Raw genomic sequence first — 56624 nt, forward strand, 5'->3', positions numbered from 1 at the left:
CTGGCAGCCATGGGTTATCAGGAATCTTTATGGCAACCCGCCGTCACCTCAAAAACAGGTGTGCGCGGCCTGATGATGCTGACCCAGAACACGGCTCAAGCGATGGGCGTGTCCAACCGCCTGGATGCCAAGCAAAGCATCATGGGCGGCGCCAAATACCTCGCATTGATCAAGAGCGAGCTGGACGATGATATTCAGGAACCGGATCGCACCTGGTTCGCACTGGCTGCCTACAACGTGGGTGGCGGTCATCTGGAAGACGCACGCAAGCTGGCCAAGAAAGAAGGCCTGAACCCGAACAAGTGGCTTGATGTAAAGAAAATGCTGCCTCGCCTTGCGCAGAAGCAGTGGTACAGCAAAACCCGCTATGGCTACGCCCGTGGCGGCGAGCCAGTACATTTTGTGGCCAACATCCGTCGTTACTACGACATCTTGACCTGGGCCACGCAGCCACAGCTCGAAGGTGATCAGGCGGCCGACAGCAAGCTGCATATCCCCGGCATCGACAAGACCAAGCCCAAAGAAGAGCCGCAGTTGTAGAACACAATTCTGTGGGAGCGAGCCTGCTCGCGAATGAGCTTCGCGAGCAGGCTCGCTCCCACAATTGAATGATCCCCGTAGCCGTTTTTAAACCTTGGCCGCAGCCACAATCAGCGCTTTCATTTCAGCCACTGCCGACTTGAAGCCCACGAACAATGCATGCGCCACCAGCGCATGGCCAATGTTCAATTCATTGATGCCCTTGATCGCGGCTACCGCTTCCACGTTGTGGTAATGCAGACCGTGGCCAGCATTGACGATCAGCCCTTGAGCCAGGCCAAACGCAACGCCATCGGCGACACGCTGCAACTCTTCGGCGACTTCGGTCGGGGTCTGGGCATCGGCATAGCGTCCGGTGTGCAGTTCGATTGCCGGTGCGCCTACGCGCCTGGACGCTTCGATCTGACGCTCATCGGCGTCAATAAACAGCGACACTTCACAGCCAATCTTGCTCAGCCGCTCGACAGCTGCCTTGATCCGCGCTTCCTGCCCGGCAACATCCAGACCGCCTTCGGTGGTCAGTTCCTGACGGGTTTCAGGCACCAGGCAGATATGCGCCGGGCGAATGCGCTCGGCAAACAGCATCATCTCTTCGGTAACGCCCATTTCGAAGTTCATGCGCGTTTGCAGGACATCCTTGAGCAGCAACACATCGCGTTCCTGGATATGTCGACGATCTTCGCGCAAGTGCACGGTAATGCCGTCGGCGCCCGCCTCTTCTGCATCCAGCGCTGCCTTGACCGGATCAGGGTAACGGGTGCCGCGAGCCTGACGCAGCGTGGCTACGTGGTCGATGTTCACGCCGAGAAGAATGCGATTGCTTTGGGTCACGGGGGGCTCTCCTGAAGAGTTGACGATTCGGCGCACAGCATACCGGTCTATTCAGGGCTTGCGAAACAACTCACGACTGGCCAGCGGTTTACCAGCCAAATGCACGGCCAATGCCTGACGCATCAAGCGCTTGGCGGCAGATAAGGCTCCGGGCACGGTCCAGTCAGCCTCGGCCATTGCGTGCAGTTCGGTGCCATGAAACAGACCGGGCTGCACCAGATAAATCCGTTCAAGCCCGGCATCTACCTGCAAACGGTACATGCCATCGCTGGCCACCGGTTCGCCTTGAATGTCCCGGGTCAACGAAAAGCCATAGCCCAGATCGTCCAGCAGGCGCCATTCGAACGCTCGCAGCAGAGGCTCGAGCGCGCGTCCTTGCGCAAGCGCCACCAGCGTCGCGGCATAGTGGTCGAAGACCGCGGGATGCGGGTCTTCGGCTGGCAACAGCCTGATCAGCAGCTCATTGAGATAGAGGCCGCTGAACAGCGCTTCGCCATTGAGCCAGGTGGCAATCCCGGCACTCTCCATGCGTCCGACGTTTTTCAGCTCGCCACGGCCGCGAAATTCGATTTCCAGCGGCACAAAAGGCCGGGCCAGCGTCCCCGCCTTGCCCCGCGCACTGCGCAGCACGGCCCGCAGGCGCCCTTGAGGCGTGATGAAATCCACCAGGGCACTGGTTTCACGATAGGGGCGACTGTGCAGGACGTAGGCGAGTTGGGGGGCCGGGGGTTTACTGGACATGGAAGTCAGCTATCTCAAAAGGCAAACACTGCCAGGAAGAACAGCATAAAACTAATGTGGGAGCGGGCTTGCTCGCGATAGCAGCAACTCGGCCTGTCTGAAGTTCCGAGTTGATGCTATCGCGAGCAAGCCCGCTCCCACAGGGGGGGGTAATGCTGTGCTTACAGGTCGCCGTAGCCCAGCGAACGCAGGGCGCGCTCGTCGTCGGACCAGCCACCTTTCACTTTAACCCAAAGGTTAAGCATGATCTTGGAGTCGAACAGCAGCTCCATATCCTTGCGCGCTTCGGTACCGATACGCTTGATACGCTCGCCCTTGTCGCCAATGATGATTTTTTTCTGACCATCACGCTCAACCAGAATCAAGGCATGGATATGCAGGGTTTTGCCCTGCTGCTTGAACTCTTCGATCTCGACGGTGATCTGGTACGGCAGCTCGGCACCCATCTGGCGCATGATCTTTTCACGTACCAGTTCGGCGGCCAGGAAGCGGCTGCTGCGATCGGTGATCTGGTCTTCCGGGAAGAAGTGCTCGTTTTCCGGCAGGTGATCGGCAATCACGCGCTCAAGGGCTTCAAGGTTGTGCCCGTGCTGAGCCGAGATCGGGATGATCTGGGCGTTCGGCAGTTGCTCCTGAAGCCAGCTCAGGTGCGGCATCAGCTCGGCTTTGTCTTCGATACGATCGGTCTTGTTCAACGCCACGATCAGCGGGCCGGTTACGTACTGCACGCGCTCCAGCACCATCTGGTCTTCGTCGGTCCACTTGGTGCGGTCAACAACGAAGATCACCACATCGACGTCTTTCAACGCAGCCGAAGCGGTTTTGTTCATGTAGCGGTTCAGGGCCTTTTCGCCGCCCTTGTGCATGCCCGGGGTATCCACGTAGACCGCTTGCACGTTGCCTTCGGTCTTGATGCCCAGCATGTTGTGGCGGGTGGTCTGAGGCTTGCGCGAGGTGATCGCCAGCTTTTGACCCAGGATATGGTTCAGCAGTGTGGATTTACCCACGTTTGGACGACCAACAATGGCAACGTAGCCACAGCGAGTTGCGGTTGAATCAGTCATGACCATTCTCCACGCCAAGGGCAATCAGTGCTGCGGCGGCCGCTACCTGTTCGGCAATACGACGGCTCACGCCCTGTCCCCGGCTTTTTTCATTCAATAAGGCAATCTCGCACTCGACAAAGAAGGTGCGGCAATGCGGTTCGCCCTGGATATCCACCACTTCGTAACGTGGCAGGTCGCAGGCACGCGACTGCAAGAACTCTTGCAGTCGGGTCTTTGGATCTTTGTTGGTGTCGACCAGGGTCAGCGTCTCGAACTCGCTGGCCAGCCAGGCCAGTACGCGGTCGCGAGCGACATCCATGCCGGCGTCCAGGTAAATGGCACCGATCAGCGCCTCAAGGGCATCGGCCAGGATCGATTCACGGCGAAATCCGCCGCTTTTCAGTTCACCGGAACCCAGGCGCAGGTACTCGCCCAGCTCAAAGCCGCGAGCCAGTACTGCCAGGGTCTCACCCTTTACCAGCCGCGCACGCAAGCGTGACAACTGGCCTTCACGCGCCAGCGGGAAACGGTCAAACAAGGCTTCGCCGGCAACAAAATTGAGAATGGCATCCCCCAGGAACTCAAGGCGCTCGTTATTGCGCCCCGCGAAACTGCGGTGTGTCAGGGCCAGAACCATCAGTTCCTGGTCTTTGAAGGTGTAGCCGAGCTGACGCTCTAAACGTTCTAAAGAAAAACTCACGATTTACCCACGCTGAGTTCGTGGCCGAATGTCACCACCGGACCGATATTAGGGATCAGTGATGCTCGTTTATCGCATAGCAAATGGACAGGGAACAGGCTGTTCGCCGCCGTCACACTTAACGCTTTGTTCAAATCCACATCCTGAATACTCAGGCGCGCGACTTGTTTCGCACACCTGAAAAGCAATCGGCGCTGTTATAAACAGCGCCGTTCTGGCTACTTGATCAGACCAACCCGCGAGAAGTTCGGCAGGTTGCTCGCCTTGGGTTCCGGCCAGCTCATCCAAACAGCGAAGGCCTTGCCGACAATATTCTTGTCGGGAACCATGCCCAGCTCGTCTTTGGGAATGTTCGGATCATCCCAGTAACGGCTGTCGTTCGAATTGTCACGGTTGTCACCCATCATGAAGTAATGCCCGGCCGGAACCGTCCACTCCTTGTCAGGCGGCGCACGATAGCGGCTCATTTCCTTGCGGATCATGTGCTCGACTTCGCCCAGCTTCTCTTTGTACAACTCGGCACTGCCCAGGGTTCCAGGCTCGGCCTTGACCAGTTGCTCGGCAACCAGTTGGTCGTTGACATAAAGATGCTTGTCGCTGGTATAGCGGATCTTGTCGCCCGGCAGGCCAACTACACGCTTGATGTAGTTGACTGTCGGATCGCTTGGGTAGCGAAACACCATCACATCGCCCCGCTTCGGATCACCCACTTCGATGATTTTCGTGTCGAGTACCGGCAGGCGGATCCCGTACGAAAACTTGTTCACCAAAATGAAATCGCCCACATCCAGGGTCGGTTTCATCGAGCCGGACGGAATCTGGAACGGCTCAACCAGAAACGAACGCAACACCAGCACGATAAACAACACGGGAAAGAACGACTTGCCGTATTCAACCAGCAGCGGCTCCTTGTTGAGCTTTTCGACTACCTGCATATCAACCGGCGTAACGCTGGCTTGATAGTTGGCAATGGCCTTGCGCCGGCGCGGAGCCAGGAAGACCAAATCGAGCAGCGCCAGCAAACCGCACACGGCAACAGCAATGACCAGCAACAGCGGGAAATTTAGTGACATAGGACCTAGCTATCCAAACGGAGCACTGCAAGGAAGGCTTCTTGTGGAATTTCCACGTTGCCCACTTGCTTCATGCGTTTTTTACCGGCCTTTTGCTTTTCCAACAGCTTGCGCTTACGGCTAACGTCACCACCGTAGCATTTGGCCAGTACGTTCTTTCTGAGTGCCTTGACGGAGGTCCGTGCAATGATCTGCCCGCCAATGGCGGCCTGGATCGCGACGTCGAACATCTGGCGCGGAATCAGTTCTTTCATCTTCTCGGTCAACTGGCGACCTTTGTAGTGCGCGTTTTCCTTGTGCACGATCAGGGCCAGCGCATCTACCTTGTCACCGTTGATCAGCACATCGAGCTTGACCAGATTAGCTGACTGGTAACGATCGAAGTGGTAATCAAGCGAAGCATAGCCGCGACTGGTGGATTTGAGACGGTCGAAGAAGTCCAGAACCACTTCGTTCATCGGCAAATCGTAGGTCACTTGTACCTGGGTACCCAGGAACAACATGTCGTGCTGCACGCCACGTTTTTCAATGCACAGGGTAATGACGTTACCCAGGTGCTCCTGAGGCACAAGAATGTTGGCACGCACGATTGGCTCGCGCATGTCTTCAATCATTGAAAGATCTGGCAGCTTGGACGGGTTATCGACGTAAATCGTTTCACCGGTCTTGAGCAGCAGTTCGAAAATTACGGTTGGCGCAGTGGTGATCAGGTCCAGGTTGTACTCGCGCTCCAGGCGCTCCTGAATGATCTCCATGTGCAGCATGCCCAGGAAGCCGCAACGGAAGCCGAAGCCCAGTGCGTCAGAGCTTTCTGGCGTGTATTGCAGCGAAGAGTCGTTCAGCGTCAATTTTTGCAACGCATCACGGAAGTCTTCGAAGTCATCGGAGCTAACCGGGAACAGGCCCGCGTATACCTGAGGCTGAATACGCTTGAAACCGGGCAGTACATCAACATCCGGAGTCGTGCTCAAGGTCAGGGTATCGCCCACTGGCGCACCGTGAATGTCCTTGATACCGGCGATGATGAAACCTACTTCACCGGCTTTCAGGTCTGCAGTGGCGGTGTGTTTCGGGTTGAATACACCAACGCTGTCCACCAGGTGGATCTTGCCGGTGGATTTGACCAGAATCTTGTCGCCCTTTTTCACGCGGCCGTGGCGCACGCGAACCAGGGACACAACGCCCAGGTAGTTGTCGAACCAGGAGTCGATGATCAACGCTTGCAGCGGATCTTCGATATTGCCGGTCGGCGCAGGAATGGTGTGTACCAGGCGCTCAAGCACCTCGTCCACGCCCAGGCCGGTCTTGGCACTGCAGGTCACGGCATCAGTGGCGTCGATGCCAATGATTTTTTCGATTTCTTCCTTAACGCGATCAGGATCAGCCTGTGGCAGGTCGATCTTGTTCAGCACCGGCATGACTTCCAGGCCCTGCTCAATCGCGGTGTAGCAGTTGGCTACGGACTGGGCTTCTACACCCTGCCCCGCATCGACCACCAGCAACGCACCTTCACAGGCCGCCAGGGAACGGCTAACTTCGTAGGTGAAGTCAACGTGGCCCGGGGTATCAATGAAGTTCAACTGGTAGGTATTACCGTCTTTGGCCGTGTAATACAAGGTGACGCTGTGGGCCTTGATGGTGATCCCGCGCTCACGCTCGAGGTCCATGGAGTCCAGTACCTGGGCCTCCATTTCGCGGGCAGTCAGGCCACCGCACATCTGGATGAAACGATCGGCCAGCGTCGACTTGCCATGGTCAATGTGGGCGATGATGGAGAAATTGCGGATATGACTCAGATCACTCACGGGTCAACACTCAAAAAAGTCGCAGGCAGACTGCCCGCCGAAAAATAGCCGGGAATTGTACCTGAACATCGCGCCAAGCGTCACGTTCACAGGCCAATGGGCACCTACAAAAAAGCCCCTATCGCGAGATAGAGGCTCTTGATTGGCTCAATGAGCGCTACTCAACCCGCCCGACGTAACAGCCAGATACCGGCCACGGCACAAATGGAAGCCGGCAGCAGCACCGCAAACAGCGGCGAGAAGCCGAACACCAGGCTCAAAGGCCCCAGCAGGTCCTGGGCGATCTTGAAGGTAAACCCTACCAGCACCCCGGTAAAAACCCGCTGCCCCAGCGTAACAGAGCGCAACGGGCCGAAGATGAAAGATATGGCCATCAATACCAGCGCGGCAGTCACCAGCGGCTGCAACACCTTGACCCAAAAAGCCAGCCAGTAACGGCCGTTGTTCAGGCCCTGATCCTTGAGGTAGTGGATATAGTTCCACAACCCGGAAATCGACAGCGATTCGGGCGCCATGACCACGGTATTGAGCAGTTGCGGGCTCAACGACACGTCCCATTTTTCTTCAGGCGCCTTGACTACCTCAGTGCTGTCGCCATGAAAAAGAGTGGTGCTCACATCACTCAACTGCCAGTCGCCCTGGTGGTACTGGGCCTTTTTGGCAAAGCTTGCCGACTGCATCTGATGGTCTTTGTCGAAGCGATAACGGGTCACACCGTAAAGCAGGCCATCGGGCTGAACGGCGTTGATATGGATAAACTCATCACCCTGGCGGTGCCACAAGCCATGCTTGGAGCTTTGCGAGTCGCCACCGCCCTGGGCCAGCGCGCGGTTGGCCTGGGCAATGTTTTCCGTGGCAGGCACTACATATTCGCCAATCAGCACCCCTGCAACCATCAGCACCAGCATCGGCTTCATCACGGCCCAGACGATGCGCCCAAGGGACACACCTGCGGCACGCATGATGGTCAGCTCACTGTTGCTGGCCAGGCCGCCCAAACCGATCAGGCAGCCAATCAACGCTGCCATCGGCAACATTTCATACAGGCGTCGGGGCGCAGTCAGCATGACAAAACTGAACACATCCAGAACGGTGTAGGTGCTGCTGAGACTGCGCATCTCGTCGATCACGGCAAACAGCAGGGCCAGCCCGAGGATGATCCCCAACACGGCCAGAATCGCCAACAACACACTGCTACCAATGTAGCGGTCGAGCTTAACCACGGGCCATCTCCTCGGCACTACGGCGACTTGCCAGTTTCAAGCGCAGCGGCTCCCAGTACATCAACCCCAGGCCAATGATCAGGAACAGCCCATGCACCCACCACAGGCCCAGCGCCATCGGGGTCTTGCCATCCTGAAGAAGCCCCTTGCCCCAGGTCAGCATGCTCAGGTAGCTCATATAAAGAAGAATCGCCGGCAACAACTTGAGGAAGCGCCCCTGACGCGGATTGACCCGCGACAACGGCACTGCGATCAAGGTCACGATAAAGACCAGCACGGGGAAGGCAATCCGCCAATGCAACTCGGCAACCACACGAGGATCCGTGCTGCCGAGAAGGCTTGCGGTAGGGATCGCATCGCGGTCTGTCACTTCATTGCTGACTTCCGGCTTGGGCAGCAGCACACCATAGGTGTCGTACTTGATTGCCCGATAATCGGCCTGCCCAGGATTGCCGTCATAGCGATAGCCATTGTTCAGCACCAGCCAGCGACTGCCGTCAGGACGCACTTCCTGATGCCCCTTCTCGGCCAGCAGCACGGAAATACTGCGATCCTTGGCCTCTTCTCCGAGCTTCTTCTGCGAAATGAATACGCCGGACAAGAGGCTGCGGTCATTGCTCAATTCTTCGGTGTAGGTCACCCGTGTACCGTCACTCAGCGACTGGAAGCGCCCGGCCTCCAGGGTGTCGAATTCGGTCAGGGCATCCTGCTTGTTGAGCAGCAGCTGGAATTCATTGTTGCCCTGCGGGGCCAGGCTCAGACTGAGCCAGGCCACGATCAGCGCGACCAGCGCAGCCGGTGCCATGGTCATGGCCAGCAACCGCTGACGACTCATGCCGGTGGCCGACAGCACGGTCATTTCGCTCTCAAGGTACAAGCGACCATAAGAGAGAAGAATGCCCAGGAACAGCCCCAGAGGCAGGATCAGCTGCATGAAGCCCGGCAGGCGAAAGCCCATGATCAGGAACAACGAACCCGGGTCCAGGGCGCCCGAGGCGGCCTGGGCCAGATATTTGATGAAGCGACCGCTCATGATGATGACCAGCAGCACAGCACTGACAGCGCTCAATGTAAGCAGGACTTCGCGGGACAGATAACGGAAGACGATCAAACCAGACACTCCAGGGTCGTCAGGCTAAGGCGGCCAAACAAACAGCATAACGAGTCGGCACATACCTCATCATAGATGAGATGGGCCGTCTAAAAAGATGGCGCATTATCCTGTGAATGCCCTCCCCTGTCACTGCACAGTCTTGAAAGTGGCAACTTGGCCCTAAACCGGGGTTGTCAGGCTCCTCCGACGGGGTTCAAACTGCCCGCCTTGACGCCAGCCTTGATCACAGGTGAAGCGCTTCTTCTATATAAGCAAACAAACAGAACTGTTTGTGCGCATGTTGACCATTTGACTCAGGGACCCGGACATGGAACTGGTTGTAAAAAGCGTTAGCCCAGAAACGTTGAAAACGGCCACTCTGGTGGTCGCCATCGGCGAAGGCCGCAAGCTCGGCCCAACCGCCAAAGCCCTCGACGAACTCACCGGTGGCGCCATCAGCGCAGTCCTCAAGCGCGGCGACCTGGCCGGCAAAACCGGTCAAAGCCTGCTGTTGCACAGCTTGCCCAACCTCAAAGCCGAGCGCGTGCTGCTGCTGGGTACCGGCAAGGATGAAGAACTGGGCGATCGCCCGTTCCGCAAAATCATCAGCGGCGCACTGGGTGTACTCAAAGGCCTGGGCGGTAGCGATGCGGTGTTCGCACTGGACGAATTGGTGGTCAAGGGCCGCGACAGCTACAGCAAGACCCGCTTGCTGGCCGAAACCCTCGTAGACGGCGAATACACCTTCGACCGTTTCAAAAGCCAGAAGGCCGAACCCCGCGCCCTGAAAAAAATCACCCTGCTGACCATCAAGGCCGCGCAGGCTGAAGTGCAGCGCGCCGTGACCCACGCCCAGGCAATTGCCGCCGGCATGGCGTTCACCCGCGACCTGGGCAACCTGCCGCCGAACATCTGTCACCCGAGCTTCCTTGCCGAGCAGGCCAAGGATCTGGGCAAAGAGTTCAAAGGCCTGAAAGTCGAAATCCTTGACGAGAAAAAGATCAAGGATCTGGGCATGGGCGCGTTCTACGCTGTAGGCCAGGGCAGCGACCAGCCGCCTCGTCTGATCGTGATGAACTACGCCGGTGGCAAAAAATCCGAAAAACCGTACGTACTGGTAGGTAAAGGCATCACCTTCGACACCGGCGGCATCAGCCTCAAGCCGGGCGCCGGCATGGATGAAATGAAGTACGACATGGGTGGTGCTGCCAGCGTGTTCGGCACCCTGCGCGCCGTACTCGAGCTGAAACTGCCGATCAACCTGGTGTGCATTCTGGCCTGTGCTGAAAACATGCCTAGCGGCGGCGCGGCACGCCCGGGCGACATCGTGACGACCATGAGCGGCCAGACGGTCGAAATCCTCAACACCGACGCCGAAGGCCGTCTGGTGCTGTGTGACGCCCTGACCTACGCCGAGCGCTTCAAGCCACAGGCCGTGATCGACATCGCCACCCTGACCGGCGCCTGCATGGTTGCATTGGGCGCTCACACCTCGGGCCTGATGGGCAACAACGACGACCTGATCAACCAGTTGCTGGAAGCCGGCAAGCAAGCCGACGACCGTGCATGGCAACTGCCGCTGTTCGACGAGTACCAGGAACAACTGGACAGCCCGTTCGCCGACATGGCCAACATTGGCGGGCCTAAAGGCGGCGCCATCACTGCTGGCTGCTTCCTGTCGCGTTTTGCCAAGGCCTATAACTGGGCGCACCTGGACATCGCCGGCACGGCATGGGTCAGCGGCGGCAAGGACAAGGGCGCAAGTGGCCGCCCAGTGCCCCTGCTGACCCAGTACCTGCTGGATCGCGCCAACGCTTGAAGCTGACAATCGAAGACTGCGCCGCTTGAGGGCGGCGCAGTCCCGATTCAGGAACCGCAATGACCCCCGAAGCAAACCAAGAACTCACCAAGATCGACTTTTATATCCTGCCCAGCGCCGAACCCTCTGCGCGGCTGGACTTTGCCTGCAAACTCACCGAGAAGGCCTGGCGCCTGGGCCATCGCGTGTATCTGCATTGCTCTGACAGTGCCCAGCGCCAGGACCTGGATGAACGCCTGTGGCGCTTCAAGGGCGAAAGCTTCGTGCCCCACAGCAACACTGAAGACCAACCCGATAGCGTCGTGGTCATGGGCTGTACGGATGCACCCGCAAGCCACCAAGACTTACTGATCAACCTGGACCTCAAAGTCCCCGACTTTTTCAAGCGCTTCGCCCGCGTGGCCGAAGTGGTGGTCGAAGACCCCGCCGTGCGACAGGCTGCACGGGAGAGTTTCCGTTTCTACCGAGAACAGGGCTATCCTCTGCAGGACCACAAGTTACAACGACTCTGAGCACACGATGGACACCTCCAATTCGCCGCAAAAAGCTGCACACCTGCTTGATGATCTTGAGTCCATTCGCAAGCTGCTCGGCGATGAGGGGCTGCAACCGCCGCTGCTGACAGAGATGGTAGGTCGGCCCGACGAACAGATCCCGTTGCTCGACGAAGTTATCAGCGATGAACCAGAGCCGGAGCCGGTGCCCACGCAAATACCGCTGGTCGGCATCACCCCGGCGCCCGCGACGGAGAAAGCCCCTGACGCACTGCTTGCGCACCTGGACCGAGAGCTGCGCACTGCTGCCCAGGCCATCATGCAGGACGTGATCAACGACTTCGCCCCGCACATCGAAACCGAGATCAAGCGCCGCCTTGATGCCCACATGGAGCGTCTGCTCGCCCAACATCAAAGCTGACCCTGTGGGAGCGGGCTTGCTCGCGATTGCAGCACCTTAATGAAGCCGATGCACCGGGTTGCCCGTATCGCGAGCAAGCCCGCTCCCACAACAGCAATAGGTTCCCCGCGCAGTCCCACCCCGCTATACTTGCCGGCTTTCCTGAATTAATGCCAATAGGGTCCCGCCGCGCATGGATAAGACCTACCAGCCGCACGCCATTGAAACTTCCTGGTACAAAACCTGGGAAGAAGAGAATTATTTTGCCCCGCAAGGCGCGGGCGACCCGTACACCATCATGATTCCGCCGCCGAACGTCACCGGCAGCCTGCACATGGGGCACGGCTTCAACAACGCGATCATGGATGCCCTGATCCGTTTCCGTCGCATGCAGGGCCGCAACACCCTGTGGCAGCCGGGTACCGACCACGCGGGCATCGCCACCCAGATGCTGGTCGAGCGTCAGATCGAAGCACAAGGCCTGAACCGCCACGATTTGGGTCGTGAAAAATTCCTCGACAAGATCTGGGAATGGAAAGATCAGTCCGGCGGCAACATCAGCCGTCAGATCCGTCGCCTGGGTTCGTCCGTAGACTGGAGCCGCGAGCGCTTCACCATGGATGACGGCCTGTCTGAAGCCGTGAAGGAAGCCTTCGTGCGCCTCCACGAAGACGGCCTGATCTATCGTGGCAAGCGCCTGGTCAACTGGGACACCAAGCTGCACACGGCCATCTCCGACCTTGAAGTGGAAAACCACGACGAGAAAGGTTTCCTGTGGAACCTGCGCTACCCGCTGGCTGACGGCGCCAAGACCGCCGAAGGCCTGGACTACCTGGTGGTTGCTACCACCCGTCCGGAAACCATGCTGGGCGACGCAGCTGTTGCGGTAAACCCGGAAGACGAGCGCTACAAGGCCCTGATCGGCAAGTTTGTCGAGCTGCCGCTGGTTGGCCGCCGCATTCCGATCATCGCGGACGATTATTGCGATCCTGAATTCGGTACCGGTTGTGTGAAAATCACCCCGGCCCACGATTTCAACGACTACGAAGTCGGCAAGCGTCACAACCTGCCGCTGCTCAACATCTTCGATAAAAACGCCGCCGTGCTGCCTGCTGCCCAGGTGTTCAACCTCGATGGCACGCTGAACGAGTCCATCGACGGTACCCTGCCGGCCAAGTATGCAGGCCTGGACCGCTTCAAAGCGCGCAAGCAAATTGTCGCTGATTTCGACGAAGCCGGCCTGTTGGTCAGCGTCGATGATCACGCCCTGAAAGTGCCGAAAGGCGACCGTTCGGGCACCGTGATCGAACCGTGGCTGACTGACCAGTGGTACGTGTCGACCAAGCCTCTGGCAGAGCCTGCCATTGCTGCCGTGGAAGACGGGCGCATCGCGTTCGTGCCTAAACAGTACGAAAACATGTACTTCTCGTGGATGCGCGACATCCAGGACTGGTGCATCAGCCGTCAGCTGTGGTGGGGCCACCGCATTCCGGCCTGGTACGACGAGTCGGGCAAAGTCTATGTAGGCCGCGACGAGGCCGAAGTACGCGCCAAGAACAACCTGGGCCCGGACGTTGCCTTGCAACAGGACAACGACGTGCTCGACACCTGGTTCAGTTCGGGTCTGTGGACGTTCTCCACCCTCGGCTGGCCGGAAAAAACCGAAGCACTGAAAACCTTCCACTCCACTGACGTGCTGGTTACCGGTTTCGACATCATTTTCTTCTGGGTTGCCCGGATGATCATGCTCACCATGCATTTGGTGAAAAACGAAGACGGCACCCCGCAAGTTCCGTTCAAGACCGTGTATGTCCACGGCCTGGTCCGTGACGGTCAAGGCCAGAAGATGTCCAAGTCCAAGGGCAACGTCCTGGACCCGCTGGACATCATCGACGGCATCGAGCTCGAAGACCTGGTGGCCAAACGCACCACCGGCCTGATGCAGCCAAAACTGCTGAAGAAAATCGAGAAGCAGACCCGCGACGAATTCGCCGACGGCATCGCCAGCTACGGTACCGACGCCCTGCGCTTCACGTTCTGCTCGCTGGCGTCCACCGGCCGTGACATCAAGTTCGACATGGGCCGCGTCGAAGGCTATCGCAACTTCTGCAACAAGATCTGGAACGCCGCACGCTACGTGCTGGACAAGGGCGAAGACTGCGGCCAGAACGGCGAAGCCTACGAACTGTCGCTGGCTGACCGCTGGATCATCTCGCAGCTGCAGCGCACCGAAGCAGAAGTGACCCGTCACCTCGACCAGTTCCGTTTCGACCTCGCGGCGCAAGCGCTGTACGAGTTCATCTGGAACCAGTACTGCGACTGGTACCTGGAACTGTCCAAGCCTGTGCTGTGGGACGAAAACGCCCCGGTAGAACGTCAGCGCGGCACTCGCCGTACGCTGGTTCGGGTGCTGGAAGTGGCGTTGCGCCTGGCGCATCCGTTCATGCCATTCATCACCGAAGAAATCTGGCAGCGCATCGCGCCGCTGGCCGGTGCTGAAGGCAAGACCATCATGCTGCAACCGTGGCCGGTACCGAACGAAGCGCGCATCGACCAGGCCGCCGAAGACGATATCGAATGGCTCAAGGGCCTGATGCTGGGTATTCGCAACATCCGTGGCGAAATGAACATCGGCCCGGGCAAGCCTTTGCAGATCTACCTGAAAAACGTCAGCAGCGAAGATCAACGCCGTCTGGCCGAGAACGATGCCTTGCTCAAAAAGCTGGCTAAACTCGAAGCGATCACCGTGCTGCAAGAGGGCGCCGAAGCACCGCTGTCGGCTACCGCACTGGTAGGCGAGATGGAAGTGCTGGTGCCCATGGCCGGCCTGATCGACAAAGATGCAGAGTTGGCGCGTCTGGACAAGGAAATCCAGCGTCTGAACGGCGAAGTGGCCCGCGTAGGTGGAAAACTCTCTAACGCCGCGTTCGTTGACAAAGCTCCGGCCGAAGTCATCGAAAAAGAACGAACCAAGTTAGCCGAAGCCGAACAAGCCTTGAGCAAATTGGCCGAACAGCACGCGCGGATTTCCAGCCTGTAATAAAGCTGCGCACCTGATCGCGGGCAAGCCCTTAGCTCTGAAAGGAACTAAGGGCTTGCCCGCGATTGCTTTTGTGGAATGAATTGAACATGACAACCCCACGCACTTCCAAAGCCACACGCCACAAGCCCAAGGCTGTCAGCGACGCCAAGCCGGCTGAGCCACGGGTCAAGCCAAGCCTGCACCCACGTAACCGCCATCAGGGCCGCTACGACTTCCCGCAGCTGATTTCGGTCTGCCCTGAGCTGGCAGAGTTCGTGATCATCAACCCGTACGGCAAAGAAAGCATCGACTTCGCCAACCCGGATGCCGTGCGCGTATTCAACCGTGCGCTGCTCAAGGCGTTCTACGGTATCGCCCACTGGGACATTCCGGCTGACTACCTGTGCCCGCCTGTGCCCGGTCGCGCTGACTACGTGCACTTTCTGGCCGACCTGCTGGCCACCATGAACGATGGCGTCATCCCGCGTGGCCCGAGCGTGCGCGTGCTGGACATCGGTATGGGCGCAAACTGCGTTTACCCGCTGATTGGTCACAGCGAATACCGCTGGCAGTTCCTGGGCACCGAAGTTGACCCTACAGCCGTTAAAGCGGCCAAGGCGATCGTGCAGTCCAACGGCCTGAACAAAGCCATCAGCCTGCGCCTGCAACCCGATCAGAAGAAGATCTTGCTGGACGTCCTGGACAGCGCCGAGCGTTTTGACCTGAGCATGTGCAACCCGCCCTTTCATGCGTCGATCGATGAAGCAACGCGCGGCAGCGAGCGTAAATGGCGGGCACTGGGCAAGGCTGATCCCAAGCGCAAACTGCCTGTTCTGAACTTTGGCGGTCAAGCGGCCGAATTGTGGTGTGAAGGGGGCGAGCAGCGCTTTGTGACCCAGCTGATTCGCGAAAGCGTGCAAGTGGGCCGTCAGGTGCTGTGGTTCAGCGTACTGGTGTCCAAGGCGTCCAACTTGCCGGCGATTCAGACGGCACTGAAAAAAGCCGGTGTGCGGGAAAGCCAGGTGGTCGACATGTCACAGGGCAACAAGCAAAGCCGCTTTGTCGCCTGGACATTCCATGACAAAGAACAGCAACAGCTGTGGCGCGAGAAGAACTGGAAGTAATCTTGTAAATATGCAAAACCTCGTAGCAGCTGCCGAGCTGCGCGAGGCTGCGCGAGGCAGTTGCTACAAGATTTGCAGGCATAAAAAAGCCGCGCTTCGGAGTAATCCGAAGCGCGGCTTTTTTACAGCAGTCTTACTTGTTAACAGCGTCAGTCAGGCCTTTGGCCACAACGAGCTTGATAACTTTTTTGGCTGCGATTTCGATGGCTGCGCCAGTCGAAGGGTTACGGCCAGTACGGGCAGGACGCTCGGTCACTTTCAGTTTGCCAATACCTGGCAGAGTGATTTCGCCGCCATTTTCCAATTGATCAGCAACGATCTGGGCCAGTTGGTCCAGAGCGTTACGCGCGGTAGTTTTCGGCGCGTCGATAGCTTCAGCGATATCAGCGATCAGTTGGTCTTTAGTAATAGCCATTGAGATGTTCCTTCCCTATCAAATTCATTTGGTTTGCAGAGTGCAATGTCAGCCATCGAGCCAGATCTCAAGGGTCTGGCACACCCGCCAGCTTTCACGACGAATCGCGGATGTAGATAGCTAAAACGGGGTTTGGTTCGACCTGACACATGCTGAATGCACGCTTTACGCCGTTTCCGAGCGCAAGACCGGGCAAAACTAGCACAGAGACAGTTAAATATCCGCCTCTACCTGGGCTTTTGGTCAGCTTTATGGCCTTAAAACGGTAAAAAAACCGTCCAGGGCGCCCTCAAGCCCCCCAAACCCCGACCCGAGGCTCAGGTGCGGTACACTTGGCGCCTTTGCGGGGTGTGCACCCTGCCCTCTCATTACACACCGAGAAGCCCATGCCGATCCGTCATTGCATCGTCCACTTGATTGACAAAAAACCCGACGGTACGCCCGCAGTTCTCCACGCCCGTGACTCTGAACTGGCCGGGTCTCAAGCCATCGAGAACATGCTCGCTGACCTCAACGAAAGCTATAACGCCAAGCAAGGTAAAGCCTGGGGGTTTTTCCATGCCGAGTCCGGCGCGCATCCGTTCAGCGGCTGGCTCAAGGAATACCTCGATGGCGGTAAAGACTTCACGGCGTTCAGCCGCGTCGCCGTCGAGCATCTGCAAAAACTGATGGAAGAGTCCAACCTTTCCGTTGGCGGCCACGTGCTGTTCGCCCATTACCAGCAAGGCATGACCGACTACCTGGCCATCGCCCTGCTGCACCACAGCGACGGCGTTGCCGTGACCTCGGAGCTGGACGTGACGCCTTCGCGCCATCTGGACCTTGGCCAGCTGCACCTGGCCGCACGGATCAACATTTCCGAGTGGCAGAACAACAAGCAGTCCAAGCAATACATTTCGTTTATCAAAGGTAAAAACGGCAAGAAGGTTTCGGAGTACTTCCGCGACTTTATCGGCTGCCAGGAAGGTGTCGATGGCCCGGGCGAAACCCGTACCCTGCTCAAGGCCTTCAGTGACTTCGTAGAAAGCGAAGACTTGCCGGAAGAGTCCGCCCGGGAAAAAACCAAGACCCTGGTCGATTACGCCAGCAGTCAGGCAAAAATCGGCGAACCAATGGGCCTGGAAGAGTTGTCCGAGTTGATCGACGAAGAACGCCCCAAGGCTTTCTACGATCATATCCGTAACAAGGATTACGGCCTGTCCCCCGAAATTCCTGCTGACAAGCGCACCCTGAACCAGTTCCGTCGCTTCACCGGGCGCGCTGAGGGGCTCTCTATCAGCTTTGAGGCACACCTGTTGGGTTCCAAGGTCGAGTTCGACGAAGAAGCCGGTACGCTGGTGATCAAGGGCTTGCCGACCCAACTGCTCGATCAGCTCAAGCGCAGCAAGTAATGCTCAACGGTATCTTGAAGAAAGTCCTGTTTGTTCTGGTGGTAGTGGTCATCTTTCAGAACTGGGGCAAGATCGAGCGCGTGCTCAACCCTTCGGGTGTCGTCAGTGAGCAAACCCGGGCCAGCGCCCGGGTGGTGTTGTACTCCACCGAGTGGTGCGGCTACTGCAAGGCCACTCGGCGGTTCCTGGATGAGAAAGGCATACCGTTCAAGGAATTCGATATCGACAAGGATGCCAGTGCCCGCCAGGCTTACGAGGCGCTGGGCGGGCGCGGCATTCCGATACTGGATGTAAACGGCACGCTGATTCGCGACTTCAAGCCCGATGCGATATTGGCGGCACTGAAATAAGCCGGGAACAACTGTTCAATTTCTGTGGGAGCGGGCTTGCTCGCGATGCAGGCGCTGCGGTCAGCCAGACAAACCGCAGAGATACCATCGCGGGCAAGCCCGCTCCCACAGGAAAATCACTCCAGCTTCTGACTTTGCACAAGACACTCCTTGGCACTCTTCCTGAGTTTCTTGATCAATCGCTCCTGGCGCAACGCTTCACCCTTGTCCGGCCAGGATTCGACATACACCAGCGCCACTGCCGGGCTTGAAGCAAAAAAACGCGCGCCCTTGCCCGTTTGATGCTTGGCAAAACGGCGCACCGGGTCATCGCTGATACCGCAATACAAAGAGCCATTAGCGGCCCGCACAAGGTACACAAACCAGGGTTTCTCGACCACTTTCAGCGGCTGCCCTGAAAGGCCTTGAGCCCTTTTTGCGCCTGCGCCCGAATGGCGTTTTGTACCAGCGGTGTCCACCCCAGCAACAGGCCCTTGGTGCCCAGTGCCTGACGCGACCAGCGCCACAGATCGAAATGGTCGTGATGCTCGCAAATCTTGCCATCACGAAACACAAACCGTGCCTGGATATCATTGACCACCGTGGCGCCGGTCTGGCCAAACACATAGGTCGCCACCCAGTGCGCGCTGCCATGCTGGCCGTCAGCCTGAACCTGATCGAAGGTGAGGCTGAAATCCTTGGCCCGCGAGGTCAGCATGCGCCACATGTCAGCGGCATTGTGGCCACGCAGCTCGCCAAACACAGGGTCGCTGAACACCACGTCAGTGGTGTAACAGTCAGCCATTGCCTCGGCATCAAGCCGCTGGAAGGCCTGGTAGAAACGAGTGATCAATGCTTGGTGGTCTTGGCTCATGGCAGGGTCCGTACAGGTCTGGAATCAGAGCACGATAATCTGCAATGAACAGAAACACTATGGGCCTCAGACTTTCTCGCTTTGTACATTCACATACAGTGAACGGCCGGCGCCAAGCCCGGCGACGATGGCCCCCAGACCGATGACTGCAAATATCCAGCCCACGGCACTCCAGCCACCCGTCACTTCATGCACCACGCCCACCGCCAGCGGCCCCATCGATGCCACGGTGTAACCAATGCCCTGGGCCATGCCCGACAGATTGGCGGCGACATGGGCATCGCGCGAGCGCAGCACGATCATGGTCAAGGCCAGGCTGAATGTACCGCCCTGCCCCAGGCCCAGCACAATCGCCCAGCCCCACAAGCCATCGATAGGCGCATAAAGGCAACCAAACAGCCCGGCCAGGGTCATGCCCATAACCAGCACGATTGCCAGCCGCTGGTCTTTACCCCGCGTGGCCAGCCACGGTGCCGTCAGCGCCGTGATCAATTGCACAATAACCGAGCCGGACATCACCAACCCCGCCTGGGTAGGCGTCAGGCCGCGACCAATCAGGATTGACGGCAACCAGCCAAAAACAATGTAGGACAACGAGGATTGCAGCCCCATATAGAGCGTCACTTGCCAGGCCAACGGGTCACGCAACAAGCCACGCACGCGGTAAGCAACGTTGTGCGTGCCCTGACGCTTGCCCACCTGTGGCAGCCAGAAAACAACCGCAAGCAATGCGGGCAAGGCCCAGAAGCCAAGCCCCATTGCCCAGCTCTGCCCCAGTGACTCGCTAAGGGGCACCGTGGCCCCTGCCGCCAGTGCCGCACCCAGGCACAGGGCCATGGTGTAAACGCCGGTCATGGTTCCGGCATGCCCGGCGAAATCACGCTTGATGATGCCCGGCAACAACACACCGATGACGCCGATACTGGCCCCCGCCAGAATGCTCCCGGCAAACAGCCCCACTTCGCCCAGGCAACTGCGCAGAACGATCCCGCCGCCCAGCGTCAGCAAAATCCCCAGCACTACCCGCTCGGTACCAAAACGCCGCGCCAGGATTGGCGCCAGGGGCGCGAACAGCCCCAGGCACAGCACGGGCAACGTGGTCAACAGGCCAGCCTGCGCCGCAGACAAGCCCAGTCTGTCAGACACCTCACCCAGTAACGGCGCCATGCTCGACAGCGCGGGGCGCAGGTTCAAGGCCACCAGCACCAGCCCCAGGAGCAATAACCACGGACGCAAGACAACAGGCGCAGTGTGCTGAACCTGCTCGTCGTCAATTTCAGCGTCGATCAGCAACTCTTCCAGCTCATCGAGATGACGAACGGGCTCGACGCTGGCATTGGAAATTGACGAAGGGTGGCTCATGGCGTGCTCCGGCTCAAGGTTCATTGATCAACGTCCGGCACAGCGCCATGGCCCGTTGCGGGTTTTGTTGTTCTACGGCTTCCAGTAAATCAACGTGCAGGTCGAACACCACTTGACGACGCGGATGGACGTCCATGGTCTTGCGCAAATGATTGGTCAAGACGCTTGAGGTAAAGCGGTAGAGCTCGCTCAGGGCCGGGTTGTGGGCGGCATCAATCAGTCGTTGGTGAAACACCAGGTCACAGCAAATATAGGTATCGAGTTCACCGTGATAGTGCTGGCCACTGGCGTCCAGCGCCTGATGCAGCAGGCGCAAGTCCTCGTCCGTGCGGCGCAGGGCGGCCAGGCCAGCGGCTTCAACCTCAATGATGTGACGCATCTCCCGGCCCTGCTCCAGAGAGCAGGATGACAGCGCGCGCAGCGTGTCCATCGGGTCGACACGGCTGCGCAAGTAGCTGCCATCGCCCTGGCGAATCTCTATCAGCCCGGCAAATGCCAGCACGCGCATGGCTTCACGCACAGTGTTACGACTGATGTTCAATTGCGTAGCCAGCTCGGGCTCGGTTGGCAAACGCTGACCCACCTCCCAGGTACCGTTGTTTATTCGCGCACGCAGTTGCTCCAGAGCCTGGTCGACCAGCGAGCGTTTGATGATGGGAGAAGCGTCTGTCATTTAATTCGCCTTTTCATCCAATCATAGGATGAATTTTCCGACATGTTACTCAGACACCTCCATACGAGCAATCAACTACAGATTAAAAGCCCCCTAAAAAACCTTGTTCACCCTTGAACAAAAAACCCTTTAAGGGTAATTTTGATTGCATCGAGGCTGCCTCTTATGGAAAAGAAAACACCTCACTACAACCTCCAGTGCATTCAAGCCGATGTACAACGGCTTGGCGCTGTCGCCTTTACCAAAAGCGCATTGGATGGTGGACGAAGCCTGGGCCTGGTCCTCGCACAAATGCAGAGGGTCATTACCTCGTTGGAGCGCAGTGCGCTGTACAAATCGATGTCGACCCACGCCGACCACAAGGTCTGGCAGGACGTATATCACGCACAGGCCTACGGTTTGGCCATCTCTATCAAGGTGACGTATCGCCCCTGCGGAGGGCCGCCGGTCATCGCTTTCAAGGAGAAAACATCATGAGCAAAAATGACTGCTGCACCTGCGGCGCCGCCAATGCCATGCAAGCGTTCAAGGGCCGCAGCTTCAATGTGAACTTCAAGCAATTGAACCGGGTGGTGCACGGCCTGGACGGGCACGAATGCACCGAGTGCGCCGAGATCGAATTTGATGCACCCAGCGCAGAGCTATATGCCCAGGCTGGCGACGAACTGGTAGAAGATGCCAAACGGGTTATGGCGGAAGAAATGAAGCGTATCCGCCGCAAGCTTCACTTCACCCAAAAAAATGCCGTGCAGTTGCTGTCGGGGGGTGGCCACAATGCGTTCAGTCGTTATGAACGGGCCGAGGTGGAGCCACCAAAACCCTTGTTTGTGTTGATGCGATTGCTCGATCGCCACCCCGAACTGGTCCGCGAATTACAAGCCATCAACGAGTGTGCAGACATCAATGCGCTGCTGGTGCAAAAACAGCAGCAGCGCGAAAACTGACACCTTTGGTTTTGTAGCCGCTGACGAGCGCAGCGAGGCTGCGATCATCAGCGGCTACAAGTCCCGATCAATGCAAAATCTGATTCAGGAACAGTTTGGTCCGGTCATTTTGCGGGTTGTCGAAGAAGTCATTCGGGGCGGCCTCCTCCACGATTTCGCCCTTGTCCATAAAGATCACCCGGTTGGCCACGGTGCGCGCAAAGCCCATTTCATGGGTTACGCAGAGCATCGTCATGCCGTCTTCCGCCAGGCCGATCATGGTGTCCAGCACCTCTTTAACCATCTCCGGGTCAAGTGCTGAAGTCGGTTCGTCAAACAGCATGATCTTGGGCTTCATGCACAGCGCCCGGGCAATTGCCACACGTTGCTGCTGACCACCCGACAACTGCCCCGGGAACTTGTGCGCCTGCTCCGGAATACGCACCCTTTCCAGATAATGCATGGCAATTTCTTCGGCCTGACGCCGGGGCATCTTGCGCACCCACATCGGCGCCAGCGTGCAGTTCTGCAGAATGGTCAGGTGCGGGAACAGGTTGAAGTGCTGGAACACCATGCCCACTTCACGCCGCACCGTCTCGATTTGCTTGATGTCGTTGGTCAGCTCTACACCGTCGACCACGATGCGTCCCTGCTGGTGCTCTTCGAGGCGATTGAGGCAACGGATGGTGGTTGACTTGCCGGAGCCCGAAGGCCCGCACAAGACGATACGCTCGCCCGGCTGGACGTTGAGGTTGATGTCCTTTAGCACATGGAACTGGCCGTACCACTTGTTGACGCCCAGCATCTGAATAATGCCTTCAGAGCTTGCTGGCTTTTTGATTGCTTCACTCATGTCGCACTACTCCTAACGCTTGTGGCCAGTGTCCAGCTTGTGCTCCAGATGCATGGAGTAGCGGGACATACCAAAACAGAAAATCCAGAACACCAGGGCAGCAAACACATAGCCTTCAGTGGCCATACCCAGCCATTTCGGGTCGGCGGCGGCTTGTTTGACGCTATTGAGCAGGTCGAACAGACCGATGATGATCACCAGGCTGGTGTCCTTGAACAGGGCAATAAAGGTGTTGACGATGCCGGGGATCACCAGCTTCAAGGCTTGCGGCAAAATCACCAGGCCCATGCTGCGCCAGTAGCCCAGGCCCATGGCCGCAGCCGCCTCGTACTGACCCTTGGGGATGGCTTGCAGACCGCCACGCACCACTTCCGCCACATAAGCCGACTGAAACAGGATTACGCCGATCAAGGCCCGCAGTAATTTGTCGAAGTTCATGCCCTCGGGCAGAAACAGCGGCAGCATCACCGAAGACATAAACAGCACGGTAATCAGCGGAACGCCGCGCCAAAACTCGATAAAAGTCACGCACACCACGCGAATGGCCGGCATGTCCGAGCGGCGGCCCAGGGCCAGCAAAATCCCCAGTGGCAAGGCGCCCGCAATACCTACCGTGGCAATCACCAGCGTGAGCATCAGGCCGCCCCACTGGCTGGTAGCCACGTTAGTCAGGCCCAGATAGCCGCCGTGGAGCAAGGTAAACGCCAGGATGGGGTACACCACCAAAAAGCCCAGCCCGTAGATAGCCTTGTGCTTGAAGCGCGAGATAAACAACGGCGCCGCACCCACCACGGCCAGCCATACCGTCAGGTCAACCCGCCAACGCAGCCCGGTCGGGTAATAGCCATACATAAACTGGCCAAAACGCTGCTGGATAAACACCCAGCAGGCGCCCTCTTTGGTGCAATCAGCTTGCGTGCTGCCTACCCAATTGGCATCGAAAACCGTCCAGTTCAGCAGCGGCGGCACGATCAGCCAGACCAGATAAAAGGCAAACAGGGTCAGCAAGGTGTTGAGCCAGCTGGAAAACAGATTGGCCCGCGCCCAGGCGACAATACCGATGCGGTTGCCCGGCGGCGGCATGTCGGGTTTGAAAACATGAGTCGTCATAGTCCAGTCCTCATCGCTCGATCAGCGCAATGCGCGTGTTGTACCAATTCATCAGCAGCGAAATGCTGATGCTGATGGCCAGGTACACGCTCATGGTGATGGCAATGACTTCAATCGCTTGCCCGGTCTGGTTGAGGACCGTGCCGGCAAACAGTGAAACCATTTCCGGATAACCGATGCCCGCCGCCAGCGACGAGTTTTTCACCAGGTTCAGGTATTGGCTGGTCAAAGGCGGAATGATCACCCGCAGCGCTTGCGGGATGATTACCTTGCGCAGCGTCGGCCCCGGGCGCAGCCCCAGCGAGCGGGCGGCTTCGGTCTGACCGTGACTGACGGACTTGATCCCCGACCGTACGATTTCGGCAATAAAAGCCGCGGTGTACACCGTCAACGCAATGGTCAGCGCCAACAGTTCCGGGATCAGCACCCAGCCACCGACAAAGTTGAAGCCCTTGAGCTGTGGCATCTCCCAGTGCACCGGGGTACCGAACAGCAACACGCACAGGCCAGGAATCGCCAGCAGCAAGAACAGCCCGACCCAGAACTTGTGAAATGGCTCGCCGGTGTCTTCAAAGCGCTTGTTGGCCCGACGGACCATCAGCACCACGGCCACGATAGCCAGCACCACACTGGCCACAAACGGCCAGAAGGCATCCGTACCCACTGCGGCCGGCATGTTCAGGCCACGGCTGCTCATATAGAAGGTGTTGGCAAAGTTATGGCTGTTGCGTGGCCCTGGCATGGTCAGGAAGACCGCGAAGTACCAGAACAGGATTTGCAGCAATGGCGGGATATTGCGAAAGATCTCCACATACACCGTTGCCAGCTTGCTGATCATCCAGTTCGACGACAGGCGTGCCACGCCGATGATAAACCCCAGGATCGTCGCCAGGACGATACCGATCACGGACACCAGCAAGGTGTTGAGCAACCCGATCAGAAAGACCCGCGCATAACTGTCGGACTCGGTGTAATCAATCAAATGCTGCGCAATGCCAAACCCGGCACTGCGCTCCAGAAAGTCAAAACCCGAAGTAATGCCGCGATGTTGCAGGTTGGTCTGGGTATTGTTGAACAGATACCAGCCCATAAAGACCACCAGCGCGACGGTGACGATCTGAAATAACCACGCACGCACACGTGGATCGCCGAGGCTGAGCCTGGGCTTGGGTGCGCCGACTTTAATTTGCATGAAGTGCCCCTAACAATGGATCAGACAACATCACCCGGCAGTTGGCCTGCCGGATGAAAGGGCTATCAGCGCACAGGGGGTGCGTATTGAATGCCGCCGTTATTCCACAGAGCGTTCAGCCCGCGGTCGATGGCCAGAGGCGTGTTTTTACCGAGGTTTTTCTCGAAGACTTCACCGTAGTTACCCACCTGGCTGACAATCTGCACCACCCAGTCTTTTGGCAGTTTCAGGTCTTTACCGTATTCGCCGTCAGCACCCAGCAAGCGGGCGACATCCGGGTTTTTGGTGGATTTGGCTTCAGCCACAACGTTTTTCGAGGTGATGCCGGCTTCTTCAGCATTGAGCATGGCGAACAGGGTCCACTTCACAATGCTGAACCAGTCTTCGTCGCCCTTGCGCACGACAGGCCCCAGAGGCTCCTTGGAGATGGTTTCAGGCAATACGACATAGTCGCTCGGGTTGGCCAGCTTGCTACGCTGTGCGTACAACTGGGACTTGTCGGAGGTCAACACGTCGCAACGGCCGCTTTCCAGAGACTTGGCGCTTTCATCAGAGGTGTCGAAGGTGATCGGGGTGTACTTGAGGTTATTGGCGCGGAAGTAATCCGACACATTCAGCTCGGTAGTCGTGCCGGCCTGGATACAGATGGTTGCACCGTCCAGTTCCTTGGCACTTTTTACCCCCAGCTTGTTGTTGACCAAAAAGCCGACGCCGTCGTAATAGGTCACGCCCGCGAACACCATGCCCATGCCCGCATCACGGGAACTGGTCCAGGTGGTATTGCGCGACAACACATCGACTTCGCCCGATTGCAGCGCGGTGAAACGCTCCTTGGCGTTCAACTGGCTGAACTTGACCTTGGTAGCATCGCCAAACACTGCGGCGGCCACTGCACGACAGACATCCGCATCGATCCCCATGATCTTGCCGTCTTTATCCGGTACCGAAAAGCCCGGTAAACCGTCACTCACGCCACATTGCACAAAACCTTTCTTCTTGACACTGTCCAGGGTCGCGCCTGCGTGGGCAAAACCGCTGGCACTGAGTAACACGATGGCTGCTGTGGCCAAAGCCAGGGTGGATTTCAATTGCTTCATTCAAACCTCCAGTGCTGCTTTTTTGTGTTTGAACAAGGCCCGCCGCCCCCTTGTGAGGCACTGTTGACCCATGTTGGCTTTTTATTGGGTCAAGCGGCATAAGCCTTGAGCGATGGGTGCATCGCACGAACCGTCAAACTGAAGCGCTCACTTGAGCTGTTGAATTCCTTGTCTAACTCCAACCTCGGGATTTTTGCAGCCCCCCCTGTTAGTGTTACCGTCCAAAGGGGGCGCATTCACGCCACTGTCCACATAGCAAGGCGCGTACCACTCTTGGCCCCTAAGTAAGTTCAGTAGGTAATGCAGGAAAAAACGTTCAAGCACGCGACATATTCTGTAATCCTTAGTCGATCAAGCACACTTGTAGCGCACCCGATTTGCGCACATGCACAACGATGGAGCAGCCATGACCCAACCCCTGATCATCCAGCCTCAAAAAACCGCAGACGCCTGTGTTATCTGGCTCCACGGTCTGGGTGCCGACCGTTATGACTTCATGCCGGTGGCTGAGATCCTGCAACAGTCGTTGCTGACCACGCGCTTTGTATTGCCGCAGGCTCCAACCCGCGCCGTGACCATCAATGGCGGCTATGCCATGCCTAGCTGGTACGACATCAAGGCCATGAGTCCTGCCCGCTCGATCAGTGAAGAAGAGCTCGAAGAGTCGGCCGACATGGTCATTGCCTTGATCGAAGCCCAGCGCCAGAGCGGTATCGACGCCAGCCGGATTTTTCTGGCCGGGTTTTCACAAGGTGGCGCCGTGGTTTTCCATACCGCTTATTTGAAATGGCAGGGCCCACTGGGTGGCGTTATTGCCCTTTCAACCTATGCGCCAACCTTCAACGAAGGCCTGCCATTGTCGGCCAGCCAGCAGCGAATCCCGGCTTTGTGCCTGCACGGGCAGTACGATGATGTAGTCCAAAACGCTATGGGCCGTACGGCTTATGAGCATTTGAAAGCCGCAGGTGTGTCCGTTACATGGCAGGAGTACCCAATGGGCCATGAAGTGTTACCAGAGGAAATAAGCGATATCGGTACCTGGCTGACGAAACATCTGAGCTAAAACCGAAACATCCCGTCGTTCACTACACGCCGAGCGCCCGACTTGCATTACACTGCCCGGCGTATACTCCTTAACCAACTGATGAGATGACCGTGCTCAAAGCACTTAAAAAAATATTCGGTAAAAGCGAGGCTGAGCCGCTCGCGCCAGCTTCCGTTACACCTCCAGGCAACGCCAGAGCGCGAACCGACGCGCAACAACCTGGCCGTTCTGCTCCTGTTCCAGCCCCTGAGCCGGTGAACACTCCCGACGCACAATCCGCTGCTGAACAACCGCGTATCGAAAAACCCAAAATTGCCAAGCCACGGCGTGAGGCGGCCCCCAAGCCACCGGTCATTCCCTGGAAACTCGAAGACTTCGCCGTCGAGCCACAAGAAGGCAAAGTCCGCTTTCACGATTTCAAGCTCGCCCCCGAGCTGATGCACGCCATCCAGGACCTTGGTTTCCCGTACTGCACGCCGATCCAGGCAGGCGTACTGGGCTATACCTTGAGCGGGCGTGACGCTATTGGCCGTGCCCAGACCGGTACGGGCAAGACGGCTGCGTTCCTGATCTCGATCATTAGCCAGTTGACCCAGACGCCGCCGCCAAAAGAGCGTTACATGGGCGAACCACGCGCTCTGATCATCGCGCCGACCCGTGAGCTGGTGGTGCAGATCGCCAAGGACGCGGCCGACCTGACCAAGTACACCGACCTCAATGTCATGACATTCGTGGGCGGCATGGACTTCGACAAGCAACTCAAGCAGCTTGAAGCCCGCCATTGCGACATTCTGGTGGCCACACCGGGCCGTCTGCTGGACTTCAACCAGCGCGGCGAAGTGCATCTGGACATGGTCGAAGTGATGGTGCTCGACGAAGCCGACCGCATGCTGGACATGGGCTTCATCCCGCAAGTACGCCAGATCATTCGTCAAACGCCACCAAAAGCCGAACGTCAGACGCTGCTGTTCTCCGCGACCTTTACCGAGGACGTGATGAACCTGGCCAAGCAATGGACCACAGACCCTGCCATCGTCGAGATCGAAGCGGTCAACGTCGCCAGTGACATGGTTGAGCAGCACGTCTATGCCGTCGCCGGTGCCGACAAGTACAAGCTGTTGTTCAACCTGGTCAACGACAATGGCTGGGAACGGGTGATCGTATTTGCCAACCGCAAGGACGAAGTGCGCCGCATCGAAGAGCGCCTGGTACGTGACGGTATCAACGCGGCGCAACTGTCGGGGGATGTACCGCAGCACAAACGTATCAAGACCCTGGAAGGCTTCCGCGAAGGCAAGATCCGCGTGCTGGTAGCTACCGACGTTGCAGGTCGTGGCATCCACATTGATGGCATCAGCCACGTGATCAACTTCACCCTGCCTGAAGTGCCGGACGACTATGTACACCGTATTGGCCGTACCGGCCGTGCTGGCGCCAGCGGTGTATCGATCAGTTTTGCCGGTGAAGACGACTCGTACCAGTTGCCGTCGATCGAAGCCCTGCTAGGTCGTAAAATCAGCTGCGAAACGCCACCAGCCGAGCTGCTGCGCCCTGTCGTACGCGCTGTGCGCAAGCCGCAGGACCCGACTGCAACGGCCTGATACGCAAATCTGTAGCCGCTGCCGAGGCACGAGGCTGCGATGGGCTGCGAAGCGGCCCCGCTTTTTGAAGGGCCTGCGGCCCTTATCGCAGCCTGCGGCAGCGGCTACAGGGCTTGATTACTTCCAGCGCTGCGCCGCCACTTCATCGCTCACCCGCCCCTCCACCCATCGCGGGCCTGAGGGGGTCTGTTCTTTTTTCCAGAACGGGGCGCGGGTTTTCAGATAATCCATCACAAAACTGCAGGCATCGAAAGCGGCCTGACGGTGAGCACTGGCTACGCCAACAAACACAATCGGCTCTCCCGGCTCCAGCAGGCCAATACGGTGCAGCACTTCAAGCTTGAGCAGCGGCCAGCGCTGCGCAGCTTCATCAATAATTTTGCCCAGGGCTTTCTCGGTCATGCCCGGATAATGCTCCAGGAACATCCCCGCCACGTCACGGCCGTCATTGAAGTCGCGCACATAACCGACAAAACTCACCACTGCGCCCACGCCCAGATTCGCGGCATGCAGTGCATTGACTTCAGCGCCAGGATCAAAGGCCGCCGCTTGCACCCGAATCGCCATGTTCAGCCTCCGGTCACGGGCGGAAAAAATGCCACTTCGTCGCCGTCCGCCAGGGGTTCGGCGAGCTTGCACAGTTCTTCATTGCGCGCACACATCAGGTTGGGCTCGGCCAGCACCTGCCAGGCACCACCGCGTTGCGTCAGGTGCGCGCGCAACTGCTCAATGGAGACGAACCCGCCCTCCACTGCCTCACTATCCAGCCCCAGAACCTCGCGATAGCGGGCAAAGAAAACCACTTTGAGCTTCATGACGCATCCGCCTGAAAGTGCCCGCTCTTGCCGCCGAGCTTTTCCAGTACGCGCACACCTTCGATGGTCATGCCGCGATCGACCGCCTTGCACATGTCGTAAATAGTCAGGGCTGCAACGCTGGCGGCGGTCAGGGCTTCCATTTCGACGCCGGTCTGCCCGGACAGCTTGCAGCGCGCCACGATCAATACCGCGTCGCTGCCTTGGGCACTGAGCTCAACCTTGACGCTGGTGAGCATCAACGGATGGCACAAAGGGATCAGGTCCGAGGTTTTCTTCGCTGCCTGGATCCCGGCAATCCGCGCCACGGCAAACACATCACCCTTGGGGTGACCGCCACTGATGATCATGTCCAGGGTTTCAGGGCGCATGCGCACCACCGCTTGTGCCACAGCCTCACGGGAGGTCACCGCTTTGTCGGTGACATCGACCATGTTGGCGCGGCCTTGGGAATCTAAGTGAGTCAGCACAGGGGGTACTCCAGAGAGGAGTATCGATTGTAAACCCGAGGGTCAGCTTAAGGCCATCGACCCCGCGAATACCGCGCATCAGAACATGGAATTGGCCGCCCGCAGGCAATCGCCGTACAAAGGTCGAAACTTTGGAGTCATACCTATGCCACTTTTTATTGCCATTGCCCTGAGCCTGCTGGCGGGTGCTGCGGTGCCCCTGCAAGCGGGCAGTAACGCTCGATTGGGCGTGGTGCTGGGCCATCCCTTTTGGGCCACCGTGATCTCATTACTGATCAGCGGCCTGGCGATTGCGCTGGTAATGCTGATTGTCAAAGTGCCCCGCCCCAATCTCGCGGCCCTGCTCACCGGCCCCTGGTGGATCTGGCTCGGCGGGCTGGCCGGGGTGTTTTACATCACCGTGGCGCTGATCAGCGTGCCGCGCCTGGGGGCGCTGAACTTCATCATGGCGGTGGTGGTGGGCCAGTTGATCAGTTCACTGCTGATCGATTACTTCGGCTTGCTGGGTTTGCCAAGAAACACCCCCAGCCTGCAAAAACTGCTCGGGGTCAGCGTGGTGCTGGCAGGTTTTGTCATCGCTTCACGCGGCTGAAGGCGCACTCACTTGCCTGACCAGATCCCGCAGCCAGCGATGAGCCGGGTCTTCGTTGAAACGCTGATGCCAGACCTGCACATAGTTGAACGGCGCTATCGTCATGGGAGGCGGCAGTGCCACCAGGCTGTCGCCGAATGACAGATTGTCCAGGGTACGGGTGGCCACAGTAAGAATCAGGTCGGTGTCGGTAATCATCCCCGGTGCCGTGCCCCAGTGCGGCACATTGACCGCAACCCGGCGCTGCAACCCCCGGGCGTGCAACACGTTATCGACCTCACCCTGGGTATTGCCATCCGTCGACACCAGCAGGTGCGGGCGCGCCAGATAGCTGTCCAGATCGAGCACGCCATTGTCCGGGAGCGAACGACGATTGAGCAGGCAGGTAAAGGTTTCTTCAAACAATACATCGCTGCAGATATCTGCTGGCATCGTGGGGAAAACCCCAACGGCCAGATCGATCTTGCCCTGCTCGATCTGCTCCAGCATGCCCAGGCGGCTGTCCTGGATGATCACCAGCGAAGTGTCCGGTGCTTGCTCGCGCAGCAGCACCAGCAGTTTTGGCAACACGATGGTCGCGCCGTAATCGGACATGGCCAGGCGAAAGGTGCGCTGTGATTCTGCCGGCACAAAGTCGATGGACTGACCGAGCAGCGTTTCGACCTGTCCCAGGATGGCCTTGAGCGGCGCCTGGAGATTTTGCGCCATCACGCTCAGCACCACCTCGTTGCCCTGACGGATCAGCAACGGGTCATCAAGCAGCACCCTGAGTTTGTTCAGTGAGTGGCTGATGGCGGGCTGGCTCAAATGCAAACGAACACCGGTGCGGGTTACGTGTTTTTCCGTGAGCAGCGCATCGAGCACCACCAGCAGATTCAAATCGATATTACGCAGTAACACCTGACGCTCCTGTCTTGGCCAACTCCAGGGCAACGCTGCATGATCCATGCGCGCAACCGCCGTCAGCTTACATGAAGCCAAAACGCCAGTGGGAGCGGGCTTGCTCGCGATGAAAGTGGCGCGGTGTATCTGGGATACCGCGTCATCTTCATCGCGAGCAAGCCCGCTCCCACCTTCAGGCAAGTTACAAATGTGACTCGGCGTATTCCGCCAGAATCGAGCGAGGCACCCCTTGCAGGGCTATATGCACACCGTTGGGGAAATCTTTGAAACGCTCCGTCAGGTAGGTCAGCCCCGAACTGGTGGCCGACAGGTAGGGGGTATCGATCTGTGCCAGGTTACCCAGGCACACCACTTTGGAACCGGCACCGGCACGGGTAATGATGGTTTTCATCTGGTGCGGTGTCAGGTTCTGGCACTCATCGATCAGGATCAGGCTCTGCTGGAAACTGCGACCGCGGATGTAGTTCAGGGATTTGAACTGCAACGGCACCTTGCTCAGAATGTAGTCGACGCTGCCGTGGGTATTTTCATCATCCATGTGCAGAGCTTCGAGGTTGTCAGTAATGGCACCCAGCCAAGGCTCCATTTTTTCGGCTTCGGTGCCCGGCAAGAAGCCGATTTCCTGGTCCAGGCCCTGCACGCTGCGGGTACAGATAATCCGCCGGTAGCGTTTGCTGACCATGGTTTGTTCAATCGCTGCCGCCAGCGCAAGAATGGTCTTGCCCGATCCCGCCGCACCCGACAGGTTGACCAGGTGAATGTCCGGGTCGAGCAAAGCAAACAGCGCCAGCCCCTGGTAAATATCCCGCGGTTTGAGGCCCCAGGCTTCCTGGTGCAGCAGCGGTTCCTGATGCATGTCGAGGATCAGCAACTGATCCTTGCGCACCTCCTTGATCCAGCCGACAAAGCCCTGCTCATCAATGATGAATTCATTGATATGCACCGCCGGCAGGTTTTCGTTCATTTGCACCTGATGCCAGGTACGGCCATGCCCCTGGCGGGTTTCGACCTTGTTGACGCGGTCCCAGAACGAACCGGTCATGGTGTGATAGCCGCGCGAGAGCATCGACACGTCGTCAACCAGCTGGTCGGTACTGTAATCCTCGGACTCGATCCCGCAAGCCCGGGCCTTCAGGCGCATGTTGATGTCTTTGGTGACCAGCACCACGCGCAATTGCGGCTCACGGGCGTGCAAGTCGATCAACTGGTTGATGATGATGTTGTCGTTGAGGTTTTCGGGCAGCAACGCGTTGGGCTCGCGGCGCTTGCTCATCATGATCGACAGGAAGCCCTTAGGTGCGCCTTTGCCGCGCTGGATCGGCACACCTTTTTCGACGTCATCGGGGGTGGCAACCCCCAGCAACTGGTCAATGAGGCGAATGGCCTGACGGCACTCGGCTGCCACCAGTAATTTGCCGGTTTTGAGCTTGTCGAGCTCTTCGAGCACCGTCATCGGGATCGCGACGTGGTGTTCCTCGAAGTTAAGCATTGCGTTTGGATCGTGAATCAGAACATTGGTATCGAGTACATAAAGGATTGGCTGGTTGGAAGAAGGAGTGCGTCCGTGATCATCCATACTCGGTCACCTTTGTGGGAGCCATTCGACGCAATACCGCAACAGTGCTGCGCCTCGAAGTGACTGCCGTATACCCTGCCCGATGGCGTCCTGGAAGACGCCACCTGTTTCGCAGGTTTCGGCCGTCTGTCTTCGTAATACTCCTAAATGTGTGACAAAAAAAATGTTTTTTCACATTCCAGCACTTTATTTTTTGAATGACGAACAACCCTTGGCGCATTCCGGGACCGCAACTAAGCTAATAGATCTACCGATATTAAAAAACGCTGCAATCAACCTATTCTTCCTCTGTCGCGGCAGTGAGCAGCGCTCAAACCTGAATTCGACACCCCTTCATTAAAGCCAGTTAATTCCTACATAGATCCAGGACAAACCCTGCGCCAGCATCTTTTCGCCCGCATTAAGCTGCAGCTGGTACTGAGTCCGCTAACCGTCACTTCCGTGGTGATTTTCTGATTCAACTCCGCGCAACACCTTCATTAATGCACGAGGTCACGGTACTGACGCACCCCTCTTCAGGTGACGAATAAATACCGCGACCGCGTTACTGCGAAAGGATGACTGTATGACTCCCATCTCCAAAACACTGGAACAATTGCTGCTCGATATTTACAAGGACGGCAGCGTTTCGTTTACCGAGTACGAACAGCTGCGCGACAATGCTGATGAAAGAATGGAAAGGATCATTGAGCACTTTGGCCATCACAACAATACGACCGCTTTTCAAAAGGCCATGGATGTCGCCATGCAATTGCTGCAACTGGCAGTAATCGATGCCAAGAACGCCAAGCTGACCGATACCGGTGAAGCCATCGTCAAGGATGCAATCACCGCCCAGGTTGAATACCTGCGCGCTGGCAGCCATCTGGCACTGCGCCTGCTGTAACGCCGTGACTCCTGGCCCATCGAAGCCGGCGGGCCAGGAAGAATGGTCTAGCGCTCACCGAGCGCTTCACAACTTTCCCAGCCCAATCCACTTTGTGAGGTAGCGTTCATCAGCCAGGGTAATGCCGTACGCACCTTGTCCTGGGTGTCATGAAACGCAATCACCCCATGCCGCCAAAGCAGCATCAGGGTCAATACTCGATGGGCTGACTGCTCGCCGTTCAAGCTCGTCGCCAAGTCCTGGGCATCGATGCCCCACAAGGCCACCCGCATGCCCTGAGCCTCAAAAAAACCGCCGCTGTCGGCCCGGCGCTGCCCGTAGGGCGGGCGAAACAGAGGCACGTAGCGCTGCGGCACAACCTGATTGACCAGGGCGGCGCTACGCGCAATAGAGTCCTGCCAGTCTTTCCAGTGACTGTGGGAACGGTACTCCCAGCCCTGCACGCCCACACACTGTCCCTTGTAGAGCGCCTGCAAGGCCAGCGCGCCTTCCTTGTCGAGACGCACCTGCAAGCTGTTACCCAGCACGAAAAAAATCCCGCTGATGGATTGCTTGCGCAGGTACCCGGTCAGCCAGTCAGTAGTGCCCGGCAATTGCGTGGGGCCGCTGTCGAAGGTCAACAAAAACAGCCGGTCGTGCATCGTCTCGCCGTTGACTTCCTGGTCGCCCAACAGAGCGATTTCACTGCTGATTTGCGGGAGCAGCGCCGCCATGCGTAATTGCTCATCCAGGTAGCGCTGGTGAAACTCACGGCCGGGCTCGGCCCAGGCCACATAAAACGAGTCATCGGCGATTGCGAACTTGCCCGCCTGCTCACGCAGACTGTCCATGTCATCGACGTAATAGCAGAACGAAGCATCCTGATCGCAACTTTGCTGCGCCAGGTTGTAGTTGGTCAGTAACCGCTGCCACATCCGCTGGCGCAGAGCATCTATTGCCTCAACATTGATTATTTTCAGACCCAACCGCTGTTTCAGGGCGCTTTCATCCAGCGCTTCGCTGACCATCAAGGCATGGGCAAAAGCGAGTATTTCGGCACGCGAGGCAACATCGAACAAGGCCGGGCTGGTCAATTGTTCGGGCCATGTGCTGCGATCCAGCGTCGCGGGCTCGACAGGTGCCGCCACCGCCCCGGCACACACCAGCCAGACCCACAAGAAAAGAGCAATGCGCACTGATCAACCCCCTGTAAAAACTGACTGCACTATAACCCGACCAGTGCCCGACCCCGCAGGCGTTGGGGGATCTATCGCGTTCATAGGTGGAGTCAAACTGCGCCAACGCCTAGAATCCCCCGACGCTAAAAGGAGACAACCCCATGCTGATGGTGATTTCACCCGCTAAAACCCTCGATTATGAAACGCCGCCCGCCACAGCACGTTTCACCCAGCCCCAGTACCTGGACCATTCCCAGGAATTGATCGAACAATTGCGCGAACTGAGCCCGCAACAGATTGGCGAGCTGATGCATTTATCCGACAAGCTGTCGGGCCTCAACGCGGCGCGCTTTGGCAGCTGGACGCCCGCCTTTACCCCCGCCAATGCCAAGCAGGCACTGCTGGCGTTCAAGGGCGATGTCTACACCGGCCTCAATGCCGTGGACTTCAGCGAGGCCGACTTCGACTATGCGCAAAGCCACCTGCGCATGCTCTCGGGGCTCTACGGCCTGCTGCGTCCGCTGGACCTGATGATGCCGTATCGCCTGGAAATGGGCACCAAACTGGCCAACGCACGGGGCAAGGACCTGTACGCGTTCTGGGGCACGCACATCAGCGAATGGCTCAACCAGGCCCTGGCCGAACAAGGCGATGACGTACTGCTCAATCTGGCATCCAACGAATACTTTTCGGCGGTAAAAAAGTCGGCATTGAACGCCCGCATCATCAATACCGAGTTCAAGGACCTGAAAAACGGCCAGCATAAAATCATCAGTTTCTATGCGAAAAAAGCCCGAGGCATGATGAGCCGGTTTGTGATCAAGGAGCGCATCGACAACCCTGAGCACCTCAAGCAGTTTGATGAGCAGGGTTATCGCTTCAGCGCCGAGCAGTCCAAGCCGGATTTGCTGGTGTTTTTGCGCGACCACGCCCCGCAGTGACCCGCTGCATGCCTCATGCTGGTAAGTTATAGGTATTCCCTGCAAGAGGCCCAGCCATGTTTATCGGCGTTTTACTGATCATCACCTGGCTTGTCCTGTTGTTGCGCTACCCGGCCAAGGCCTTGCCGGTCTCACTGGCTGCCGTACTGGGGCTGGCGATAGTTGCAGCCTCGGTGGCGTGGCTGGACAGCCGTGAGGCGGCACAACTGGCACGTCTGGAACTGCGCATCGTCTATGACCCTGCCCAATGCCCGGCAGACCGACCGCTGCAACTGACCCTGAAAAACAGCAATGACGTACCACTGGTCGAACTTGGCTGGCGCATTGCCGCCTATGCACCGGGCGACACCGTCAATCTTGCCGACAACCTTTACACCGCCCCGCGCTACCGCGGCCCCGGCGAATTGCAAGCAGGGGCAAGCTGGCAGGACTGCTTGCCGATGCCGCCGCTGCGCACGGGTTATCGCCCGCAAACCCTCGAGTTTCGGGCAGAACGCCTGCAAGGCAGTTTTTCCAATTAAGGATGTTCCCATGCTGCGTGTTTTGATCACCGGTTGTTCCAGCGGTATTGGCCGCGTCCTGGCCGATGCTTTCAAGGTGGCGGGGCATGATGTCTGGGCCTGCGCCCGCAAGCCTGGGGATGTAGCACTATTGGCTGCGGCGGGGTTTGCCGCTGTGCAACTGGACGTCAATGATCCGCAGGGGTTGGAGCAATTGGCCGAGCGCCTGGAGCAGGCAGGCGGCGGGCTGGACGTGCTGATAAACAATGCAGGTTTCGGCGCTATGGGCCCCCTGCTCGATGGCGGCGTCGAGGGCTTGCAGCAGCAGTTTGAAACCAATGTATTTTCCATTGTGGGCGTTACCCGCGCGCTGTTCCCGGCGCTGCGCCGCAACAAGGGGCTGGTGGTCAATATCGGCAGTGTTTCCGGGGTACTGGTCACCCCGTTTGCCGGCGCCTACTGTGCCTCTAAAGCTGCAGTACATGCCTTGAGTGATGCCCTGCGCATGGAGCTGGCGCCTTTTGCCATTGGCGTGCTGGAAGTGCAGCCCGGGGCCATTGATACCAGCTTCGCGAAAAATGCCAGCGCCCAGGCCGAGCAGTTGATTGCCGAGAGCTCCGCCTGGTGGCCCATGCGCGACGGTATTCGCGCCAGGGCCAGGGCCTCACAAGACAATCCCACCCCGGCCACAGCTTTTGCCGACGCAGTATTCAAGGCCGTCATGAAACCCAAGCCACCGATGTTGCTGCGTTACGGTAATGGCAGCCGCGCCTTGCCGCTGCTGGCCGCGCTGGTGCCCGCTGCCCTACTGGAAAAAATCCTGATGAAGCGGTTCGGCCTCAATACCCGTGCCTGACACTCATTATGTAGCAGCTGCTACGGGTGATAGCACTGGCCTATGCATACGCCTTCATAAAATCGATAAACACCCGCACCTTCAGCGGCAAATGCCGTGTATCGGGGTAGAGCGCGTACACCCCCTGGCGGCTCAGTTGCCATTCGGGCAGCAGATGTACCAGCCGCCCCGTGCGCAAATCCTCCTCGATCAGCCAGTCGGGCAGGATCGCCACGCCTTGCCCGGTCAGGGCAAACGCCTGCAACACCGATGAATTGTCCGCCCTGATGCGCGCCTTGCAGGGGTTGGGCTGGTAAGGACGGACCACACCGCTGCTCACCTCGGTAATAGTCAACTCCCCAACCCGGCCATGCTCCAGCCACGGCGTTTGCTCAAGCGCGTGCACGCTGTCTATCGGCACCACGCTGGCAACGAACGCCGGCGAGGCCACCGGCAGAATGCCGAAGGTGCTCAATTGTACGGCACGATGGCTGGAGTCGAGCACGCGACCCAGTCGCAAGGCCACGTCAAAACGCTCGGAGATCAGATCCGCGTGGGTCGATGAGGTCGACAGCTGGACGTTGAGGTCAGGGTGCAAGGCACGGAAGAGCTCCAGCGCCGGCACCACCTTGGCCAGGGCATATTCAACGGTGGTGGTGATGCGCAGCGTGCCCTTGAGTTCGGTGTGTTCGCTGCGCGCTTCGTCAATCGCCAGCCGGGCCTCTTCCAGCATGCTCAGGCAGCGCTGGTAAAAGCGCTCACCCGCCTCAGTCAGGGCCAACCGTCGGGTGTTGCGCGTTAGCAGGGTCACGCCCAGCTCAGCCTCTAGACGCTTGATATTGAAGCTGACCACCGCACGGGTTTGCCCCAGTAAATCAGCCGCGGCGGTAAGGGAGCCTGCTTCGACCACGGCCTTGAAGGTGTCGAACCGGTCGAGGCTGACCATAGAGAAACCTGCCAATTGTCAAAATAATTTTGACAATCTAGCAGCAGACGGACGGTTCCTCCATAAGCCAAAGCTGCTTACTGTGCGCTCTACTGAACAGGAGCCACCCATGGCTTACCGCAATAAAGTCGCGCTGGTGTATCTGCTGGGATTTGCCCTGGATCTGGTGAATATGTTCGCAGCCTCGATCGCCTACCCGGATATCAGCCAGCAGCTGCATGCCTCGGTCACACAACTGGCGTGGATTGGCAATGCCTACATGCTTGGCCTGATCCTGGTCATTGTGCCCAGCGTATGGCTAACCCAACTGTTTGGTGAGAAACGCCTGATTGTGCTTTCACTGACATTATTCAGCGTGGCGTCGTTGTGTGTGGCCCAAGCGACCTCAATTGAAGCTCTGATCGGCTACCGCCTGCTGCAGGGGCTGGGGGGCGGGCTGTTGATTCCGGTCGGTCAGGCTATGGCCTATCGGCACTTCCCGATCCGCGACCGGGCCCGACTGACCTCAGTGATTTTGCTGGTGGCGCTGCTAGTGCCCGCACTGTCGCCAGCACTGGGCGGCTGGATGATCGAAGCGCTCACTTGGCGCTGGGTGTTTTATGCCAATCTGCCACTGACCTTGCTTACCCTGCTGCTGGCAGTCTGCTGGCTGCAACCCGACCCGCCTGCGCAGCCCGTATTGCCCATGACTTACAGGCGCATTCGAGCTGGCGCAGCCAATATGGGCCGCCTGTTCAAAAGCCCGTTGCTGCAAGTGGCAATGCTGACCTACCTGTTTATCCCCGGCATTTTCATCGGCACGCAACTGGTGAGTATCTTGTACCTGCACCAACTGGGTTTTAGCGCCACGCAAACCGGCATGCTGATGCTGCCCTGGGCTCTGGCTTCAGCACTGGGCATCACCCTGAGCCGCTACCAGTTCAACCGCCTTGGCCCCAAACCCTTGCTACTGCTGGGCATGAGCGTACAAGCCGCGGGTATTGCGTTACTGCCCCAAATCGATAGCTCCAGCATCGGCTTGCCCATGGCGCTGTACGCCGTGATGGGCTTTGGTGGCAGCCTGTGCAGCAGCAGCGCACAAAACACAGCCTTTATCGATATCGCACCCGAACACATGGGCCACGCCAGTGCACTGTGGAACCTCAACCGCCAATTGAGCTTCCTGCTTGGCCCGGCCTTGATGATGGCCCTGTTCGGTACATTGACCGCAATCACCTCGACGTCCCACGCCTTTGCCCTATGCTTTGCCATCGGGGGTGCATTGACGCTGGTGCCGCTGGTTCCCGTTCTACGCCTTGATACATCCCGCGTGCTGGCCTTGCTCGCACCCTGACCTGGAGATTTTGATGAGTGACTATAAGCGCTACTTCGACCTGGTAAGCGAAACCCACGTCGAAATTGAAGGCTGGTTTTCCGGTCTGGAACCCGGCGTGCTGCCGGTATTGCTGGCGCGGTTTTCGCCGCAGTTTTCGATGATTGCCCCCAGCGGCAACGTGCTGGACGCCAACGGCGTAGAAACACTGTTTGAACAACTGCGCGGTGCGCGCCCGGGCCTGAACATCACCCTCAGCGAGTTCAAGGGCATTGCCCTGCATCCAGGTGGTGCAGTAGTCAGCTACCGCGAGCTGCAGGAGGAACACAACGGCAACCGCACCGACCGCCGCGCCACCGTGGTATTCGAGAAAGACGCCGACGGCAAGATACTGTGGCGGCATTTGCACGAGACGTTTTGCGCGGCTTGAACCCCGGCCTCGCGCTTGTGGGAGCGGGCTTGCTCGCGATGCCGTCACTGCGGTGTTTCAGTTAAACCGCGTCGAGGCCATCGCGAGCAAGCCCGCTCCCGCATTAACTTTACTCGGCCTTGCCCTGATCCACGATCACCGTACAGGTCGTACCCGCGGCCAGCAGGAAGCCATCGGGGATCTCGTCAATATGGATCCGCACCGGTACCCGCTGGGCCAGACGCACCCAGTTGAACGTCGGGTTAACGTCAGCCACCAGCTCACGGCTTTCGGGGTTGTCGCGGTCGTAGATACCGCGCGAGATGCTTTCAACGTGGCCCTTCAACACTTCACCGCTCATCATTTGCAGGTCGGCTTTGTCGCCCACGCGGATATGCGGCAGTTTGGTTTCTTCAAAGAAGCCATAGACCCAGAACGAATCCTGGTCGATCACGGCCATTTTCGGATCACCCACCCGCGCATAGTCGCCGCGATGCACATTGAGGTTGGTCACGTAACCATCGACCGTGGCCAGGACCTTGGTGCGCTTGAGGTTGAGCTGCGCCGCGTCCAGCTGCGCCAGGGCGTGCTGATAGTCGGCCAGGGCCGAGTCGGCGATGTTGCTGGCGTCGTCACGGTTCTCGCGGGAAATCACCAGGCTGTCCATGTCAGCCCGACGATGGGCGTTGACCTTGCGCATTTCCCAGGTTGCCTTGCGGGAGGCCACCAGCGACTGGGCTTGCTTGACCATGATTTCGTAGTGCTCAGGGTCGATTTCCAGCAGCACGTCGCCCTTTTTCACCAACTGGTTGTCCTTGACCGGCACGCCGACCACATAGCCGTTGACGTCGGCCGCGACGTTGATGATATCGGCCCGCACCCGTCCATCACGGGTCCACGGGGTGTTCATGTAATGTTCCCACAGGGTTCGGCCGATCCATATCGCAAGGGCCAAAACCAGCAAGGTGGCAAGCAGGCTGAAGAACTTTTTCATCGGATCGGTCTCAACGGTAAACAGTGAGCGCCATGGCGCCAAAAAGACAAGCAAACAGGCTCAGGCGCAGCAGCGCCGGGTGCCAGAAGAAGCGGTACAGGTCGTAGCCGGAAAACAGTCGGTCAAAGCCCCATGCCAACCCCGCCGCGATAAAAAACATCAGGGTCATGGTGGGCATGTAGACGCCGTGGAAGGCGATTTCACGAGGCATGTTCAAGTCCTTGCGGCTGGGCATAAGCGGCCAGCGGCGATTGCGGGTCAAGCAGTGATGTACGAATAAAATGCAGGTAGCTTTGCACCCGCACCAACGCCGAGGTATCGAAGTTGCGGGCAAAGGGTTCGTCGGTAGACTGCACGCGGCTGATGGCGTGATCGACGGCAATCAGCGCGCGCTCCAGGTTGCTTTCGCTGGGGGCGATAAACAGCCGCACCAGCGCCCGGCCCATGACCCGGATGGCCTGGCGCCACGGCTGGGCCTCGGCATACGCCGGGTGAACCGGCAGGATCGCCTGCTCCTTGCGCAGCTCGATAATTGCGTGGCCGACTTCCAGCACCACAAACATCCAGCGCAGCAATTGGCGTTGCACCTGCGGCTTGCCGGCGGCCAGGCCGTAAGCCTGATGCATCAGGTCACGGGTACGGCTTTCCAGGCTGGAGCTCAGACCACGTAACTTGCCACTGATGGCATACACCACCTGTTCACGCAGATCCTGCTCCAGACGGCTCCACAACCAGCGGCTGTTGGGCGGCAGGATAATCGCACCGGCAGCCGCACAGACCAGCATGCCCATGACCATCGCGATGTAGTCGTTAATGAACTGATACGGGTTATAGATCGTCAGGTTGTCGGGGACCGAGCCGGTGCTGAAAAAGATCAGCAAGCCCAGGCCGACACCCGCGTAATTGGCCCGCGACGTGAGGAACGAACCGAGCACGATCACCGGCGTCAGCACCAGACACAACAGCGGGAAACCGTCGATATGAGGCAGCACGAAAAACATTTCGACAAAGCCGATCAACGCCCCCAGGAAGGTCCCGCAGGCCATCTGAAAAGCCATGCGTTTGGGGTTGGGCGTGGCTGCCGACAAGCCCACCGTGGCGGCGGCGATCAGGGTCATCATGGCGCCGCTGGGCCAGGCGGTCATCACCCAGTAGGTGCCGAGCACGGCCAGGATAAACGCTGCCCGAATCCCGGAAGCGGCCGCCGACCACCAGTTGGTCTGCGAAATAAACGGTTGGTCCCAACGCTCCCGTTCGTGGGTGTGATCGGCCAGCGAGGCGTGGGTCAGCGCGTAGTTGTGCAGGTCGTCGACAAAGCGGAACAGCAGCTCGTAGGCGGTGTTGAAGTCGAGGAAGTCAGACGGGCTGGGTTCGCTTTGCAGAAACCTGACCCGTAACGCACGCACATGCCCTGGCAGGCTCGCCTTGAAGGCATCCAGTTGCTCGGCGAGCAAGGCCGCGTCTTTATCCGTCAACGAGCGACCGGCATAGGTGTCGAGCAACTTCGCCAGGATCTCCAGCTCCGGCTCGATGGCCGACACTACGTCCACCACACCACGGCTGCGCAAACGTGCAAGCAACTGGTGCAAGGCATTGAAGCGCGTAGTAATGGCCATGAACTCGCTGTTCAAACGACTCAGGCGGCCACTGCGACGACGCATATGCGGGTCTTCAAATACGGTCACGCTGCGCATGCCTTCCAGGCCCACGCTTTCACCGATAAAACGCACGTTGCTGGCCTCGTAGGCCTCCTGGGAGGACTGGCCACGCAGGCCTTCGGCAACAAAACCGGCAAATACGCCAAAGCGTTTGTACAGCGCGTCATGCATTGCTGCGCCAGCCGTTTTGGGCAGGATCGCAGCGCTGACCACGGTGGAGCAGAGAATGCCCAGCGAGATCTCCAGCACCCGCCACACCGCGGCCATAAAGGCGCCATCGGGGTGGGCCAGAGCAGGCAGGCCGACCATTGCAGCGGTGTAACCGGCCAGCACAAAACCATAAGCACGGAAGTTGCGGCAGCGAGCAGCACCGGCGGAGCAGATGCCCACCCAGATCGCCATCGCACCGAGAAACAGCACGGTGTTCTGCGCGAACAGGGCGATCAGCGCCACCATTACCGCCGAGCCGGTCAGGGTGCCCAAAAACCGGTAAAAGCTTTTGGCGAACACCTGGCCGCTTTGCGGCTGCATCACGATAAAGACAGTGATCATGGCGGTGCGCGGTTGCGGCAGCTCAAGGCGCATGGCCAGCCACAGGGTCAGAAAGGCGGCGACCAGCACTTTGAAAATATGCACCCAGGTCACGCCATCGCTGCGTGCCCAGTCAAAAAAGCCACGGCGCCATTCCAGGGAATACAGCCAGCGTACCGGGGCGGGCAAGTGGTTCATCTACAGGCTCTCAAAATTAGCCATCGAGGGGGATTGGTGGTCAGGTTCAGTGGTTGAACAGCGCCATGACGGCCGGCGGTTTGTCGGGCACATAGCGATCGTCCCTGGGCACATCGTTGCCAGCACCAAGGCCGCCACCCAGCGCCGTCACCAGCTCGGCGTGGGCGCTCAGGCGGGCGGCCTGGACCTGCTGCTGGATCTGCTGCTGCTTGAACAGCAGGGTTTGTGCATTGAGCACGTTGAGGTAGTCGGTCAGACCACGCTGGAACGCGACCACGGCGATGTCGTAGGTTTTTTGCGCGGCCTGCACCGACTCGGCGGCAAAGACCTGCTGTTTTTCCATCGACTCGCGCTTGATCAACTGATCGGAAATGCCCTTGAGCGCAGTCACCAGGGTCTGGTTGTACTTGGCCACGGCCATGTCATAGCCACCAGAGGCCACGCCCAGTTCCGAGCGCAAGCGACCGCCATCGAAGATCGGCAGGGAAATGGCCGGGCCAACGTTGTAGTTGAGCTTCTTGCCGGTCAGAAAACCCAGCGCGCTACCACCGGTGGCCATAAAGCCGATGCTGCCCACCAGGTCTACGTTGGGGTAGAAACCGGCGTGCGCCACATCGATGCCGCGGGCCTGGGCTGCCACTTCCCAGCGGCTGGCAACCACATCAGGACGCTGTCCCAGCAGTTCAGCAGGAAGGCTCGACGGCAGTTTCAGTGCAGTGGCCAGGGCGAGGGTTGGTCGCTTGAGGCGTGCACCCTCCCCCGGGCCCTTACCGGCCAGCGCCGACAACTGGTTGCGGGTCAAGGCGATTTCTTCTTCCTGGGCGTCAATCTGGCGATGAATCTCGGGCAGCGGCGCCTGCGCCTGGCTGACTTCAAAATGGGTGCCGATACCGCCGTCCAGACGCTTTTGCGCCAGATCGAGAATCTGTTCTTGCTGGTGCAGAGTCGATTCGACGATATCGAGCTGGGCGTAGTGCAGCGACAGTTGGATATAGGCACGAATCACGTTGTTCTGCAGTTCGAGCTGGGCCTGACGACCTTCGGCCACACTCATGTGCGCCATGTCCACGGCCTGCTCTGTGGCATTGCTTTCGCGGCCCCACAAGTCCAGGGCAAAGCTGAAGCCCAGCGCGGCGTTGTTGTCCCAGGTTGTGGAGTTGTCCAATGCACCCGGGCCATAGAATTGGTCCGAGGGCCAGTTGTGCCGTTTGAGCGTCGAATCTGCGTTGATTTGCAGCGACTCGGCCGACTCGGCAACCCCGGCCATGGCCCGGGCCTGACGCACACGGGCTGCAGCCATTGCCATCGTTGGGCTACCCTGTACGGCAAGGCTGATCCACTCATCCAGTTGCGGGTCGCCATAAGCGTGCCACCATTGGGCTTTGGGCCAGTTCGCGTCTTTCGCGGCGCTTTGAATCGCCTCGTCGGTGGCCAGCGTATTGGCGGGAAGCATGCTGCCCTTGGGCGCGATGCCACCAAAACCAATGCAGCCGTTTAATGCTAACGATAAAGCCAGAACACTGAGGGCTTTAAGCTCTCTGCTGATGCGACGCTGCACTGCTGCAAATTCCTGAAAAGGAGGGAGGATGAGGCTTGAGATAGAGAAGTCTATGACTTGGCAGGCACAACGATAAGCGGGCATAAATGTGAATCTTTATTACCGTTCTTGGGATAATCCGTTGGTCGAATGAAAAGCGGCCTGTAAAGCCTGAAACTTCATGTCACAATTTGTTGCTGTGTAATTGGTTGCTGTCCCCTATATCGCCCCTTGAGAGCACTTCATGGACACTTTGCAAAACATGCGCGCCTTCAGTTGTGTGGCCGAAGCCGGAAGTTTCACGGCCGCTGCCGCCATGCTGGACACCACCACTGCCAACGTCTCGCGCGCGGTCTCCAACCTTGAGGCCCACCTGCAAACACGCCTGCTTAACCGCACCACCCGCCGCATCGCCCTGACCGAAGCCGGCAAACGCTATTTACTGCGCTGCGAGCAAATCCTGGCCTACGTTGAGGAAGCCGAAGCCGAGGCCAGCGACGCCCACTCGCGCCCTGCCGGGCAATTGAAAGTGCACACCATGACCGGCATCGGCCAGCACTTCGTGATCGACGCCATTGCCCGCTACCGCAAGACCCACCCCGACGTGACCTTCGACCTGACCCTGGCCAACCGCGTGCCGGACCTGCTCAACGAGGGCTACGACGTGTCCATCGTGCTGGCCAGCGAGCTGCCGGACTCGGGTTTTGTGTCCCAGCGCCTGGGCATTACCTACAGCATCGTCTGTGCATCGCCCGGCTATGTGAAAGCCAATGGCACGGCAACCAAGCCCAGCGACCTGCTCAACCATTCCTGCCTGCGCCTGGTCAGCCCGGTGATTGCATTGGACAAATGGGTGTTTGAAGGCCCGGAAGGCCAGGAAATGGTGCTGATCAACTCTTCGCCGTTTCTGGTCAACTCGGCCGACGCGATGAAAACCGCGATCACCAGCGGCATGGGTGTCGGCGTGCTGCCGGTGTACGCCGCCATCGAAGGCCTGCGCAACGGCACGCTGGTGCGCATGCTGCCCAAGTACCGCTCCCAGGAACTGAACCTGTACGCCATCTACCCGTCGCGCCAGTACCTGGATGCCAAGATCAAGACCTGGGTCGAATACTTGAAAAGCTCGCTGCCGGAAATTCTGGCGGCGCATCAGACTGAACTGGCCACCTATAGCTGATTGCGATTTTGTGGGAGCGGGCTTGCTCGCGATTGCTACAACGCGGTGTATCTGCCACACCCCGACGACCCAATCGCGAGCAAGCCCGCTCCCACAGGTCAAGGATTGGCAGCGGGCGGGCCAGAATGTTAGCGTGCTTACATTCCCGACAGCCGATGAGTCTTGTTCAGATGAGCCTTTCCAGCACCAAGAAAACCGTACTTGCCTTCAGCCGCGTCACCCCCGAGATGATCGAGCGCCTGCAACAGGATTTCAACGTCATCGCGCCCAACCCCAAGCTGGGCGATATCAACGCCCAATTCGAAGAGGCACTGCCCCACGCCCACGGTCTGATCGGCGTCGGCCGCAAACTGGGGCGCAAGCAGCTGGAACATGCCCGGCAGCTTGAGGTCGTCTCCAGCGTCTCGGTGGGTTACGACAACTACGATGTCGACTACTTCAACGAACGCGGCATCATGCTCACCAATACCCCGGACGTGCTGACCGAAAGCACCGCCGACCTGGGTTTTACCCTGATCATGAGCAGCGCCCGTCGGGTCGCCGAGCTGGACGCCTGGACCAAGGCCGGCCAATGGCAAGCCAGCGTGCCACCCGCCCTGTTCGGCAGCGATGTCTACGGCAAGACCCTGGGTATCGTCGGCATGGGTAATATCGGCGCAGCCGTTGCCCGTCGTGGCCGGCTGGGTTTCAACATGCCAATCCTGTACAGCGGCAACAGCCGCAAGACCGCACTTGAGCAAGAGCTGGGCGCGCAATTTCGCAGCCTCGACCAGTTGCTGGCCGAAGCGGACTTCGTCTGCCTGGTGGTGCCATTGAGCGAGAAAACCCGGCATCTGATCAGCCAGCGCGAACTCAAGCTGATGAAGCCGAGCGCTATTCTGGTGAATATCTCCCGTGGCCCGGTCGTCGACGAACCGGCACTGATCGAAGCCCTGCAAAACGGCACCATTCGCGGAGCTGGCCTGGATGTTTACGAGAAAGAACCGCTGAGCGAATCACCTTTGTTCGCGTTGAAAAACGCCGTGACCCTGCCCCATATCGGCTCGGCCACCCACGAAACCCGTGAGGCCATGGCCAACCGCGCCCTGGCCAACCTGCGCAGCGCCCTGCTGGGCGAACGCCCGCAAGACCTGGTCAACCCGCAGGTGTTCAAGGGCTGAGGCAAGGTCTGTTGTGGGAGCGAGCTTGCTCGCGATTGGATCGCCGAGGTGTGACTGATACACCGCGTCGCTGCCATCGCGAGCAAGCCCGCTCCCACAGGGGGTTACAGACTCACGCCAGCTTGGCGTTCAATGCCACCGGCTTGGGTTTGCGAAACACCAGCACGTTACCCAGCATCACCAGCACCAACCCGGCCAACGCCGGGGGGGTCCACTGGTAGCCTTCGGCAAAGGCCGACACATTCAGCGCCACCAGCGGGAACAACACCGTGCAATAGGCCGCGCGCTCCGGCCCCATGCGCCCGACCAGGGTCAGGTACGCGGTAAAGCCGATCACCGAGCCCGGTATCACCAGGTACAACAGCGAACCGATATAGCGCGTGTTCCATTCCATTTCGAACGGGATACCCCTTAGCGCGCAGTACACCGCCAGCATGCTGGCACCATACAGCATGCCCCAGGCATTGGTGGTCAGCGGCTTGAGCCCGGCTTTCTGTTGCAGGCTGGACAGCATGTTGCCCGCCGAAAAACACAGGGTGCCGATCAACGCCAGCCCCAGTCCGAGGGCAATATGCGGTGTGGCGGCATGCCCGCTCAATTCCGGCCAGAACAACAGGCCCAGCCCGAGCATGCCCAGGGCACCGCCAGCGATCACGTTGCGGGCGATTTTCTGCTTGAAGAAAATCCGCGCATTCAGCGCATTCCACAATGTGGCGGTAGAAAACACCACCGCGATCAGGCCTGTGGTCACCCACTGGCTGGCGGTCAAGAAACACATGAAGTTGACACAGAACAGGCACAACCCCTGGGCCAGGCAAATCAGATGCCCGCGCCTGTTCATCACCTGCAACTTGCGGCTGAGCAACAGCACGGCAAACAGCACCAACGCCGCCAGACCAAAGCGGTAAACGATGGACACCGGTATCGCCACCACCCCCAATTGCAATTTCAGGGCGATCCAGGTGGTGCCCCAGATCAAGACAGTCATTACATATAAAAACAGGTTCATGGCGCACTCCAGACAATGGCCTTCAGTCTGGGCCCGCTGCCTGGGCCGCACTTGCAGATTCTTGCGCTTTTGTGGGGTCGGGGCTGGCAGCCGCAGTGCGACGGAGTAGGATGCGAGCATGCCCGCATTCGATACCCTGCAAGTCTTCCAGTCCATGAACAGCTCGCCCAATGCCCGTCTGGTGCACAGTGCTGAGCTGGGTGAAGGCTTGGCCGCTGCTGTGTGGACCAACCACCACGATGCCCGTGAGTATGAAGCACCGACGCACCACACCTTGTCGTGCTATATCTCCGGCGGCACCGGTACTTTCAGACGCGAACAACCCGGCGCCAAGGGCTCACCGGGCAAGCTCTGCGTGCTGCCCGCCGATCATCAATCGGCGTGGGTGATCAATGGCGAAATACGCCTGGCCCATGTGTATGTCAGCCAGGAGCAATTAGCCCTGGGCTGCATCGCCCTGCTCGACCGCGAACCCCGGGAGATGCAATTGCGGGAACTGACCTTTCAGGATGACGAACAGCAAACCCGCCGCTTTCATCAACTGATCCAGACCAACTGGGACGAGCCCGCCGAACGCCTGCTCACCAGCAGCCTGGCCAGCGCCCTGCTCGACCATGCCGTACTGACCCAGGTGGGGCTGCGTGACGGGCTGCAACTCAAGGGCGGGCTGGCGGCCTATCAGCGCCGCCAACTGGTGGAATACATCGAGCACCGGCTGGCCGAACCGCTGAACATCGGCCAGTTGGCAGCGCAGTGCGCGCTATCGCCTTACCACTTTGCCCGCATGTTCCGCGAAAGCTTTGGCGTACCGCCCCATCAATACCTGCTGGCCCGCCGCCTGGCCCGCGCCCGCGACCTGCTGCGCAACAGCACACTGGCGTTGGGCCATGTTGCACTGGCCTGTGGCTTCGCCAGCGCCAGCCACTTCGCCAACCGCTTCAAGCAAAGCCTGGGCGGCACGCCGGGGGAGTTTCGGGCGGTGTTCAGGTAACCCTGGCGGCCTTAGAACTCCAGAGTGCTGGAAAATGTGAGTTGCCGGGCATCGCCAATCGAGACGAAGGTGCGGCTGGCCGCCGAGGTGTAGTAAGTGCGGTCGAAAAGGTTTTTGACGTTGACCTGGAATTTGACCTTTTGCCCCTCAACCTTGGTGTCGTAGGTGGCAAAGGCATCGGCCACGGTGTAACCCGGCAGATCGAAGTCGTTCAGGGCATCCCCCGCCCGTTCGCCCACATAGCGCGCGCCTGCGCCAACGCGTAGCTTGTCACCGCCCACGATGCTGCCAAAGTCATAGACCGCCGACAGCGAACCGCTGTTCTTGGCCACGTTCTGCAGACGCATGCCCTGGTAGGTGGTGTCTTTGGTCACCTCGGCATCGGTGTAGGCATAGCTGCCGATCAGGCTCCACTGGTCCGTCAACTGGCCGCTGACGTCCAGTTCCAGGCCCCGGGAACGAACTTCACCCGCGGCCGAATATGCGGTGACATCGTCCACCGTGGAGGACACCAGCACATTGCGCTTTTTGATGTCGTACAAGGCCAGGGTGCCAGTGATACGGCCCGGGATATCCAGCTTGGCCCCCAGTTCCCAGGATTTTGACTGCTCCGGTGCGATGGAGGAGTCCAGTACCACGCCGCCCGTCAGCGGAGCGATCGAGGAGTTGGGCTTGAACGATTCGGTGTAGCTGCCATAGAACGACAGTTCATCGGTGTAGCGGTATACCAGCCCGGCCCGCGGGATCCATTTCACCCCGTTGGTATCGGTACTGGCCTTGAACGGAATGCTTTTGCCCGCCAGTTGGTCGTACTTCTGAAAGCGTGCGCCCGCCACCAGAATCCATTGGTCGGTGAGGTGGATCGAGTCCTGGGCAAACAACGAGTCGCTGCGCAGCAGGTCGGTCTGGTTGCTGTCACTGGCGCTCACAGTGGTACCGGCGACTTCATTGCCGTACACCGGATTTTCGTAATTGAACGTGGACTGGCTGTCCTGGCGGATCAGCTCGGCGCGATAGATTTTGCGGTATTCGTCGTCCACGCCAAACACCAGGTCATGCTGCATGCCAGCGGCCTGAACCTTGCCCTGCAAGCTGAAGGTGCTGAAACGGTCGGTGGTGATGGCGCCTTTGGTGCCGTCCATTTTTCGCGTCAGGGTGCCGTCGGAGTTGACCTTGGTAACCCGAACCTGGCTGGCGTCGTAGGTTTCGCGGTTCCAGCTGTAGCCGAAATGGGCTTTCCAGTCGTCGTTGAGGTCGTGATCGACTTCAAGGCGGTACAGGTCCGAGCGCCCTTCCATATTGTTGAACGGCTCGTCCAGGCGGCGCGTGGCCGGAATGTCCAGCGGATGGTTGGTCGCCGGATTGATGGCCGTGCCACGGTCGAACGGGGTCAGGAACTCGCGGTGTTCGTACGCCAGCAGTACTTGGGTGTTGTCGCCGTACCAGGCCAGCGACGGCGCGATCAGGGTTTCGCGATGCACCCCAAAATTGCGCCAGTAATCTTCATCTTCATGATCGATGATCATCCGGTAGGCCAGCCCCGAGTCACCCAGCGGGCCGGTGCTGTCGAGGCTGCCACCGCCGCCGTTTTTACCCGAACCGTAGGTTGACCCACGCACCGTCACCGCGTTGTACTGCTCCAGCTGCGGCTTTTTGCTGACCACGTTGACGACACCACCCGGATCTTGAATCCCGTAGAGCAACGAGGCCGGCCCCTTGAGCACTTCGACCCGTTCGGTGGTAGCGTTCATCGCCCGGCCCTGCACCAGCGGCATACCGTCGCGCATGATCGAACCGTCACGGTTGTCACCAAAGCCGCGCTTCATCACCGAGTCCTGGGTACTGCCCAGCGTGTTGCCCTGGGTGATGCCGCTGACATTGTTCAGGGCATCATCCAGATTGCGCGGCGCCTGGTCGCGAATCACCTGGGCGGCAACCACATTGATGGTTTGCGGCACTTCCATGGATGAGCCCGTGCCGCGCATCACCGAAGTGGTGGCTGGTGGCTGGTAGCTGGTGTCGGTTGTGGCCAGCGAGGTAATGCTGGTGGCCCCCAGGTTCAGGGCGCCTGCGGTGGGCTGGGGTTCCAGGGCAAAAGTGTTGGCGTCGGTACGCCGCCCATTGAAGCCAGACTGCGCGAGCAACTGCTGCAAAGCCTGCCCGGCACTCATGCGTCCCTTGATCGCCGGCGCTTGCAGGCCAAAGGGGGCTTCATCGGTGTAGACCACGCTCAGGCCGGTCAGCCGGGAAAAGTCGTTGAGCGCCTGGGGCAGAGGTTTCGCCGGCTGGTTGAAATCGAACAAGGCTTCGGCCTGCTGTTGCGGCGCCTCGGCAGCCATGGCCGCATAAAGCGGGTTTAGCGCCAACCCGGCCATCACGAATGCAGAAGCTCCCAACCACTGTTTCACCGAACTTGCCCTGGACTTCATGCTCATGACCTGTGTGTTGACCTGATACGGAATACGAATTTTTCGCATTTTCAAGCACTACACGGATGGGGCCGGGGTTTACCTCACCACGCAATGAAAAAAAATCCGGGATGCCGCCACAGACCGCCTGTGGGAAAACGGTGGGAGCAAGCCCGCTCCCACAGGGATATGTGGAGGGCGCGTCAACGCAACACAATCAGCCCTAACACGCTGTGCTGCTCAAATCCGAGCACGCCCTGCAACGAATTGAGCACGGCTTGCGGGTCCTGGCTGGGGAAACTGCCGCTGATTTTCCTGGCACCCAACTGGCTGTTGAGCAACACAATCTGCCCCGGGTAATAACGCCTGAGATCGGCCACGACATCAGCCAGCGGGGTTTTGTAATAGCTCAACCAGCCCGAGCGCCAGCCCAGACGGCTCTGGCTGTCAACGTGATGCACGGCATCGGTAACCCCAGCGTCGTAGGCAATTTGCTGATCGGCAGTAAGAATCTGCTGAGCCGAATCCTTGCCAGCCTTGACCCCTACCCGCCCGGACAACACCGTGACTTGCGCCCCGCCCGGTTGCAGGCGCACCTCAAATTCGGTGCCCAGGACCCGCGCTTCACCGCCGTCGGCATCTACCACAAAGGGCGCGCCGGTATGGGTGACGTGAAAGAAGGCCACACCACGGCGCAATTGCACATGGCGTTCACCACCACTGAAGTTCACCGCAATGGCGCTGTCGGCATCCAGCGTGACCTGCGTTTGATCGGCCAGCACCACAGTGCGCACTTGCCCAGGCGCGCTCACATAGTCCGCGCCCAGATCGTCCACCCAGCGCGCCGGTTGCCAACCGGCAAATACACCGACCATCAGCAGCAGGCATGCAGCAATGGCCAACCCACCGGCCCAATGCCGCAGGCGACCGCGCCGGGATGTATCCATAGCCGACAGGTATCGCTGAAGGGCCAGCGACTCTTCGTCAGCCAGGGTACTGGCCGCCACTTCACTCAGCTCCCACACCACCTGCGCCTGGGCATAGGCCTCGGCATGGGCAGGGTCAGCCTGCAGCCAGCGACTGAAGGTGGCCTGATCGCCACTGTCGGGCCGGTCGTGCAGCACACTGAGCCAGTCCAACGCGGCACGCTCTTGCTCGGCTGTCACGGCAACTCTCGAATGACGGTTCACAATGCTGCCCCTGATGGCGGCTCACGCAGACTGGCCTTGCAGGCCTCCAGGGCACGCATCATGTGTTTTTCGACAGCACTTTGCGACACGCCCATGACCTTGGCGATCTCGGCATAGGTGCGACCGTGAATACGGTTGAGCAAAAAGATATGCCGTGTGCGCTCGGGCAGGCTGCGCAATGCCGCCTCGACCTGGCGCAAGTCATTTCCGGCTTCCAGAGCGGCCTGGGGCTCGCAGCTTCTGGCGTCCGGTTCAGGCTGCCAGTGATGGCTGACCCGCTCGCGCGTACCTTCGCTGCGCAAATGGTCGATGGCGATATTGCCCGCACAGCGCAGCAGATAGGTGCTCAGCTCTTCAACCTGCACCAACGGCCGCCGCCAAAACCGCAAAAACAAATCCTGCACCAGATCCGCGGCCGTAGCCCGGCAGCCCACGCGGCGGCTCACCAGCGCTTCCATCTGCGGACGTTGGCTAAGAAACACCTGCAGGAAATGCGCTCGTCCCTGGCGCGGTTCGCTGGTAGGGCCATCCTTGAGTTCGGGTGGGGTCATGGAGATCGATGCGCAGGCAAAAGGAAAGCGATACTAATGATAAATATTCTCATATGCAAAAGCAGATGACGGGCTGCGCGACCGCCCTTGATAAGTGGTGATTGCTCAATGCATAAAGCCACCCCTACAATGCGAACAATTCTTGTTCTCTAAAGCGTTATTCAGCGCAGCCGGAGTGGTCGTTGTCGCAGTCAAACACCGTCGAGGTTCTGTATCAGGACCACCACAGCTGGCTCACGGGCTGGTTGCGGCGCAAGCTCGGCTGCCCGCAGAATGCCGCCGACCTGGCCCAGGACACTTTCATGCGGCTGCTGACCGCCCGCGAAACCCCGCCCCCTGGCGAACCCCGGGCGTTTTTGACCGTGGTCGCCAAGCGCGTGCTGTTCAATCACTATCGCCGCCAGGATCTGGAGCGCGCCTACCTGCAGGCCCTGGCTGACCTGCCCGAACAGGTTGCCCCCAGTGAAGAAGAACGCGCAATCATTCTGCAAACCCTGATGGAGCTCGATCAATTGCTCGACGGCCTGCCTTCCCCGGTCAAACGGGCCTTTTTACTGGCTCAGGTCGATGGCCTGGGCTACGCAGAAATCGGCGCTCAACTGGGTATCTCGATTGCCACGGTCAAACGTCATTTGAGCAAGGCAGCCCTGCGTTGCTACTTCGCCCTGTGAACGGTGCCTTCAATGCACCGCCCGACATCGGCACGGCGGTGGCCGAGCAAGCAGTCAGCTGGCTGGTCGAAATGCAGGGCGGTGCGCTCAGTCCCAGGCGCCAGCAGGCCTGGGAGCAATGGTTACACGCCCATCCTGAACACCAGCGGGCGTGGGAGCATATCCAGCGCATCAACCAGCGCTTGCGCGGTTTGTCGTCGCCACTGGCCCATGCGGCCCTGAACGCGCCCAAAAGCAGCAGTCGCCGTCAGGCATTGAAGCTGTTGCTGCTTTTAGGCGCAGGCTCGGCATTGACCTGGGGCCTGCGCGAGCAGTTGCCCGTCACCCCGTTGCTGGCAGACTTCAGCACACCGGTGGGCCAGCGGCGCAACCTGCAGTTGCATGATGGCAGCCAGCTCCAGCTCAACACCGCCAGCGCGGTGGATGTGAAATTCGATGCCCAGCAACGAGTCATCCGCCTGCTCGAAGGCGAAATGCTGCTCACCGCCGCCCGGGATTCGCGGCCCTTGCAGGTGCTCACCGCCCACGGCAGCTTGCAGCCCCAGGGCGCCCGCCTGAATGTGCGCCAATTTGGCGACCGCACTGAAATCGCCGTGTTCGAGGGCCGGGTTGCGTTGATGCCAACGGCGCATACGGGTAGTGCATTGTGGGTTGAGCCGCACCAGCAACTGAGCTTCACCCGCCAGGCCTGGAACACCCCGCGCCCTCTGGATGCGGGGAGCGGTGCGTGGACCGACGGCATGCTGGTTGCTGCGCATATGCGCCTGGCGGATTTTCTCGTCGAACTGGGCCGCTATCGCCGGGGCCAGCTCAACTGCGACCCAAAAGTCGCCGACCTGCTGATCTCCGGCACCTACCCGGTGGACGACAGCGAACGCGTGCTGGACCTGCTTGCCGTCAGCTTGCCAGTGCGAATCAAGCGCTTTACCCGCTATTGGGTAACGGTTGAAGCGCGGGTGTAACGGCTCTGTGCAAACGGACGTGTTGTAGCAGCGAGCTTGTTGTGGGAGCGGGCTTGCTCGCGATGGCAACAACGCGGTCTGCCAGTCACACCACGGCGATCCAATCGCGAGCAAGCCCGCTCCCACAAAGGGTGTGCATTTTATTTTCAAAAAATGTGAGCCGATTTCGGATCTGGCGTGACAGAGAAGGTAAGCCACTTAGATTCTCATCCCCACAGGATCCCTCATGCCCGCTCAGCCCTTCCGTCTTACGTCCCTGGCCCGCTTGCTATTAGGTGCCAGTTTGAGTTTCAGCGTCCTGCCGATGGCATTTGCCGACGCCAAGGCTTACCACATCGCACCGTCATCGCTGGAAAACGCTCTCAACCAATTCGGACGCGAAGCCGGGGTGCTGATTTCGTTCAGCTCCGCCGCCGCCAGCGGTATGCAGAGTAAGGGCCTCGAAGGCACCTACGATCCAGAACAAGGCTTGCAGGCCCTGCTTGAAGGCACTGGCCTGCAAGCCCGCGCTGAAGGCCAGGGGGCATTCAGCCTGCAACCGGCAACCACCTCGACAGCTCCGGCAAGCATTGAGCTGGGCGCTTCCAGCGTGGTCGGTGACTGGCTCGGCGACGCGGCGCAAACCGATGTGTTCGAACACCCCGGCGCCCGTGACGTGATCCGCCGCGAAGAGTTCGAACGCCAGGGCGCCACCAGTGCCCGCGAAGTGCTCAACCGCATCCCTGGCGTCAACGCTCCGGAAAACAACGGCACCGGCAGCCATGACATGGCCCTGAACTTCGGTATCCGCGGGCTCAACCCGCGCCTGGCGACCCGTTCCACCGTGTTGATGGACGGCATTCCCGTGCCCTTCGCCCCCTACGGTCAGCCGCAGCTGTCGTTTGCCCCCATCAGCATGGGCAATATGGATGCGGTAGACGTAGTGCGTGGCGGCGGTGCCGTGCGGTATGGCCCGCAGAACGTCGGCGGTATCGTCAACTTCGTGACCCGCGCCATTCCTGACGAACCGACTGTAAAAGTTGGCCTGCAAACCGAAACCAGCCCATCGTCCACCCAGGATGGCTTCAAGAAAACCGCCAACCTGCTGGCCGGCGGCACCGCCGACAACGGCCTCGGCGGCGCCCTGCTGTATTCCGGCGTACGCGGCGGCGACTGGCGCCAGCATAGCGACACACGCATCGACGACCTGATCCTCAAGGGCAACTATCAGATCGACGAAGCCAACAGCCTGCACGCCATGGCCCAATACTACGATGGCGAGGCCGATATGCCCGGCGGCCTGAGCACCGCGGCCTACAAGGCTGACCCGTATCAGTCGACCCGCCCCAACGACAAGTTCTGGGGCCGTCGCACCCTGGTCAACTTTGGCTATCGCTACCAGGAAGATCGCCGTGAATTCACCGTCAACAGCTTCTTCACCAAGACCCTGCGCAGCGGGTATCTGGACCAGGGCAGCTTCCTCTCGCTGT

General features: G+C 59.1%; 57 protein-coding genes (2 of these 57 running past the window's edge). 25 read left to right on the forward strand and 32 right to left on the reverse strand.

Going from position 1 to position 56624, the window contains the following annotated elements:
• On the forward strand, nt 1-540 hold the 3' portion of the coding sequence (mltF, locus tag V6L81_RS21660; RefSeq protein ID WP_095001239.1) for a membrane-bound lytic murein transglycosylase MltF. 918 nt of this gene lie to the left of the window's left edge; only the last 540 of its 1458 coding nucleotides appear in the window; its start codon lies beyond the left edge, outside the window; it ends in the stop codon at nt 538-540.
• A gap of 87 nt (nt 541-627) precedes the next feature.
• Here mltF and pdxJ read toward each other — a convergent pair whose 3' ends face one another.
• The 8 genes from pdxJ to lptF all read right to left on the reverse strand — a co-directional run bounded on the left by pdxJ (nt 628) and on the right by lptF (nt 9070).
• Nucleotides 628-1371 carry a pyridoxine 5'-phosphate synthase gene (pdxJ, locus tag V6L81_RS21665; protein ID WP_095001238.1) on the reverse strand — a complete coding sequence of 248 codons (744 nt, stop codon included), beginning with the start codon at nt 1369-1371 and terminating at the stop codon, nt 628-630.
• A gap of 51 nt (nt 1372-1422) precedes the next feature.
• Entirely contained in the window at nt 1423-2112 is a 690-nt protein-coding gene (gene recO / locus V6L81_RS21670) for a DNA repair protein RecO (protein ID WP_095001237.1), read from the reverse strand.
• 161 nt (nt 2113-2273) lie between these two features.
• A complete protein-coding gene (gene era, locus V6L81_RS21675) occupies nt 2274-3176 on the reverse strand; it encodes a GTPase Era (RefSeq protein WP_095001236.1) in 903 nt (300 codons plus the stop codon).
• Nucleotides 3169-3858: a ribonuclease III gene (gene rnc, locus V6L81_RS21680; RefSeq protein WP_095001235.1), complete on the reverse strand. Its 690-nt coding sequence runs from the start codon at nt 3856-3858 to the stop codon at nt 3169-3171. Before rnc ends, era begins: the two co-directional genes overlap by 8 nt.
• A 218-nt stretch (nt 3859-4076) precedes the next feature.
• Nucleotides 4077-4931: a signal peptidase I gene (gene lepB / locus V6L81_RS21685; protein WP_095001234.1), complete on the reverse strand. Its 855-nt coding sequence runs from the start codon at nt 4929-4931 to the stop codon at nt 4077-4079.
• 5 nt (nt 4932-4936) lie between these two features.
• Entirely contained in the window at nt 4937-6736 is a 1800-nt protein-coding gene (lepA, locus tag V6L81_RS21690) for a translation elongation factor 4 (RefSeq protein WP_095001233.1), read from the reverse strand.
• Nucleotides 6737-6897: 161 nt separating this feature from the next.
• Nucleotides 6898-7959, reverse strand: a complete 1062-nt coding sequence (lptG, locus tag V6L81_RS21695; RefSeq protein ID WP_095001232.1) for an LPS export ABC transporter permease LptG — start codon at nt 7957-7959, stop codon at nt 6898-6900.
• Nucleotides 7952-9070, reverse strand: a complete 1119-nt coding sequence (gene lptF, locus V6L81_RS21700) for an LPS export ABC transporter permease LptF (protein ID WP_095001231.1) — start codon at nt 9068-9070, stop codon at nt 7952-7954. Before lptF ends, lptG begins: the two co-directional genes overlap by 8 nt.
• Before the next feature lie 310 nt (nt 9071-9380).
• Here lptF and V6L81_RS21705 point away from each other — a divergent pair, with 310 nt between their 5' ends.
• The 5 genes from V6L81_RS21705 to rlmF all read left to right on the forward strand — a co-directional run bounded on the left by V6L81_RS21705 (nt 9381) and on the right by rlmF (nt 15911).
• Nucleotides 9381-10871, forward strand: a complete 1491-nt coding sequence (locus tag V6L81_RS21705; protein ID WP_095001230.1) for a leucyl aminopeptidase — start codon at nt 9381-9383, stop codon at nt 10869-10871.
• 59 nt (nt 10872-10930) lie between these two features.
• Nucleotides 10931-11383 (forward strand): DNA polymerase III subunit chi, encoded by a 453-nt coding sequence (locus V6L81_RS21710; protein WP_338660327.1) that lies wholly within the window; start codon nt 10931-10933, stop codon nt 11381-11383.
• Nucleotides 11384-11390: 7 nt separating this feature from the next.
• On the forward strand, nt 11391-11786 hold the full coding sequence (locus tag V6L81_RS21715) for a DNA polymerase III subunit chi (RefSeq protein WP_095001228.1): 396 nt from the start codon (nt 11391-11393) through the stop codon (nt 11784-11786).
• A 172-nt stretch (nt 11787-11958) separates the two neighbouring features.
• Nucleotides 11959-14805 (forward strand): valine--tRNA ligase, encoded by a 2847-nt coding sequence (locus V6L81_RS21720; protein WP_338660328.1) that lies wholly within the window; start codon nt 11959-11961, stop codon nt 14803-14805.
• An 89-nt stretch (nt 14806-14894) separates the two neighbouring features.
• Nucleotides 14895-15911: a 23S rRNA (adenine(1618)-N(6))-methyltransferase RlmF gene (rlmF, locus tag V6L81_RS21725; protein WP_095001226.1), complete on the forward strand. Its 1017-nt coding sequence runs from the start codon at nt 14895-14897 to the stop codon at nt 15909-15911.
• 133 nt (nt 15912-16044) lie between these two features.
• Here rlmF and V6L81_RS21730 read toward each other — a convergent pair whose 3' ends face one another.
• The gene (locus V6L81_RS21730; RefSeq protein WP_003440137.1) at nt 16045-16326 is read right to left on the reverse strand and encodes an HU family DNA-binding protein; all 282 of its coding nucleotides are present in this window, start codon (nt 16324-16326) and stop codon (nt 16045-16047) included.
• Nucleotides 16327-16712: 386 nt separating this feature from the next.
• On the opposite strand from V6L81_RS21730, the gene yejK reads away from it, so the two are divergent.
• Together yejK and V6L81_RS21740 are read left to right on the forward strand one after the other, a co-directional pair.
• On the forward strand, nt 16713-17717 hold the full coding sequence (gene yejK / locus V6L81_RS21735; protein WP_095001225.1) for a nucleoid-associated protein YejK: 1005 nt from the start codon (nt 16713-16715) through the stop codon (nt 17715-17717).
• Nucleotides 17717-18067 (forward strand): glutaredoxin family protein, encoded by a 351-nt coding sequence (locus tag V6L81_RS21740; protein ID WP_016781886.1) that lies wholly within the window; start codon nt 17717-17719, stop codon nt 18065-18067. Before yejK ends, V6L81_RS21740 begins: the two co-directional genes overlap by 1 nt.
• 116 nt (nt 18068-18183) lie before the next feature.
• Here the strand turns inward: V6L81_RS21740 and V6L81_RS21745 are convergent, their stop codons facing one another.
• From V6L81_RS21745 to V6L81_RS21760, 4 genes are all read right to left on the reverse strand, one after another.
• Nucleotides 18184-18453, reverse strand: a complete 270-nt coding sequence (locus V6L81_RS21745) for a GIY-YIG nuclease family protein (protein WP_095001393.1) — start codon at nt 18451-18453, stop codon at nt 18184-18186.
• Nucleotides 18450-18920, reverse strand: coding sequence for a nuclear transport factor 2 family protein (locus tag V6L81_RS21750; RefSeq protein WP_095031480.1), 471 nt, complete (start codon nt 18918-18920; stop codon nt 18450-18452). The genes V6L81_RS21745 and V6L81_RS21750 overlap by 4 nt, the downstream gene beginning before the upstream one ends.
• A gap of 66 nt (nt 18921-18986) precedes the next feature.
• Nucleotides 18987-20306, reverse strand: coding sequence for a CynX/NimT family MFS transporter (locus V6L81_RS21755; RefSeq protein ID WP_095001223.1), 1320 nt, complete (start codon nt 20304-20306; stop codon nt 18987-18989).
• Complete coding sequence (locus V6L81_RS21760) at nt 20296-20955, reverse strand: FadR/GntR family transcriptional regulator (RefSeq protein ID WP_095001222.1); 660 nt, start codon at nt 20953-20955, stop codon at nt 20296-20298. Before V6L81_RS21760 ends, V6L81_RS21755 begins: the two co-directional genes overlap by 11 nt.
• A 165-nt stretch (nt 20956-21120) precedes the next feature.
• Here V6L81_RS21760 and V6L81_RS21765 point away from each other — a divergent pair, with 165 nt between their 5' ends.
• Together V6L81_RS21765 and V6L81_RS21770 are read left to right on the forward strand one after the other, a co-directional pair.
• Complete coding sequence (locus V6L81_RS21765; RefSeq protein WP_095023048.1) at nt 21121-21432, forward strand: type II toxin-antitoxin system MqsR family toxin; 312 nt, start codon at nt 21121-21123, stop codon at nt 21430-21432.
• Entirely contained in the window at nt 21429-21899 is a 471-nt protein-coding gene (locus V6L81_RS21770; protein ID WP_095001220.1) for a type II toxin-antitoxin system MqsA family antitoxin, read from the forward strand. The genes V6L81_RS21765 and V6L81_RS21770 overlap by 4 nt, the downstream gene beginning before the upstream one ends.
• A gap of 67 nt (nt 21900-21966) precedes the next feature.
• Here the strand turns inward: V6L81_RS21770 and V6L81_RS21775 are convergent, their stop codons facing one another.
• The 4 genes from V6L81_RS21775 to V6L81_RS21790 form a co-directional block, all read right to left on the reverse strand.
• On the reverse strand, nt 21967-22731 hold the full coding sequence (locus tag V6L81_RS21775; RefSeq protein ID WP_095018210.1) for an amino acid ABC transporter ATP-binding protein: 765 nt from the start codon (nt 22729-22731) through the stop codon (nt 21967-21969).
• 12 nt (nt 22732-22743) lie between these two features.
• Complete coding sequence (locus V6L81_RS21780) at nt 22744-23841, reverse strand: amino acid ABC transporter permease (RefSeq protein ID WP_095018211.1); 1098 nt, start codon at nt 23839-23841, stop codon at nt 22744-22746.
• Nucleotides 23842-23851: 10 nt separating this feature from the next.
• Nucleotides 23852-25033: an amino acid ABC transporter permease gene (locus tag V6L81_RS21785; RefSeq protein WP_095001217.1), complete on the reverse strand. Its 1182-nt coding sequence runs from the start codon at nt 25031-25033 to the stop codon at nt 23852-23854.
• A 65-nt stretch (nt 25034-25098) separates the two neighbouring features.
• Complete coding sequence (locus V6L81_RS21790; RefSeq protein WP_095001216.1) at nt 25099-26130, reverse strand: amino acid ABC transporter substrate-binding protein; 1032 nt, start codon at nt 26128-26130, stop codon at nt 25099-25101.
• Nucleotides 26131-26536: 406 nt separating this feature from the next.
• Between V6L81_RS21790 and V6L81_RS21795 the strand changes: the two genes are divergently transcribed.
• Nucleotides 26537-27193, forward strand: coding sequence for an alpha/beta hydrolase (locus tag V6L81_RS21795; protein WP_095001215.1), 657 nt, complete (start codon nt 26537-26539; stop codon nt 27191-27193).
• An 86-nt stretch (nt 27194-27279) separates the two neighbouring features.
• A complete protein-coding gene (gene rhlB / locus V6L81_RS21800) occupies nt 27280-28776 on the forward strand; it encodes an ATP-dependent RNA helicase RhlB (protein WP_095001214.1) in 1497 nt (498 codons plus the stop codon).
• A 117-nt stretch (nt 28777-28893) separates the two neighbouring features.
• Here the strand turns inward: rhlB and moaE are convergent, their stop codons facing one another.
• Genes moaE through moaC form a run of 3 tightly spaced genes read right to left on the reverse strand, consistent with a single transcriptional unit; the run spans nt 28894 to nt 30061 of the window.
• Nucleotides 28894-29343, reverse strand: a complete 450-nt coding sequence (moaE, locus tag V6L81_RS21805; RefSeq protein WP_095001213.1) for a molybdopterin synthase catalytic subunit MoaE — start codon at nt 29341-29343, stop codon at nt 28894-28896.
• 2 nt (nt 29344-29345) lie between these two features.
• Entirely contained in the window at nt 29346-29591 is a 246-nt protein-coding gene (locus V6L81_RS21810) for a MoaD/ThiS family protein (protein ID WP_095001212.1), read from the reverse strand.
• Nucleotides 29588-30061, reverse strand: coding sequence for a cyclic pyranopterin monophosphate synthase MoaC (moaC, locus tag V6L81_RS21815; protein ID WP_095001211.1), 474 nt, complete (start codon nt 30059-30061; stop codon nt 29588-29590). The genes V6L81_RS21810 and moaC overlap by 4 nt, the downstream gene beginning before the upstream one ends.
• A gap of 145 nt (nt 30062-30206) precedes the next feature.
• Between moaC and V6L81_RS21820 the strand changes: the two genes are divergently transcribed.
• A complete protein-coding gene (locus tag V6L81_RS21820; protein ID WP_095001210.1) occupies nt 30207-30653 on the forward strand; it encodes a DMT family transporter in 447 nt (148 codons plus the stop codon).
• On the opposite strand, the gene V6L81_RS21825 is transcribed toward V6L81_RS21820, so the two are convergent.
• Both V6L81_RS21825 and V6L81_RS21830 read right to left on the reverse strand, forming a co-directional pair.
• Nucleotides 30642-31553 carry a LysR substrate-binding domain-containing protein gene (locus tag V6L81_RS21825; RefSeq protein WP_095038763.1) on the reverse strand — a complete coding sequence of 304 codons (912 nt, stop codon included), beginning with the start codon at nt 31551-31553 and terminating at the stop codon, nt 30642-30644. The two genes, V6L81_RS21820 and V6L81_RS21825, sit on opposite strands and share 12 nt — an antisense overlap.
• Before the next feature lie 184 nt (nt 31554-31737).
• On the reverse strand, nt 31738-33132 hold the full coding sequence (locus tag V6L81_RS21830; protein WP_095001208.1) for a PhoH family protein: 1395 nt from the start codon (nt 33130-33132) through the stop codon (nt 31738-31740).
• 565 nt (nt 33133-33697) lie between these two features.
• On the opposite strand from V6L81_RS21830, the gene V6L81_RS21835 reads away from it, so the two are divergent.
• Entirely contained in the window at nt 33698-34018 is a 321-nt protein-coding gene (locus V6L81_RS21835; protein ID WP_095018213.1) for a hypothetical protein, read from the forward strand.
• A 47-nt stretch (nt 34019-34065) separates the two neighbouring features.
• Here V6L81_RS21835 and V6L81_RS21840 read toward each other — a convergent pair whose 3' ends face one another.
• Entirely contained in the window at nt 34066-35193 is a 1128-nt protein-coding gene (locus V6L81_RS21840; RefSeq protein WP_095018214.1) for a polysaccharide deacetylase family protein, read from the reverse strand.
• 143 nt (nt 35194-35336) lie between these two features.
• Between V6L81_RS21840 and yaaA the strand changes: the two genes are divergently transcribed.
• From yaaA to V6L81_RS21855, 3 genes are read left to right on the forward strand one after another with little or no spacing between them, the layout of a single operon-like run.
• Nucleotides 35337-36116 carry a peroxide stress protein YaaA gene (gene yaaA, locus V6L81_RS21845; RefSeq protein WP_095001205.1) on the forward strand — a complete coding sequence of 260 codons (780 nt, stop codon included), beginning with the start codon at nt 35337-35339 and terminating at the stop codon, nt 36114-36116.
• A 56-nt stretch (nt 36117-36172) separates the two neighbouring features.
• Nucleotides 36173-36637, forward strand: coding sequence for a multidrug transporter (locus V6L81_RS21850; protein ID WP_095001204.1), 465 nt, complete (start codon nt 36173-36175; stop codon nt 36635-36637).
• Nucleotides 36638-36647: 10 nt separating this feature from the next.
• A complete protein-coding gene (locus V6L81_RS21855) occupies nt 36648-37472 on the forward strand; it encodes an SDR family oxidoreductase (protein WP_271351167.1) in 825 nt (274 codons plus the stop codon).
• Nucleotides 37473-37512: 40 nt separating this feature from the next.
• On the opposite strand, the gene V6L81_RS21860 is transcribed toward V6L81_RS21855, so the two are convergent.
• Entirely contained in the window at nt 37513-38397 is an 885-nt protein-coding gene (locus V6L81_RS21860) for a LysR family transcriptional regulator (RefSeq protein ID WP_095020543.1), read from the reverse strand.
• Nucleotides 38398-38506: 109 nt separating this feature from the next.
• Here V6L81_RS21860 and V6L81_RS21865 point away from each other — a divergent pair, with 109 nt between their 5' ends.
• Entirely contained in the window at nt 38507-39730 is a 1224-nt protein-coding gene (locus V6L81_RS21865) for an MFS transporter (protein WP_240881672.1), read from the forward strand.
• Between the two features lie 13 nt (nt 39731-39743).
• Nucleotides 39744-40139: a DUF4440 domain-containing protein gene (locus V6L81_RS21870; RefSeq protein ID WP_095018217.1), complete on the forward strand. Its 396-nt coding sequence runs from the start codon at nt 39744-39746 to the stop codon at nt 40137-40139.
• Nucleotides 40140-40248: 109 nt separating this feature from the next.
• Here V6L81_RS21870 and V6L81_RS21875 read toward each other — a convergent pair whose 3' ends face one another.
• Genes V6L81_RS21875 through V6L81_RS21890 form a run of 4 tightly spaced genes read right to left on the reverse strand, consistent with a single transcriptional unit; the run spans nt 40249 to nt 45057 of the window.
• Nucleotides 40249-41112, reverse strand: a complete 864-nt coding sequence (locus tag V6L81_RS21875; protein WP_016781860.1) for an HlyD family secretion protein — start codon at nt 41110-41112, stop codon at nt 40249-40251.
• Between the two features lie 10 nt (nt 41113-41122).
• Complete coding sequence (locus V6L81_RS21880; RefSeq protein ID WP_016781859.1) at nt 41123-41323, reverse strand: DUF1656 domain-containing protein; 201 nt, start codon at nt 41321-41323, stop codon at nt 41123-41125.
• Complete coding sequence (locus V6L81_RS21885; protein WP_130871997.1) at nt 41313-43499, reverse strand: FUSC family protein; 2187 nt, start codon at nt 43497-43499, stop codon at nt 41313-41315. The genes V6L81_RS21880 and V6L81_RS21885 overlap by 11 nt, the downstream gene beginning before the upstream one ends.
• A 46-nt stretch (nt 43500-43545) precedes the next feature.
• Complete coding sequence (locus V6L81_RS21890; RefSeq protein ID WP_095018218.1) at nt 43546-45057, reverse strand: efflux transporter outer membrane subunit; 1512 nt, start codon at nt 45055-45057, stop codon at nt 43546-43548.
• 223 nt (nt 45058-45280) lie between these two features.
• Between V6L81_RS21890 and V6L81_RS21895 the strand changes: the two genes are divergently transcribed.
• Together V6L81_RS21895 and V6L81_RS21900 are read left to right on the forward strand one after the other, a co-directional pair.
• Nucleotides 45281-46213 (forward strand): LysR family transcriptional regulator, encoded by a 933-nt coding sequence (locus tag V6L81_RS21895; protein WP_095001197.1) that lies wholly within the window; start codon nt 45281-45283, stop codon nt 46211-46213.
• A gap of 170 nt (nt 46214-46383) precedes the next feature.
• Nucleotides 46384-47373, forward strand: coding sequence for a D-glycerate dehydrogenase (locus V6L81_RS21900; protein ID WP_095024913.1), 990 nt, complete (start codon nt 46384-46386; stop codon nt 47371-47373).
• 112 nt (nt 47374-47485) lie between these two features.
• On the opposite strand, the gene V6L81_RS21905 is transcribed toward V6L81_RS21900, so the two are convergent.
• On the reverse strand, nt 47486-48382 hold the full coding sequence (locus V6L81_RS21905) for a DMT family transporter (RefSeq protein WP_095018257.1): 897 nt from the start codon (nt 48380-48382) through the stop codon (nt 47486-47488).
• Nucleotides 48383-48500: 118 nt separating this feature from the next.
• Between V6L81_RS21905 and V6L81_RS21910 the strand changes: the two genes are divergently transcribed.
• The gene (locus V6L81_RS21910) at nt 48501-49373 is read left to right on the forward strand and encodes a helix-turn-helix domain-containing protein (RefSeq protein ID WP_130871995.1); all 873 of its coding nucleotides are present in this window, start codon (nt 48501-48503) and stop codon (nt 49371-49373) included.
• An 11-nt stretch (nt 49374-49384) separates the two neighbouring features.
• Here V6L81_RS21910 and V6L81_RS21915 read toward each other — a convergent pair whose 3' ends face one another.
• From V6L81_RS21915 to V6L81_RS21925, 3 genes are all read right to left on the reverse strand, one after another.
• Nucleotides 49385-51802, reverse strand: a complete 2418-nt coding sequence (locus tag V6L81_RS21915) for a TonB-dependent receptor (protein ID WP_095001189.1) — start codon at nt 51800-51802, stop codon at nt 49385-49387.
• A 182-nt stretch (nt 51803-51984) separates the two neighbouring features.
• Nucleotides 51985-52971 carry a FecR domain-containing protein gene (locus V6L81_RS21920; RefSeq protein WP_371926136.1) on the reverse strand — a complete coding sequence of 329 codons (987 nt, stop codon included), beginning with the start codon at nt 52969-52971 and terminating at the stop codon, nt 51985-51987.
• The gene (locus V6L81_RS21925) at nt 52968-53522 is read right to left on the reverse strand and encodes an RNA polymerase sigma factor (protein WP_095024916.1); all 555 of its coding nucleotides are present in this window, start codon (nt 53520-53522) and stop codon (nt 52968-52970) included. Before V6L81_RS21925 ends, V6L81_RS21920 begins: the two co-directional genes overlap by 4 nt.
• Before the next feature lie 182 nt (nt 53523-53704).
• Here V6L81_RS21925 and V6L81_RS21930 point away from each other — a divergent pair, with 182 nt between their 5' ends.
• The 3 genes from V6L81_RS21930 to fecA form a co-directional block, all read left to right on the forward strand.
• A complete protein-coding gene (locus tag V6L81_RS21930) occupies nt 53705-54193 on the forward strand; it encodes a sigma-70 family RNA polymerase sigma factor (protein ID WP_095001186.1) in 489 nt (162 codons plus the stop codon).
• Nucleotides 54190-55155 carry a FecR family protein gene (locus tag V6L81_RS21935; protein ID WP_338660703.1) on the forward strand — a complete coding sequence of 322 codons (966 nt, stop codon included), beginning with the start codon at nt 54190-54192 and terminating at the stop codon, nt 55153-55155. Before V6L81_RS21930 ends, V6L81_RS21935 begins: the two co-directional genes overlap by 4 nt.
• Before the next feature lie 226 nt (nt 55156-55381).
• A protein-coding gene (fecA, locus tag V6L81_RS21940; RefSeq protein ID WP_338660329.1) for a TonB-dependent Fe(3+) dicitrate receptor FecA crosses the window boundary here: on the forward strand, nt 55382-56624 show its 5' portion. The gene runs 1094 nt beyond the window's last position; the window shows 1243 of its 2337 coding nt (coding positions 1-1243); its start codon is at nt 55382-55384; its stop codon lies off the right edge, out of view.

Origin of the sequence: Pseudomonas bubulae (assembly GCF_037023725.1) — a bacterium.
GTDB classification, from domain to species: Bacteria; Pseudomonadota; Gammaproteobacteria; order Pseudomonadales; family Pseudomonadaceae; genus Aquipseudomonas; species Aquipseudomonas bubulae.

Coding starts and splice junctions, on each gene's coding strand:
- yejK (WP_095001225.1), top strand. CDS start 16,713: ATGCCGATCCGTCATTGCATCGTCCACTTGATTGACAAAAAACCCGAC.
- V6L81_RS21750 (WP_095031480.1), bottom strand. CDS start 18,920: ATGAGCCAAGACCACCAAGCATTGATCACTCGTTTCTACCAGGCCTTC.
- V6L81_RS21705 (WP_095001230.1), top strand. CDS start 9,381: ATGGAACTGGTTGTAAAAAGCGTTAGCCCAGAAACGTTGAAAACGGCC.
- V6L81_RS21855 (WP_271351167.1), top strand. CDS start 36,648: ATGCTGCGTGTTTTGATCACCGGTTGTTCCAGCGGTATTGGCCGCGTC.
- V6L81_RS21715 (WP_095001228.1), top strand. CDS start 11,391: ATGGACACCTCCAATTCGCCGCAAAAAGCTGCACACCTGCTTGATGAT.
- V6L81_RS21875 (WP_016781860.1), bottom strand. CDS start 41,112: ATGAAAAAGTTCTTCAGCCTGCTTGCCACCTTGCTGGTTTTGGCCCTT.
- V6L81_RS21795 (WP_095001215.1), top strand. CDS start 26,537: ATGACCCAACCCCTGATCATCCAGCCTCAAAAAACCGCAGACGCCTGT.
- moaE (WP_095001213.1), bottom strand. CDS start 29,343: ATGGCGATTCGGGTGCAAGCGGCGGCCTTTGATCCTGGCGCTGAAGTC.
- V6L81_RS21820 (WP_095001210.1), top strand. CDS start 30,207: ATGCCACTTTTTATTGCCATTGCCCTGAGCCTGCTGGCGGGTGCTGCG.
- V6L81_RS21755 (WP_095001223.1), bottom strand. CDS start 20,306: ATGAACCTTGAGCCGGAGCACGCCATGAGCCACCCTTCGTCAATTTCC.
- V6L81_RS21860 (WP_095020543.1), bottom strand. CDS start 38,397: ATGGTCAGCCTCGACCGGTTCGACACCTTCAAGGCCGTGGTCGAAGCA.
- V6L81_RS21915 (WP_095001189.1), bottom strand. CDS start 51,802: ATGAAGTCCAGGGCAAGTTCGGTGAAACAGTGGTTGGGAGCTTCTGCA.
- V6L81_RS21865 (WP_240881672.1), top strand. CDS start 38,507: ATGGCTTACCGCAATAAAGTCGCGCTGGTGTATCTGCTGGGATTTGCC.
- rlmF (WP_095001226.1), top strand. CDS start 14,895: ATGACAACCCCACGCACTTCCAAAGCCACACGCCACAAGCCCAAGGCT.
- V6L81_RS21910 (WP_130871995.1), top strand. CDS start 48,501: ATGCCCGCATTCGATACCCTGCAAGTCTTCCAGTCCATGAACAGCTCG.
- recO (WP_095001237.1), bottom strand. CDS start 2,112: ATGTCCAGTAAACCCCCGGCCCCCCAACTCGCCTACGTCCTGCACAGT.
- V6L81_RS21870 (WP_095018217.1), top strand. CDS start 39,744: ATGAGTGACTATAAGCGCTACTTCGACCTGGTAAGCGAAACCCACGTC.
- V6L81_RS21850 (WP_095001204.1), top strand. CDS start 36,173: ATGTTTATCGGCGTTTTACTGATCATCACCTGGCTTGTCCTGTTGTTG.
- lepB (WP_095001234.1), bottom strand. CDS start 4,931: ATGTCACTAAATTTCCCGCTGTTGCTGGTCATTGCTGTTGCCGTGTGC.
- V6L81_RS21900 (WP_095024913.1), top strand. CDS start 46,384: ATGAGCCTTTCCAGCACCAAGAAAACCGTACTTGCCTTCAGCCGCGTC.
- V6L81_RS21720 (WP_338660328.1), top strand. CDS start 11,959: ATGGATAAGACCTACCAGCCGCACGCCATTGAAACTTCCTGGTACAAA.
- V6L81_RS21770 (WP_095001220.1), top strand. CDS start 21,429: ATGAGCAAAAATGACTGCTGCACCTGCGGCGCCGCCAATGCCATGCAA.
- V6L81_RS21885 (WP_130871997.1), bottom strand. CDS start 43,499: ATGAACCACTTGCCCGCCCCGGTACGCTGGCTGTATTCCCTGGAATGG.
- V6L81_RS21925 (WP_095024916.1), bottom strand. CDS start 53,522: ATGACCCCACCCGAACTCAAGGATGGCCCTACCAGCGAACCGCGCCAG.
- V6L81_RS21740 (WP_016781886.1), top strand. CDS start 17,717: ATGCTCAACGGTATCTTGAAGAAAGTCCTGTTTGTTCTGGTGGTAGTG.
- V6L81_RS21835 (WP_095018213.1), top strand. CDS start 33,698: ATGACTCCCATCTCCAAAACACTGGAACAATTGCTGCTCGATATTTAC.
- V6L81_RS21730 (WP_003440137.1), bottom strand. CDS start 16,326: ATGGCTATTACTAAAGACCAACTGATCGCTGATATCGCTGAAGCTATC.
- V6L81_RS21775 (WP_095018210.1), bottom strand. CDS start 22,731: ATGAGTGAAGCAATCAAAAAGCCAGCAAGCTCTGAAGGCATTATTCAG.
- V6L81_RS21765 (WP_095023048.1), top strand. CDS start 21,121: ATGGAAAAGAAAACACCTCACTACAACCTCCAGTGCATTCAAGCCGAT.
- V6L81_RS21905 (WP_095018257.1), bottom strand. CDS start 48,382: ATGAACCTGTTTTTATATGTAATGACTGTCTTGATCTGGGGCACCACC.
- V6L81_RS21790 (WP_095001216.1), bottom strand. CDS start 26,130: ATGAAGCAATTGAAATCCACCCTGGCTTTGGCCACAGCAGCCATCGTG.
- V6L81_RS21710 (WP_338660327.1), top strand. CDS start 10,931: ATGACCCCCGAAGCAAACCAAGAACTCACCAAGATCGACTTTTATATC.
- era (WP_095001236.1), bottom strand. CDS start 3,176: ATGACTGATTCAACCGCAACTCGCTGTGGCTACGTTGCCATTGTTGGT.
- V6L81_RS21880 (WP_016781859.1), bottom strand. CDS start 41,323: ATGCCTCGTGAAATCGCCTTCCACGGCGTCTACATGCCCACCATGACC.
- V6L81_RS21810 (WP_095001212.1), bottom strand. CDS start 29,591: ATGAAGCTCAAAGTGGTTTTCTTTGCCCGCTATCGCGAGGTTCTGGGG.
- V6L81_RS21780 (WP_095018211.1), bottom strand. CDS start 23,841: ATGACGACTCATGTTTTCAAACCCGACATGCCGCCGCCGGGCAACCGC.
- V6L81_RS21785 (WP_095001217.1), bottom strand. CDS start 25,033: ATGCAAATTAAAGTCGGCGCACCCAAGCCCAGGCTCAGCCTCGGCGAT.
- rhlB (WP_095001214.1), top strand. CDS start 27,280: ATGACCGTGCTCAAAGCACTTAAAAAAATATTCGGTAAAAGCGAGGCT.
- V6L81_RS21760 (WP_095001222.1), bottom strand. CDS start 20,955: ATGACAGACGCTTCTCCCATCATCAAACGCTCGCTGGTCGACCAGGCT.
- yaaA (WP_095001205.1), top strand. CDS start 35,337: ATGCTGATGGTGATTTCACCCGCTAAAACCCTCGATTATGAAACGCCG.
- V6L81_RS21830 (WP_095001208.1), bottom strand. CDS start 33,132: ATGGATGATCACGGACGCACTCCTTCTTCCAACCAGCCAATCCTTTAT.
- V6L81_RS21895 (WP_095001197.1), top strand. CDS start 45,281: ATGGACACTTTGCAAAACATGCGCGCCTTCAGTTGTGTGGCCGAAGCC.